Here is a 57,671-nt window from a genome sequence, read left to right as displayed (position 1 = left end):
ATTAGCAGAAATAAGAAATATATTTAAGTCTCCTAAATTGGGTAGTATAGCCGGATGTATGATAGTTGAAGGTATAATTAAACGAAGCGATTCCATTCGTATCCTTAGAAAAAACAAAGTAATTCATATAGGAGATATAGAATCATTAAAAAGATTTAAAGAAGATGTAAACGAAGTGAGAAATGGAGTAGAATGTGGAATTGGAGTAAAAAATTATAGTGATATTTGCGTTAATGATTTAATTGAAGCATTTCATACATTAAAAACTAAGTAAAACTTTTTTTATTTACCGTTTATAAAATGACTGGAGAAGTTTACCACATGTTACAATCTAATCGTTTTTTGCGTGTATCTAAAGAACTTCAAAAAGCAATATCATGGATTGTTCATCATGAATTAAAAGACCCTCGTTTAAAGATTCTACCAACGATATTAGAAGTTCAAACTTCTCGAGATTTTAATTATTCTAATATATACATTAGTTTGTTAAATATAAATAATAAATTATCTCCTAAAGATGTAGTGTCAATATTACAAAAATCTTCATCTTATATAAGGTTTTTGTTAGCAAAAAAAGTTTGTTTGCGTATTGTTCCTATTTTACGTTTTATTTATGACGATTCATTTAATAAAGGTATGTACATAAGTTATTTAATAGATAAATCTTTAAAAAATAAGAAAAGAAAGTTTAGTGAACTAGGATAGTTAAATGTTTTTGCATAAATTTAAAACAATTAATGGTATATTATTAATAAATAAACCGGGTGGTTTTTCTTCTAATAATATATTGCAAACAGTAAAAAGAATCTTAAATATAAAAAAAGCAGGACATACTGGATCATTAGATCCTATTGCTACAGGTATGCTACCTATTTGTTGTGGAGAAGCAACAAAATTGTCTCAATTTTTACTTAATGCTAATAAACGTTATCGAGTAGTTGCTAGGCTAGGACAAACTACGAGTACCTCTGATTGTGAAGGAAAAGTTATTAAAGTTAGAGCAGTAGACTTTATATTTACACAATTAGTTAAAATTCTAAATTCTTTTAAAGGTAACATTCAACAGATTCCTTCAATGTATTCTGCAATAAAATATCGAGGTAAATCACTATATAAATATGCTAGAAAAGGAATCGTTATACCTAGAAAAAGTCGTACAATTACCATTTATAAATTAGAATATATAAATTATTATAATTCTTTTTTAGAGTTAGAAATTACATGTTCTAAAGGAACTTATATTAGAACTTTAATTGAAGATATAGGAGAAAATTTAGGATGTGGAGCACATGTAATTAAACTACATAGATTGCAAGTAGGAAACTATCCCGAATCTAAAATGATAACTGTTAATCAACTTCAATCATTAAATCAACATAATGCAGTACTTTTTTTAAAAAAATTATCCAAGATTTTAATTCCTTTAGACACTTCAGTATCTATTTTCCCAGAAATAAATTTATCTACTAATGAAGCAAATAAAATAAAAAATGGAAGAAAAATAAAAGTTTTTTGTAATTTAAGTGATACATTTTTCCGCATAACAGAAGGAGTAAATAAAAAATTTATTGGAATAGGAAAAATTAATGAGACTCAAGAATTGTTACCTTATCGTATTGTTTTAAATGATCAATAGATGAGTTATTTGCTATAGAAACTATATAATAGTACCATAAATAAAGTATTTAAGAAGTAATTTTTCATTATAAAATTTGTTTTGGTTTATTAATAAAAACGACATGGAGTATTATAAAATGTCTCTAAATAGTATTAAAAAACATGTGTTCATTTCTAAATTTGGTATTAATGAACGAGATAGTGGACGATCTGAAGTGCAAATTGCTTTATTAACAAATAGAATTAATTGTTTACAAAGACATTTTGTTGCACATAAAAAAGATCATTGCAGCAAACGTGGATTATTAAACATGGTATCGCATCGAAAAAAGTTATTAAATTATTTAAAAAATAAAAATATATTGCGTTATGCTAATATCATTGATCAATTGAAATTAAGACGTTAACTGTTAAGTAGAGGAATATATTATTTTAAATTTATAAAAAAATTCTAAAATTTTATATATTAAAAAAAGAAGGGCAATAGCCCTTTTAAAAGATTTTGGAATAAATATTTAAACTAGATTAGTTATCATTTATTAAGTTTAACAAATTTTATTTATTTTATCATTCTAATATTTTTATTTAAGAAAATAAAATATTGTAAAACATTAATATTTAATAGATATGTCAATTGTAATATTAAGGACATTATTTTGCTAAACCCTATTGTACATACATTTCAATATGGTCAACATACTGTTACATTAGAGACAGGTATAATGGCAAGACAAGCCACTGCAGCTGTAATGGCTAGTATGGACGATACTGTAGTATTTGTAACTGTTGTTGGTCAAAAAAAATTGTTATTAGGTCAAAAATTTTTTCCATTAACAGTAAACTATCAAGAAAGGACATATGCTGCGGGTCGTATACCCGGTGGATTTTTTCGTCGCGAAGGTAGACCAAATGAAAATGAGATATTAATTGCTCGTTTAATTGATCGCCCTATTCGTCCTTTATTTCCGAAGAGATTTTTTAATGAAATACAAATTGTTGCCACAGTGGTTTCGTTGAATCCTCAAGTCAATCCTGATATAGTTGCAATGATTGGTGCATCTGCGGCATTAAGCATATCTGGATTGCCATTTTCTGGCCCAATTGGAGCTGCTAGAGTTGGTTATATAGATAACAAGTACATATTAAATCCCAATATTGATCAAATTAAATCTAGTACTTTAGATCTAATAATTTCTGGAACAAGAAAATCAGTTTTAATGGTTGAAGCAGAAGCTAATATTTTGTCTGAAAGTAAAATTTTAGAAGCAATTACTTTTGGACATCAACAACAACAAATAGTTATTAAAAATATTTGTAGTTTAATCAAAAAAGTTGGTACACCTGTTTGGGAAAATTGTTTGTACCCTATAAATGAAAATTTAAAAACACGTATAATAGATCTTGCTAAAAATTACATAAATGATGCATACAATGTCTTTAATAAGACAGAAAGGTTAGAAATATTAAGTACAATTAAATCTAATGTAATATCTACTTTAATGAATGAGAACTTTGTTATAGATGAACTAGAAGTAGAATCAATATTTTATGATATTGAAAAAGATGTAGTTCGTACTCGTATTTTGAACAATGAATTGCGAATAGATGGTAGAAAAAAAGATATGATACGTGAACTAGACATTCGTACAGGAATATTACCTAGAGCACATGGATCTGCATTATTTACAAGAGGTGAAACACAATCTTTGGTATCAGTAACGTTAGGCACATCTCGTGATGCTCAAAACGTAGACGAATTATTAGGAGAAAAAACAGATAATTTTTTATTTCATTATAATTTTCCTCCTTATTCTGTAGGGGAAATAGGTATTGTGGGATCTCCTAAACGTCGTGAAATTGGTCATGGAAAATTAGCAAAACGTAGTATGTTAGCAGTTATGCCTGATCTAGATGTATTTCCTTATACGATACGTATCGTATCTGAAATTACTGAATCTAATGGTTCTTCTTCTATGGCTTCCGTTTGTGGAGCATCATTGGCTTTAATGGATGCTGGGGTCCCAATATCTATGGCTGTAGCTGGTATAGCCATGGGATTGGTGAAAGAGTCAGATAAATTTGTAATATTATCTGATATTTTAGGAGATGAAGATCATTTAGGAGACATGGATTTCAAGGTTTCTGGAAGTGAAGATGGTATTACTTCTCTTCAAATGGATATAAAAATTGAAGGTATTACTAGAAAAATAATAAAGTTAGCGTTGGATCAAGCTAAGAAGGCTCGAATACATATTTTAAGTATTATGAAGAAGTCTTTACGATTTCCTAAAAAAGATATTTCTGAATTTGCACCTAGAATTCATACCATTCAAATCAATCCTGAAAAGATAAAAGATGTGATAGGAAAAGGTGGTTCAGTTATTAGAATGCTAACTGAAGAAACAGGAACTACTATTGAAATTGAGGATAACGGAACTGTCAAAATTTCTGCTATGATACAAGAGAAAGCTAAAAATGCTATTAGAAGAATTCAAGAAATTACTGCTGAAATTAAAGTAGGTAAAATTTATAGTGGTAAAGTAACACGTATTGTGGATTTTGGTGCATTTGTATCTATTGGAATAGGAAAAGAAGGGTTGGTACATATTTCTCAAATTTCAAGTAAGCGAATTAATAAAGTAGCAGATTATCTTCATTTAGATCAAAAAGTATTTGTCAAAGTATTAGAAATAGATAGACAAGGCAGATTAAGATTAAGCATTAAAGAAAATAAAAATAATTTTATACGTGATCCTTCATGTATGTTGTAAATGATTTATATTATAAAAAATGCATAGTAGGAAATATTATATGTTTAATAATAACATTTAAACGTGTAAATCGAGCAATCATTTAGTAACATTATATAAATATTAATTATATTTTATTTAAGTAGTTTAAGAAAATAATATTATTTGTATATAAATTTTAGTTTTAAATTGGTCTAGATAGTATCTTAAATTATCTTTTTACAATAACTAATTTAAAAAATTATTATTAAAGATAAAATTTTTTAATTTATATCATCTTTAATATATATTTTAGTTTAAAATGTACATAAAAATTTAATAAGATTAAAATATCTTATTTTATATTTAATGGTTTATATTTAATGAAAATGTATGATATTAATATGCGTTTATTACGTAAGAAAAATAATTTTATTATTATTTTATAAAAATATGAACGTTTTGAAATTATCTATTTTAAACTGATTAACATTATTCTATGAAAAATAAAAATATTTTATTATAAATTATGTAAACTAGTTACTGCAAAATCTAAGAGGTATATGTATTTACATGACCCATACTTATAAAATAACGTTTTCTAGATTAGGTTTAAATTCATTGATCACAAGTGCATTAAATGATATGGGATATATAGATCCATCACCTATTCAAGTTGCATGTATTCCTCATCTTTTAGAAGGTAGAGACGTATTAGGCATGGCGCAAACGGGAAGTGGAAAAACTGCTGCTTTTGCACTGCCTTTGTTAAACAATGTTAAATCTAATTTAAAAGCGCCTCAAATTTTAGTTTTAACACCTACTCGTGAGTTAGCAATTCAAGTTGCTAAAGCTTTTTCTCATTTTTCAAAAAATTTAGTTGGAATAAATGTATTAGCTCTATATGGAGGGCAAAGATATGACGTACAATTAAAAATTTTACGTCAAGGACCTCAAATTGTTGTTGGTACTCCAGGGCGTTTACTGGATCATTTAAAGAGAGGAACACTTAATTTATCTAATTTATATAGTTTGGTATTAGATGAAGCTGATGAAATGTTGAGAATGGGATTTATAGAAGATGTAGAGACTATCATGACTCAAATTCCTGTGAAACATCAAACAGCTTTGTTTTCTGCTACTATGCCAGATGTTATTCGAAGAATTTCTAAAAGGTTTATGAAAAATCCAAAAGAGATTAAGATTCAGTCTAATACTATTACACGTCCTAACATTAAACAAAGTTTTTGGATGGTTTACGGTAAAAAAACTGATGCATTAGTCCGTTTTTTAGAGTCAGAAGATTTTTCTGCAACAATTATATTTGTTCGTACTAAAAACGCAACATTAGAAGTGTCTGAAGCTTTAGAACGTAATGGATATAATAGTGCTGCATTAAATGGAGATATGAACCAATCTCTTAGAGAACAAACATTAGAAAAATTAAAGGATGGAAGATTAGATATATTGATAGCCACAGATGTTGCAGCTCGAGGATTAGATGTTGATCGCATTAGTTTAGTAATTAATTATGATATTCCTATGGATGCAGAATCTTATGTTCATCGTATTGGTCGTACAGGTCGTGCAGGAAGAAAAGGAAAAGCATTGTTATTTGTTGAAAATAGAGAACGACGCTTATTGAGAAACATTGAGCGTATAATGAAATTAACTATGATAGAAGTAGAATTACCTAAAACTGAATTATTGAGTCAGAAACGATTAGAAAAATTTTCTAAAAAAGTTCAATTACAGTTAGAAAGTCAAGATTTAGATCAATATCGTAGTTTATTACCTAAATTGCAACCTTTAGGTAAACTAGATATAGAATTATTGGCAGCAGCATTGTTAAAAATGGCACAGGGAGAACGTTTACTTATTATAAAACCTGAAGTGGTGCGTGCTATTCGGCATACAAACACAAGATATGTTCATCAACGCGATAGTAATAATTTTCGATTTCGTCGCGATAGTCAAGAAAATAATAACATGGATTTATATCGTATTGAAGTAGGACGTAACGATGGAGTAGAAGTACGTCATATAGTTGGAGCTATTGCTAACGAAGGAGACATTAGTAGTAAAAACATTGGGAACATTAGATTATTCTCTACATATTCTACAATTGAATTACCGAAAGGATTATTTAAAAATTTATCTAGGTTATTTGTTAATACCAAAATACTTAATAAATTAATTAATATAAAACTATTATATAATATACCATTTAAAAATGGTTATCGATTGAAGAACCAGAAAAAAAATTATAATAACGCACGTTCAGACTTTAAACAAGTTATTGATCGAAGAAATATCACTAAAAATACTCATAAAGTAGAAAAAAATTTATCTTTTTATAGTCGTAAAAACACTTAATTTTTTAACAATTTCTTTGTTATACTTCTAATTATATTAGAACAATAAGTTAATTTTAATATATGTAAAATATTTAATCAATATTATATTTCAATATTAGAATTTTTCATGAATATGTATTATGAAGCAAAACTATTACTATATATTAAATGAGAACTATAGTGGATTAGATTATTAATGTTGAATGAAGTTTTCAATTTGACGATATTAATAATTTTAATATAAGGCAAAAGAACAAAAAAAAGTTCTTTGCCTTGTGAAATGATATCTATGAAAGTTATATTTTTTTGTAAGCAATAGTTTCAATTTCTATTAAAGCATTTTTAGGTAATTTGGATACTTCGACACAAGATCTAGTTGGAAAACAATTAGAATATTTTAAAAAAAATGTTTTATATATGTTGTTTATAGTATCTAAGTATTTCAAGCTAGTTATAAATAAAGTAGTTTTGATAATATCCTCAACATTTGAGTTAGCTTGTTCTAAAATATGTTTAATATTATTTAATATTTCTTTAGTTTGAATAACAATATCATTGTTTCTATCATTAATGTCTACAGAACTAGAAATCTGTCCAGATATGAAAATCAAGTTGTCTATTTTTATTGCTGTAGTATATGGACCAATAGGATTTGGCATTTTACTTGTATTAATTATAACTTTCATAATTTGTATTATTCCTATATATTAATGTAAATTCAGCATTTTTAGAAACGAATATATTTGTTAATACTTATATATAATTATTGACATTGATTTATTAAGATTATATTTTTTTGAAATTCCTTTTCGCAATATTTACATACTAAATAAATATTATTATTTTTTTTGAAAGTAAAGCTAGAAGAAATTTCTACGTCGTTACTAACACAATTGCTATTTGGACATATTAGTATTTTATCTATACGTCGAGGTACAGCGGGAAAAATCTTTCCTACTAATTTATAATCATTAATATGGTTTACTGTAGCGCATGGAGCATAAATAGATAATTGATTTATTTGATTATCTGTCAAGAATGTATTTTCTATTTTTATAAGATCTTTTTTTATTAATTTTTTTGAAGGTAGATTTAATCCTATAGTAATCCGTTGTTCTGTCTCTGTAAACCTAAATAATGTAAGTAGTTTAAATCCAATATGAGCTGGAATATGATCAATAACACTTCCACAATTAATTGCTTCTACCTTCAGCTTGTTAATTTGGTTCATATATATCTCTATTCAATACTAATGCTAATAATGCTTGACGTACATATACCCCATTTCTTGCCTGTTGAAAATACCAAGCATATGGTGTTGTGTCTATATCTTTAGATATTTCATTAATTCGAGGTAGTGGATGTAAAATTTTAAGGTTCTTTTTAGCATATTTTAAGTCAATCTTTTTTAAAACGCATTGTGCTTTTATATTTACATATTCAGTAGATTCAAGTCGTTCTTTTTGAATACGTGTCATATATAAGATATCTATTTTAGAAATAATTTCTTTAATGTTATTATATCTATTCCATGTTATTTTTTTTTCATATAACATACTATTAATATAGTTAGGCATAGCCAATGTATCTGGTGAAATAAAGAAAAAACGATTGTTTTTAAATTTTGATAAAGCTTGTGTTAAAGAATGTACTGTTCTTCCATATTTTAAATCTCCTACTATTCCTATATTTAAATTGTGTAACTTTTTTTGTGTTTCTTGAATGGTAAATAAATCTAATAAAGTTTGAGTTGGATGTTGATTAGCTCCATCTCCAGCATTTATAATGGGAATTTTATTAGAGAATTCGGATGCTAGACGTGCTGCACCTTCTTTAGGATGACGAATAATAATTAAATCGACGTAAGTACTGATAACTGAGATTGTATCCGATAAGCTTTCTCCTTTTTTTCCAAAAGAAATATTGTTTCCATCAGAAAAACCAATTTTTGATGCTCCTAATCTCAGTATAGCAGTTTCAAAAGATAATCGCGTACGAGTAGAAGCTTCAAAAAAACAAATAGCGATTATTTTATTTTTTAGTAACGTTAAATGATTTTTTTTTTAAATACATCGGAGACATTTAGAATTAGTTCTAGTTCTTGTTTGGTTAAGTCGTTAATAGATATAATGTTTTTAAGATGTAAAGATTGGTTCATTGTAGTTTATTTTGTTCCTTATCAAAAATAAATATGAAAATCATAATTGATACTATAATTTTGTCATAAATATAAAAAATATCTATTTTCCATTAAAAATCTTAATGATCAAATATAATTTTAAATTAATAATTTAAACAAAATATATTTCATATTTCAATATTTAAAAAGAAAAATTTTTGATGAGACTAGTAACCATGAGTGCTTTAATAATATGTAATCTATTTTCAGATTGTTCAAAAATTATGTTTGAATATAGTTCAAATATTTCATTTGTAATTTCTATTCCATTTTCTAAATTATTTTGTTGAATTATTTTGTTACCTACAATTGTATTATTGTCGTGAAAAGAAGGTAAGCAATGTAATACTTGTATATTTCTATTGTGTGTAAGACTCAACATATTAGAATTTACTTGATATTTTTTTAGTAATTTAATTCTACTATTCCATTCTTTTTGTGGATAACCCATAGACATCCAAACATCGGTATAGATAAAATCTACGTTTTTTACACCTTCTTTAATGTTTTCTGTACAAATTATATCTCCATTATTTTGTTTAGCTTGTGTTTTACATTTCATAAAGAACTCTGATTTTGGCCAAAATTGGATAGGTGCAACTAAACGTAGATTAAAACCTAAGATAGCTGCAGCTTCTAATAATGTAGCACTTATGTTATTTTTTGTATCGCCAACATAAGCACAACTAATATTAGATAATGATTTAGACGATAATGTTTCTTTCATAGTTAACAGATCTGCCAATATTTGTGTAGGATGAAATTTTTTTGTCAACCCGTTCCATATTGGTACATTAGCGTATTTTCCTAGTATTTCTATTGTTTTATGATTATGTCCACGATATTGAATGCCATTATACATACGACTTAATACTCTCGCAGTATCTTGTATAGATTCTTTATATCCTAAATGAGTATTTCCTGGTCCTAAATATGTAACGTTGGCTCCTTGATCAAATGCTGCAACTTCAAATGCACATCTAGTTCTAGTTGATTCTTGCTCAAATATTAATACAATTTTTTTATTTTTCAAATAACGTATCTCTTTATCATTTTTTTTTGAGTTTTTCAAAAATTTAGCTACTTTAATAATATATTTAATATCATCATTTCTAAAATCTGATAATTTAAGACAACTTTTATTATATAATGTATTCATCCATTTATTATCCTTAATAGATATTAATATTTATTTATATTTTAACAACAAGATATTTAGTTATAATGGTATCTAATTTTAATATTATAATTTTTATTTAATTACTTGTTATAAAAACAGTTAGAATTAGAAATAAATTAAAAATTACTTGAATTCTGGTTAAAAACAAATAACTTATATTTTCTTTCACAAAAGAAGTAAACTTATGCTATATAATTAGTAGTACAATAAATTATAAAGTTATAATATATTTTTATATCTTTAAATTTTATCATATTTGATATTTAAGTGAAATTAGAATTTAAATAAAATAAACAAATTAAAATATTGATATATACTTAAATATTTTTTCTAAATTATATTTTTAGTAGATAAATTAATTTACTTTTTATAGATATTTATAAAGGAATTAAATTTTTAGTATCATGTTTATTATATATTGATATATAATAATTTTTCTTATTCTGAATTTTGAAGCGTTACATTTATAGAATTAATGTACTAAATATCTAAAATGAATATATTTTTGGAAAGAACATGAAATACAATATAGAACATAATAGTTTAAATAAAAAGAATTCTGATTGTTTAGTTTTTGGATTTTTCGAAGATCATAACATTTGCAGATCAATTAAACGTTTGGATAAATTTTCTAATGGTTATATTAGTAATTTGATTAAAACCAAGGAAATAGAAGGGAAAATTGGTCAATCTTTATTATTGTATGATGTTTCTAATATCTCTTCAAAAAGAATCGTATTAATTGGATGTGGCAAAAAATGTTCTTTTAATATAGACACTTATAAAAAGGTTTTCAAAACGAGTTTAAATATTATTCAAGAATTACCAATTTCTCAAATTAATTATTTTTTTTCTGAACTTGATATTAAAGAACTAAACATATATTGGAAAATTAGATTTGCCATTGAAACTATTCAAAATCAATTATATAATTTTGATAAATTTAAAACTATAAAATCAAGATTGTTTACTTTACTAAATAGTATTATTTTTCACGTACCATTGTATGATGACATATTATATGGTAGAACTGCTATTAAACATGGATTAGCGATTTCTAAAGGAATAAAATGTGCTAAAGATCTTTCAAATACTCCTCCTAATATTTGTAATCCTTCTTATTTATCTCTTAGAGCTCAGCAGTTATCTTTAAAACATCCCGATGTTATGTGTACAAGTATAATTGATTCCAACAAGATGAAAAGTTTAGGAATGAACGCATATTTGTCTGTTGGAAGAGGATCCAAAAATAAAGCACTTATGTCTATAATTGAATATAAAGGACATAAAGATCATGATTTTAAAAATATTGTATTTATAGGGAAAGGTGTTACTTTCGATTCTGGTGGTATTTCTATTAAGCCATCTACATGTATGGATGAAATGAAATATGATATGTCTGGTGCGGCGGTAGTTCTTGGATTAATGGTTTTTATTTCCGAATTAAAATTGCCTTTAAATATTGTAGGAATATTAGCAGGATGTGAAAATATGCTTAGTGAAAGATCTTTTCGTCCTGGTGATATATTAACAACTATGTCTGGGACAACAGTAGAAGTGTTAAATACAGACGCCGAAGGTAGGTTAGTAATTTGTGATGTATTAACTTATATTAAAGTATTTAAACCTGATATAGTAATTGACATAGCTACTTTAACAGGAGCTTGTGTAGTTGCATTAGGCAATGATGTAACTGGTTTAATGTCTAATAATGCTACGCTAGCAAAAGATATAGAAAATGCTGGTTATCAAACTGATGATAAGGTATGGCAATTACCTTTATTTAAAGAATATTATAATAGTTTGAAATCAAATGTAGCTGATATTAACAATACTGGAGGAAGGAATGCTGGCGCTATTACAGCTGCTTGTTTCTTATCTAAATTTGCTAAAGAATATAAATGGGCTCATTTAGATATTGCTGGTACTGCATGGATTTCTGGCAAAAAAAAACAATCTACGGGTCGTCCTATATCATTACTTTCTCAATTCCTTTTAAATAAATTAAAAAATTCACTATAAATGTATGAATATGTATAGTGTTTTATTACATCTTTGAATTATTATTTAATGTGACATCACCACGTTTTCTACTAAGAATTGAACAAAATGAAAAAATTTTTTAATCCCACTGAAATTGAAAAAAGTTTATATGAGTTTTGGGAGAAAAATGGATATTTTCGACCTAGTTTAGATGGTAGTCAATCTAATTACTGTATTATACTTCCACCACCAAACATCACTGGGAATCTACACATAGGGCATGCATTTCAATATACAATTATGGATATTTTGATACGATATCATCGTATGCAAGGAAAAAATACTTTTTGGCAAGTAGGAACTGATCATGCTGGTATTGCTACTCAAATTGTTCTTGAAAAAAAGATATTTTCGGAAGAAAATAAAACTGTTCAAGAATATGGAAAGAAAAATTTTATAAAAAGAGCATGGAAGTGGAAAGAAGAATCTATAAAAACAATTACTAGTCAAATGCGTCAATTAGGTATTTCTGTAGATTGGACAAATGAAAAGTTTACTTTAGATTCAGAAATATCTATGGCAGTAAAAAAAGCATTTATAATTTTATATAATCAAAAATTAATATACAAAAGAAAAAAAATAGTTAATTGGGATCCCATATTAAAGACGGTAGTTTCTGATTTAGAAGTAAAAAATCGTACTTTTGTAGGAAAAATGTGGTATATAAAATATACTTTAATATGTGATAATACTAGTTCTATAAACGATAAACATAGCAAGCATTTAATTGTTGCTACTACTAAACCTGAAACGTTGTTTGGAGATACAGCAGTAGCAGTACATCCAAAAGATATAAGGTATAAACAATTAATAGGAAAAAAAGTGTTAGTTCCACTAATTAATAGAATTGTTCCTATTATTGGAGATAATTTTGTTCAAATGGATAAAGGTACTGGTTGCGTCAAAGTTACTCCTGCTCATGACTTTAATGATTTTGAAGTAGGATTACGTCATAATTTGCCAATGATTAATATTTTTACTCTTGACGGAAACATTTCTCATATTGCACAAGAATATAATGTAGATGGTCAACCTTCTTTTGTCTATAATGAAAAGATTCCTTCTAGATTTCATAATATAAATAAATTATTAGCAAGAAAAAAAATTATTGATGAATTAGTTATACTAAAAAAGTTAGATAAAGTTTTAATACAAGATGTAACAGTTCTATATGGAGATAGAAATAATTCTATTATTGAACCATTGTTAACTGATCAATGGTATTTAAACGTTTCTTTTTTAGCAAAAAAAGCATTACAAGCTGTAAAAAATGGAGATATTAAATTTGTACCTAAAAAATATGAAAATATTTATTTCTCTTGGATGAACAATATAAAAGATTGGTGTATTTCAAGACAACTATGGTGGGGGCATCAAGTTCCTGTTTGGTATGATGAAAAAAGAAATATATATGTTGGACATAATGAAAAAGATGTGAGAAAAACATATAAGTTACCTAATAATACAAAATTAATACAAGACAATGATGTATTAGATACATGGTTTTCTTCTAGTTTATGGATATTTTCGTCTTTAGGATGGCCTAATGATGCTAATTTTTTAAAAATGTTTTATCCTACTAATGTAATTATAAGCGGTTTTGATATAATCTTTTTTTGGATTGCTCGTATGATAATGCTGAGCATGCATCTTATTAAAAATGATGATGATCAACTGCGAGTACCTTTTAAAACAGTTTATGTTACTGGTCTAATTTGTGATGAACACGGAAAAAAAATGTCAAAATCACAAGGTAATGTAATTGATCCATTAGATATGATTAACGGAATTACATTAGAAGAACTAATTCAAAAAAGAACGAAAAATATGTTGCAATCTGGATTGAAAAGTAAGATTTACAAGCAGACTATAAACGCGTTTCCTAATGGAATTATTGCGTCAGGCACTGACGCATTAAGATTTACATGTGCAATATTAGCTAGTCCAACAAGATATATTCACTGGAATGTCAATCGACTTCAGGGATATCGTAATTTTTGTAATAAGTTGTGGAATGCTAGTCGATTTGTGTTATTAAATATTAGTGATGAAGTGATAGAAAATAATGAAAAAAAGGTACTATCAATAGCTGATCAATGGATATTGTTACAATTTAATATTACAGTAAAAAAATATAGATGTGCCTTAGATACGTATCGATTTGATATAGCTTCAAACATATTATATGAATTTGTTTGGAATAAATTTTGTGATTTTTATATAGAATTAGTAAAACCTTTTATTTTATCTTGTTCATATTTAGAATCAATTGGAACTAAATATACTTTATTGCACATCTTAGAATCCATATTGCGTTTAGCACATCCAATTATTCCATTTATAACTGAAGAAATTTGGCAAAAACTTCAAGTTTTTTTAAGAATTAAAAATGTTAGTACAATTATGTTATGTTTGTTCCCGAAATATGATATAAATTTAAAAAATGATATTGTTATGGAAGATATGAAATGGATTAGATCTATTAAGTTAATTGTGTGTCAACATCGTGTTAAAATGAAGTTATCTTACAAGATGTTAATATCTATATATTTTCGTAATATTGATTTAAAAACATATGAACTAATAAAAAAATATAAAGAGTATCTTAAGAAGATTTTATATTTAAAAGACATATGTGTATTATCTAATAAGCAGGAAAATAAATTTTCTTTTTTATCATATGCAATTATTGGAGTAGAATTATTAATTCCTATATTAGGATGTATGTCAAAGGAAATAGAGCTTAAAAGAATAAAAAATGAAATACTAAAAATTGAATTAGAAATAAATAAGTTAAATTTGAAATTACTAAACAAAAATTTCGTAACGCACGCTCCATTAGAAATAGTTAAAAACGTAAAAGAACGTTTACATCAGTACCAAGTAACACAAGAACAATTACTTTTGAAAAAAGAAGAACTATTATGATATTTTGATATTAAACTTTACATTTTTATGTATATATAGTTCATTATTTATTTCTAAACATTGATACTATGTAAATTTTGGAGAAAGTTTATATTATGATTATGCTACATAATTTAATGATTAATAAGGAACTAAAGGATAGAATGTTAGCAGATAATACCCCCCGCATTACAGTTTCTTTTTACAAATATTTTGTTATTAATGATATTCAAAAATTTAGAAATGATTGGTACTCATATTTTAAAAATTTAAATGTATTTGGAAGAATATATGTAGCTAAAGAAGGTATCAATGCACAAATCAGTATTCCAAATAATGTGTATAGTGATGTCAAAAAGTTTATTTATACTTATTCTAATGTTTTAAAAAAGATACATGTTAATCGATCGTTGGATACTAGAAAATCTTTCTGGATGTTATGTATAAAAATTAAAGAAACAATTCTAGCTGATCATTTATGTGAAAAATCTTATAATTTAAATTATACTGGAAAATATTTAAATGCTATTCAAGTTAATAAAATGATAAATAAAAAGGACGTAACATTTTTAGATATAAGAAATCATTATGAATATAAAATTGGTCGTTTTAAAAATGCGATAAATGTTCCAGTTAATACTTTCAGAATACAATTACAAGAAATTATTAGTTTCCTAAAAGATAAAAAAAATAAGAAAATAGTAATTTATTGTACTGGAGGTATTCGATGTGAAAAAGCATCATCTTGGATGATATACAATGGATTTAAATATATATATCAAGTAAAAGGAGGAATTATTGGATATGTAAATAATGCTAAGAGACATCATTTACCCATTCAATTTCTAGGAAAGAACTTTGTTTTTGACGCACGAATGAGTGAAATAGTATCGAATGATATTTTATCAACATGTTCTCAATGTAATTGCGCTTGTGATACTTATAAAAATTGTTATAATCATTCCTGTCATAAATTGTTTATTCAATGTATTAAATGCTCTAAAAAGTTTAAAGATTGTTGTTCTCAGAATTGTATATCCATACGTTATTTTAAATAACAATGAAATAAAATACATTACTTAATATTGAATATTATTTCTAATGCAAATCGTAAAAACTATTATATAAAACTATATGTTATTTGTTACCATTTATTAAGTATTTTTAAGTAATTCTAAATATTCCCATCTTAAAAATTGTTTTTCTAGATTTTTTTCTTCATTTTTTAATTTATATAATATTTCTTTTTTATTATCTGATAATGTATGAAAAAAATTTAAAGAATTTATTTCATGTTGCAATATTTTTATGTAGTTTTCTATTTTTTCTATTTTTTTTGGTATGTTTTTTAGTTCTTTTTGTAAATTATATTGAAATATCTTAGATGATAATTTTTTATCAGTAGAAAAATTTTTTTTATGTTGTTTTAAGTACGTATTGATTTGAAAAGGTTGTTCAATATTTTTTAGTTCTTCTATTTTTGAAAAAGTGAGGTATTTGTTGATATGTCCAATATTATTAAAATGCCAATATTTATTAGCTATGTTTTGTATGAATGTTTTATCATGGCTAACTAGTAATATTATTCCTTTATATTTTTTTAATGCAATTTCTAATTTTATTAGTGAATCTGAATCTAAATCATTAGTTGGTTCGTCTAATATTAAGACATTGTTCTTCTGTAAAAACAATTTAGCTAGTAGTAATTTATTTATTTCTCCTCCTGATAATACTTTAGCTTGTAGTTTTATTTTTTCTTTTGGAAATAAAAAGTTTTCTAAGTATCTCAGTTTATGATATTTTTTATCATTAATAGAAATTTCTTCTTTCCCACAAGATAAATTATTGAGTACAGTTTCTTCTAAATTAATGTTCGTTCTTTTTTGATCAAAATATGCTGTTTTAATGTTAGTGTTAGAATAAATAGTTCCACTGCTTGGTTGTAGTTCTCCTAATATTAATTTTAAAAGTACACTTTTTCCACATCCATTTATTCCGACTAATGCAATTTTTTCGCCCTTTTTTATAGTGTCAGAAAAATTGTTAATTATAATAGTCTTGTTTAAATAAAAATGTATATTTTTTAATTTAAAGAAAATGTTTCCTGGATAGTTGTCTTCATTAATTAAAATTTCTGTATCTCTTATAACTTTTTGTTCAGAATTTTTCATATTTATCATATTTTTTAATTGTTGCATGCGACTTTCACTTTTAGTAGAGCGTGCTTTTACTCCGCTGTTAGCCCACAATATTTCTTTTTCTATTTTTTTATTAAATTTTATTTTGTTTGTTTCAATTATATTTTTATCATTATATTGATTTTTTAAAAAAGAATTGTAATTTCCTACCCATGAGATTAAATTTCCAGAATTTAAATGAATAATTTTAGTAGAAACATTATTTATGAAAGATCGATTATGAGATACAAATAATACACTTATAAAATTTTTTGTTAAGAACTTTTCTAACCAATTAATTGTTATAACATCTAAATGATTTGTGGGTTCATCTAATATAATTAAATCAGGTTCACTTATTAATATTGTTCCTAATTCTACTTTTCTTAACCATCCTCCAGAAAGAGAAGATAACATAGAATTATTATTTAAATTAAATCTTTCTATTATATCATCAATTTTTTCTTTCTTTTTCCATAACTTTTTATTAGTGAATATTTCTTTTAATTGAACTAACTTGCTTGAATGGTTTAAAGACATGTCTAATTTTTCTTTATTTAAAATATAAAAATAATTTTTTAAATGTTTGGAATCATCATCGATTCCTTCGTATACGAATTCAAAAATAGATTTAGTATGATCATGAATTATGTTTTGCTCTAAATATTTTATTTTTATATTTTTTTTGTGTATAACGAAACCACGATCTAATAGTTCTTTTTTTGCAATGATATTAAGAAAAGTAGATTTTCCTGTTCCATTTTTTCCTACTAAACAAATTCTTTCTTTTTTATTAATTTTAAAATTTACGTTATTTAGTAATTTTTCTTGATTAAGAGAAAAACTTGCATTTTGTATTTGTACTAATGACATAATTATTCTCATTTAGATTGATTTATATAATAGTATGTGATTCTTACAACAATTATATGAATTTAAATAATTTTTTTTCAAATTAAACTTAGTATATTTTACAATATGATGATTAATTTTTGTATAGAAGTATATTTTCTTAACAATATTATGTATAAATGTTTAAGTAATTAATTATATTTAACATGAATTAGATATTTTAGCATAATATTTTATATCTTTTTGAATTTCAATCGATTAAAAATGTTTTAAATAAATTTATTTATAAATATTTTATAATATCTTTTACAATTTTTGGTCCTTGATATATTAATGAAGAGTACAACTGAAGTAGGTGTGCCCCTGAATTTATTTTTTCTTTAGCTGAAATTAATGAATCTATTCCACCTACTCCAATAACAACAACTTTGTTTTTTAGCGTTTTATTAAGTATTTTAATTATATTAGTACTTTTAGACTGCAGAGGTTGACCGCTTAGCCCACCTAGTTCAGTACTATGTTTTAGTCCTTTGATTAAAGAAAAGTCTAATGTAGTATTTGTTGCAATTACTGCTTCTATGTCATATTTAATTAAATTATTAGAAATATTAATTATTTCTTGCTCTGATAAATCAGGTGAAATTTTTATTGCAATAGGAACATGTTTTTTATATATTTTACTTAATTTTTCTTGTGTATGTTTAACTCCAATTAATAATTTTTCAAACAATTTTCCATATTGCAGTTCTCTCAATTTTTTTGTATTTGGAGAGGATATGTTTATAGCAATATAACTAGAAAGATGATAAATTCTTTTCATACAATAAATATAATCTATAACTCCTTTTTCAATAGGTGTATGTTTATTTTTTCCTATGTTAACTCCTATAATTCCTTTAAATATGACTTTCTTTAGGTTTAAAGCAATTTGATCTATTCCATAATTATTAAAGCCCATACGATTTATAAATGCATTAGCAGGAGTTATTCTAAATAATCTTGGTGTATTATTTCCATTTTGTGGTTTTGGAGTAACAGTTCCAATTTCTATAAATCCAAACCCCATTTTTGCAAAACTATCAATATATGTTCCGTTTTTATCTAATCCTGCTGCTAATCCTAATATGTTTCTAAAATGTAACCCCATTAACTTTACAGGTTTATATAAATGTTTATTAGAATTTATGTTTTTTATATTAAAATATGTTTTTAATTTTAAATAATTTAATACTAATGCATGTGATGTTTCTGGTTCAAGTTGAAACAATATATTACGAATTAATTTATACAATGTAAAATACCTAAATTTATATGTATGTTTTAATAAATTGTTTTAAAATTATACTGTATGATGTTATTTTTTACATTTAATTTTATATAATGTAACAAATATTATAATACGTAAATATATAGTTATAAAATTTTATGTTCTTTATAGATAAATAATTTACTTGTAATTTGTATTTTAAAACAAATATGAATGTAGTATATATAAGTACTAATATATTATAAAATGTCTTATAACGTTCGTTAATAAAAACTTGTATATATAAAACACAATATGAAAAAATATGACTATCCAATATTAAAAACTTTTTTAGACACTGATGCTTACAAATTTCATATGCAACAAGCTGTTTTTTTTTATTACAACGATGTTACTGTGTCTGCAGAATTTATATGTCGAGGAACTAATTTTTTTGGAAACTATTCTGAGATACTAATAAATCAAATTGAAATGATGACTACTAATTTATATCTTACTAATGAAGAATATATGTATATGTCTTCTCTCCCTTTTTTTAGAAAAGAATATTTGTTGTGGTTAAAAGATTTTAGGTACAATGCTTCACAAGTGCGTGTATTTAATAAAAATGGAAAATTGTGTATTCGAATACATGGATTATGGAAAGAAGTAATATTATGGGAAGTTCCGCTATTATCGTTAATTAGTGAAATTGTGCATAAATACGAATCACCAAACATTACTTCACAAATTGCTTTAAATTATTTAAGAAAAAAAATTACTAATTTTTATAAAATTACTAAAAATTTAGATGTATCTAAATTAAAAATAATAGATTTTGGAACACGAAGAAGGTTCTCTTATAATGTTCATTTTTCTGTTATTAAATTTTTAAAAAATAATTTTCCATGGTTGGTTGGATCTAGTAATTATCATATTTCTAAAACTTTTGGAATTGATCCAGTAGGAACTCAATCTCATGAATGGTTTCAAGCACATCAGCAAATTAGTTCTAATTTGAAAAATAGTCAAAAAATGGCATTAAGAACGTGGTTACTTCAATATAAAAAACAATTAGGAATTGCTCTTACAGATTGCATTTCTATGGATTCTTTTTTAAGGGATTTTAATTTTAATTTAGCTAATCGCTATCAAGGATTAAGACATGATTCTGGTGACCCATTTGTATGGGGAGAAAAAGCTATTAATCATTACAAATCTCTTGGAATCAATCCTTTGAAAAAAACATTGTTATTTTCAGATAATTTAAATTTTAAAAAAATAGTGCGTTTATTTTATTATTTTAATGACAAAATAAATACAATCTTTGGTATAGGAACAAAATTAACTTGTGATATTCCTAACGTAAATCCTCTGAATATTGTCATTAAACTAATAGAATGTAATGGTAAACCAGTAGCTAAAATTTCAGATAGTTTAGAAAAAATAGTTTGCTTAGATAGATCGTTTATGCAAGATTTAAAAAAAGCTTTCGACTTACAGTAAAAGGGTATTTTTTAGATTATTTTAAACATTTTTGAGGAATATAATTTTATGGACATAGTTTCTGTATCTGATATTATTTTTAATAAAATACATACAAATGAGTGTATTAGTATAAAAGGATGGGTAAGAAATAAAAGAAGTTCAAAATCTGGTGTTTCTTTTATTGACTTGTATGACGGTTCTTGTTTTTATACGATTCAAATCGTAGTTCATTGCTCTTTATCTAATTATTACCAAGAAATTGTGAAATTAACAGTTGGTTGTTCTATTGTTATTAATGGAATATTAACAAAATCACTAAGAAAAAATCAATTGTACGAAGTTAATGCAAAAAGCATACAAATTATCGGATGGGTGAAATGTCCTGAAAGTTATCCGATGTCATCTAAAAAGCATACTATTGAGCACTTAAGACAATATTCTCATTTAAGACCAAGGACTAATTTTATTGGAGCCATATCTAGAATTAGAAATTGTGCATTTCACGCTTTGCATCAGTTTTTGTATAATCAAGGATATTACTGGATTGCAACGCCTATTATTACAGGACTAAATTCTGAAGGAGGAGGAGAAATGTTTAAAGTATCTACATTAGATTTTTCCAATATTCCTAAAAATACTTTTTCTCAAGTGAACTTTAAAAAAGATTTTTTTGGAAAAGAAAGCTTTTTAAGTGTTTCTGGTCAATTGAATTTAGAAGCATATGCATGTGCATTATCGAAAGTCTACTCTTTTGGTCCAATATTTAGGGCAGAAAATTCTAATACTAGTAGACATCTCGCTGAATTTTGGATGTTGGAAGTAGAAGCTGCTTTTTTTAAACTTAAGGATTTAATTGTATTGTCTGAAAATATGTTAAAACACGTAATTAGTTCTATTTTAGAAAAATGTTCAATAGACATTGATTTTTTTAAAAAAACTTTAGATGTAAATATTATTTCTCGGTTAGAAAAATGTGTAAAGAATAAATTTGTTGAAATAGAACATAAAGAAGCTATAGATATTTTAAAGAAATCAAATAAATTTCCTTCTAAATCAATATCTTTGGAAATGGACTTTTCATCGGAACATGAAAAATATTTGGTGGATAAGTATTTTAATTTTCCAACTATAATTAAAAATTATCCTAGATCTCTTAAAGCATTTTATATGAAATTAAATGAAAATAGTAATACTGTAGCAGCAATAGATTTGTTAGTTCCTAATATTGGTGAAATTTTAGGTGGATCTGAGAGAGAAGAACAACTTGATATGTTAGATGAACGATTATTAGAATTTGGATTACACAAAAAGGATTATTGGTGGTATAGAGATCTTCGTAAATATGGCACTGTTCCTCATGCAGGATTTGGATTGGGTTTTGAACGTTTTTTATCTTACATAATAGGAATTAAGAACGTAAAAGATGTATCTCCTTTTCCTAGAACTGTAAACAATGTTAATATTTGATATACTTATTATATTTGAATCTTAGGTTATGTATAGATATTAGGGAGTATTAAAAATTTAATGTAAAATGTTGATTATTATTTTTTTATAATTAAAGTTATATTCATGAATATATATTAGTATTTTATAATTTTTTATAAAATATATCTTATTTAATTTAAGTTGTGATTCTAAACGTTTAAATTGAAATTTTAAATCGCGTTTAATGTTATAATAATTTTTTATACGTTTGATAACTAAAAATAATTAATAATATTTTTATAAGAATTTATACTGATGACATTTATAACTTTGTTTAGTTTTAAAATATATCAAAACAATATTTTTTAAAATAGTATACTTAAAGATATCGTTTTAGGAAATAATTTATAATATGATAAACAAGATATTTATTGAGATTCTAGCATGTCCTATTTGTTTCGGTAAACTTATTTATGATAAAGAAAATAATGAACTATTATGTTTGCTAAATAAAGTAGCATTTCCCATTTATCAAGATATTCCTATTTTACTAAAACATTTTGCTCGTGTAATGAAATAAAACAATAGTTTTTATGTTGCCTATAAGTGTTAGTTAAATTATCACTTTGTATTCTATAATAATTGCATAGTATAAGTAGAAAAGTTGTGCATCGAATAAGAATACTTAAATTTTAGTACAAAATTTTTTAGCATACATTTTGTAATATTATAATATTGTTATAATGTTTTAAGATAAACATTAATATTATTGTATTCAAATTTTAAGTATAGTTTAATTTTCAATATTTCCTATTAATATATCAAATTCTAATAGAATCTCTTTAGAATTTACTAGAATTATTTGTAATTGAAGATATAATTGTTTAAACTTTTTGTGAATTATACTATATATCAAATAATTTACGTTCATTTTTTTGGCTAAAAGTAGTGCTTTATTTCTATTAATGAGTATGTCTTTAGAAGAAATTTGTAAATCTTTTTTTGCTTTTACTATATTTTTTTTTTAACTATATTGAAACACATGTTCTTTTGATTAAAAAAATTAATAATTATATTTTTTATTTTTTGTGTATGTATTTCGTAAACAGTGTTATTTTTAATGTCGTTTATAAACAAAAAATTATCTTTGAATGACACATTAATAGTTTTTATTTTATTTAATAAATTATTTCTAAAAACATTTTCTAAGCTTTTAAAATCAATCAATACATTTTTTTTTAAAAAAAATGTTTTATGACTTCTATTTTCTAAAAAATGATCTTTAGACAAAAAGCTACAATGAGTAAATAGAAATATAGACATTAATATTAATATGTACGAAGTTCTTTTCAAAAAAGTTCCTTTTTCATTTAATAAAATTAAACTTAAAGTTGATCATTACAGTATGATTTTATTTGCATAACATTTTACCTAAATTTTTTCCTCCTAATAAATGCACATGTAAATGAAAGATTTCCTGTCCTCCGTGTTCATTGCAATTAATAATTAATCGATATCCACTATTATTAATTTTAACTTTTTTAGCTAATATAACAGCTACATATAGCATGTGTCCTAGTATATATTTATTTTTTTTATCAATGTCATTGATAGATTTAATTAATTTGTTTGAAACAATTAATATATGTATTGGTGCTATCGGGTGAATATCGTAAAAAGCAGTTACATCTTTATCTTTATAAATTATTTTTGATGTAGTAGTACTACCATTTATTATTTTTTCAAAAGTATTTGTTTTATTCAAAATAACATACCTTTAGTTATAAATTATTATTTAATATTATACTCATTTATTTAAAAATTGTTCTTAATTTTGTTAAGAATAAAAGTAAATTTATACTTTTTACTTATTTTTATTTTAAATATGTTTAGTTACATAAAATATAATTATCTATTTCTGTCTTAATATTATCGGATTTAGTGCCAAAAATAACTTGTACCCCCGATCCTGAAATAATTACACCAGAAGCTCCAAGATCTTTAAGATTTTGTACGTTTATTTGTGATGTGTTAACGACTGTAACGCGTAGTCGTGTAATACAAGCATCTAAAGCAGTAATATTATTTTTTCCTCCTAAAGCGGAAATAATAGGAAGAACCATATCTTTTATGTTTTTGTATAACAATATAGTCTTGATATTTTCTCTTCCTGGTGTTGGTAAATTTAATTTTTTTATAGTTAGATAAAAAATAATATAATAAAATAAACCATATGATAATCCAACAATAGGAAACAACCATAAATTATTGCTATTTCCACTAAGTATTACAAAGTCAATTAATCCGTGAGAGAAACTAGTTCCTGATCTCATATTTAATAAAATACAAATAGGAAAAGCTAAACCAGCTAAAATAGCATGAATTATATACAGTATAGGAGCAACTAATATAAATGAAAATTCAATTGGTTCAGTAATTCCAGTTAAAAAAGAAGTTAATGCTCCAGAAATCATAATTCCTCCTATCTTTGTTCTATTTTCTTTATGAGAGCAACGCCATATTGCTAATGCTGCAGCAGGAAGACCATACATTTTAAATATAAAACCTCCGGATAATTTTCCAGCTGTGATATCGCCTGCCATATATCTAGCAATATCTCCATGAAAAGTTTGTCCTATCGAATTGCTATATTCTCCTATTTGCATTTGAAAAGGTACATTCCATATGTGGTGTAGTCCAAAAGGAACTAAAGCACGTTCTACTGTACCGTACATTCCAAAAGCTAGTATAGGATTTTGATATGCTGCCCATTCAGAAAATATTTTTATTATATTTCCTATAGGGGGCCATATAAACGATAAAATTAAACCAACTATAATTGCTGATAAACCTGAAACAATTGGAATAAATCGTTTTCCAGAAAAAAATCCTAAATAATCTGGGAGCTGAATACGGTAAAATTTATTAAACATATATGCAGAAATAGAACCTGCTATAATTCCTCCTAATATTCCAGTGTCTAATAAATTTTTTTTATGCATTTCTAAAATCGTATTTTTTGAAACAAATAAAATCATAGACGAAAATGTTTGTGTCATAATACCGTAAGTAATTACTGCTGCTAAAGCTGATACTCCATCATTTTTGGTAAAACCTAATGCTATTCCAATAGCAAAAATTAAAGGCATATTAGAGAATATTGATCCTCCTGCTCCAGACATAATATGTGAAACAACGTCTGGAATAATACGAAAATTTGCAGAACCAATTCCAAGCAATATTCCAGCGATAGGAAGCACAGAAACTGGCAACATCAACGATTTTCCTACTTTTTGCAAATTTGAAAACGCATTTTTAAACATATATTTTGAATTCCTATTAGATATATAAAATAAAACATTTGCAAAATATTTTATTTTATTATTTCTATATGTGAATATTGATTTTTAGAAAACAAACAAGGAAGTAATAATATACTGATACAATTTCGTTACATAATTGTTATGTATTCAAGATTAGTATAAACAAGGCCATTCTAAATGAAACAGTTTGAAAAAGTTTTTTGTAGTACTATCTGCTAGTATCTCAATATCTATTTTCTTTAATTTAGAAACAACTAATGCTGTGTTATATAAAAAAGCAGGTTGATTTTCTTTTCCTCTATGTGGAATTGGTGCTAAATATGGAGAATCAGTTTCCAATAATATTTTATCTAAAGGGACAAATTGTGCTACCTTTCGTATGTGATCAGAATTTTTAAATGTTATTATTCCAGAAAAAGAAATGTAGAATCCCATGTTTAATAATTTTCTTACAGCATGAATATCTTCAGTACAAGAATGAATTACTCCTATACATTTTTCTGCTTGTTCTTCTTTCAAAATTTTAATTGTATCATTTATTGCACATCTGGTATGTACCAATAATGGTTTATTAAACTTGTTTGCGAGATAAATATGTTTTCTAAATGACAATTGTTGAGCAATATTATTATCCATTCCATGATAATAATCCAATCCAGTTTCTCCTATAGAAATCACGCGTTTATCTTGCACAATGCTGTGCAATTTTTTTATTCCATCTTGATCTTCTTTGAGATGTAATGGATGAATGCCGCATGATAACAATACACGTTTATTATTTTTTATAAAACTTTTTATATAGTTAAAATTGTTAATGGACGTTGATACTGTTAATAATAATTTAATATTATTTTTAATAGATTTTTCTAATACATCTTCTATCCCTAAATGTATATTATGATAATTTAAAAGATCAATATGGCAATGTGAGTCTACAAAAAACATAGTATTTTCTCTAATAAGGAAATGTATTTAATACATACGTAATTTTAGAATGTTTTCCCATCTTAATAGTTGTTCGATTAACAATAGTTCTGTGTTAATTCCATATATATTGTTGGCTATTTTAAAATTACAGTACATCCACGATCTAAGGCTATTGTCGAGCGCAAAAAAAGAATATTTTTTTTTAAAAAATATTATTATGTTCTTTTTGTCTAAATTAATTAAATTTTTTATGTCATTGTGTTGCATTTTTATTGCATCAAATAGCAATGTACATAACCAAAAAATTTTTTTTTCTATGTTCCCTAAATTAAAATTATCCAACATACATAAAAAATTTTTATCTACTATAGAACGTTTTAGATGATATAAAAATGTATGTCGTTCCTTCCATAATGGTGTGTAAAGAAATGTTTTAGCAAAAATAGGTGATCCTTGATTAATGCGCAATGCAGTTTTGAAAGTATTTTCTTTTATATTGGAATTTTTTTCTTTTAACCAATGAATACTAGTTTTTTCTAATGGAGTTGAAATAGTATATAGTATACAACGACTACGTAATGTAGGTAATAGTGATAAAGAAAAATAATTTATGAATAAAAAATATGTATTTTTAGGAGGTTCTTCAAGAATTTTTAATAAAGCATTCATACTGTGTTCTGTTAATCGTGATATGTCGGAAAAATATACAACTTTGTTTCCATTTCTTTTAGAAGTTTTCAACATTTGATTACATAACCATCTTATAATGTCAATACCTATTACATTTCTATTTGATAATAATTGCACATTATACCAATCGGGATGGTTTTTTGAGTTCATCAATTGACAACTTTTACATTGTTTACAATAAAAAATATTTTTGTCTTTATTTGAACATAATAACCAGCATCCAATAATTTTTATTAATAAAATAGTTCCTATACCTTTATATGTTGTTAATATAATAGAGCGATTATTTTTTTTTTTAAATGATGAATAATATTGTGGTAATAAGTAATTAGCCATGGATGTAAATTCATATGATTTTTTTAAACCAGGATAAGAATTTGAGTTTACAATCTTTTTTCACTGTATCTAAGTTGTAATTAGCATTAATTTTAATAATTTTAGAATTTTTTTTAACATATTCTAAGTATGTATTTCTTACTTTTATAAAAAATTTTAGTGTGTTTTTTTCTATGCGATCTAAGTTCTTTCTTTTTTGTATTCTTTTAAGTCCAACAATGGGTTCAACATCTAAATAGAATGTTATATCAGGATTTAAGTTTTTTAGAAAAAGTAATTGTAACAATAATATTTTATTTTTTTCAATGTTTCTTCCTCCTCCTTGGTAAGCTAGCGAAGATAACGTATGTCTATCATTAATTATCCAGGTCCCTTTTTTTAGCTCTGGCTGAATTATTGATCGTACTAATTGTATTCTAGCTGCGTAAACTAATAATAACTCAGTTTCGTTATGAATATGTTCTTTATTGACAGAGTTCTTAATTAAAAATCTTATTTTTTCGGATAATGGTGTGCTACCAGGTTCTCTTAAACTTTTTGTATTAGAAATTCCATATTTAAATAATAATTGTTTTATAAAATGGCATATGGTAGTTTTTCCAGATCCTTCTATTCCTTCAACTACTATAAATTTACTATTTAACATTTATAACGATCTCTAATCAAAATTTGTTTAATAATTTAAAATAAATTTAATAGTTTTATAAGATTTTACTTTTTATGAAGTCAATAATTGTTTGTACCGTATTAAATGTTTCTGCTTCTTCATCTTGAATTTCAATATTAAATTTATCTTCTAGAATCATAACTAATTCAACGTTATCTAATGAATCTGCACCGAGATCTTCAGATAAGGAAGAGGTATTTTTAATTTCTTCTTTCATCAAACCTAATTGTTTTGCAATAATATTTTTTACTTGTTTTTCTATACGATTCATATGAACTCTTTATAATTATTTGTTAAAAGTTTTAACGAGACAATATTTAGAAATATTTAAAATAGAATACAATAGTACATATTGTTTTAAAAATTTTATTTTTAAAATTCAGGGCATATACATCCCTCCATTTACGTGTATGACTTGACCAGTAATATAATTGCTACGATTAGATACTAAGAACAGAACAGTTTCAGATATTTCATCAATAGTTCCAAACCGTTTTATAGGAATTTTTATTAAATATTTTTCTTTTTGACGTTTTGTTAAATTTTTTGTCATATTAGTTTCAATAAAACCTGGTGCTACCATATTTACGCAAATTCCTCTAGATGCAACTTCTAATGCTACAGATTTATGAAAACCTATCAATCCAGATTTAGAAGTAGAATAGTTAGTTTGCCCGAAGTTTCCAGTATGTCCTATAACAGAACCTATCGTAACAATTTTTCCTTGTCTTCTTTTTATCATGTTTTTAATAATAGGTTGTGATATATGAAAGATAGAATTCAAATTAACATTTAAGACGTCATTCCATTCTTCATGCGTCATATTAATTAATAGCTTATCTTTTACGATTCCTATGTTGTTTATTAGTATATCAATGTATTTAAACTCTTTATAGATACTTTGTATAGTTTTCTTTATTGAACTAGTATGCATGGTATTTAAAACGAAGCTAGTACCATTATTTTTTAAATAATTATTAATTATTTTCTTTCCAATTTCAGATGTAGAAGTGCCAATGACTACAATTCCTTTTTGCATTAATTTTTCAGCAATTCCTCTTCCTATACCATGACTAGCTCCTGTTACTAATGCTATTTTTTTTAATCTCATCATTGATTTTAAGACAATTATTTTAAAAGTTTTTAAGAGAGTTTATTTGATTATTAAATGAAATTGACGGAATTGCAACAATAAATTTATTAAGATTAGTTAAAGTATTATTTAATCCAGTTTCAACAAACATAGATATATTTTGATTAGCTAAATATATAATAGTATTAATCCATTTTACTGGATTGTATAGTTGTCTAGTTAGTGCGCTGCGGATAGCTGATGCAGAAATTTCGCATTTTGTATCAACGTTGTTTACTACTGGAAATATTGGTTTTTGGAATGATGTTTCGTTTAATATCATAGAAAACTTTTTTGCAGCGCTTTTCATTAATATACAATGAGAAGGAGGATATATAGAAAGATGGAATATTTTTTTAGCACCAAGTTTTTTGCAAGCAGTACTAACTTTGTGCACTGCGTATTTTTCCCCGGATATAACGATTTGATGTTGAGTATTGATACAAGCTATTGAAACTGTTTTTATATTTTTCAAATCTTTTAAAATTTTTTCAATATCAGATTGTTTTAATCCTATTATTACATGCATAGCTCCTAGTTTATTTTCCATAGATTCTCTCATGAATTTATCACGAAAAACAATTAATTTTATAGCATCTTGAAATGCTAAAGATTCCGAACATATTAATGCAGAATATTCTCCTAAGCTATGTCCTGCTAATATATGTGGATTTATTTTGGTTTTGTGTTTCCATAATCTATATATGGCAATAGATGATGTTAGTGCAATGAATTTGTTATATTTACTTTTATTTATTTTTCTTTGTAAATTATTTTTTATTAACTTGTTTAAATCATATCTAATATATTCAGAAGATTCTTCAAAAGTTCTTTTTATAATACGATATTGTTTTATTAGTAAATATAATGCATGTACGTTTTGTGGTTCTTGCCCAGGAAATAATATAGAATATAAACGCATTAATTTTTCTTCTAGAATTGTTTTAAAAGTTAATATTTAAAATTGTATATTTTAAATTTATGTTCTACGAATAAGTCAATGTTTTTAATTAAAAATATATGTTTTAATCAAGTGCATTGTAGTAATAATTAATAATTTATATGTTTAAATAATAAACAATGTTACGTAATAATGCTACTTTATTAATAGCATTATTATTTAATATATAAATGTGATTTACAATTTAAAATACTTTTATACCTTTATAATATTTTTTTTTAGTAATGTGATGTCTAACGTGCATTTCTCCCGATGTTTTGTCTATAGATAACAATGGAATTCGTAAATAATCATGTGATCTTCGCATTCCTCTTTTAGAACGGGTTGGTTTGTTTTTTTGTACTGCCATTTATATTTTCCTGTTATTTGAAATATTTTATAACAAATGTTTAATATATATAATTAAAGACATTAATATTTATTGATAAATGTTTTATATAAAAATTGAAATTTTATATGTGAAATTAGTGTGAAAATAAATATCTTAGCAGAAGAACTAAAAATGAATTAAAATTATGTATAAATATTATGCTCTAAAATAATAACTTAGTTTTAAACAGCATAATTTTTTGAAAAATTATTTAATGTTTTTTTAAATTCTTTATCTATTGGTGCTATGATATCAATAAATTCTTGTTTTTTTGGATGAAAAAAACTAATAGAACTAGCATGTAACAATAATCTTCTGGAAGAACAATTGTTTTTAATTATATTATCCAAATTGATTTTACCATATTTTTTGTCTAAAACAATTGGATGATTAACGTATTGAGCATGTACTCGAATTTGATGAGTTCTTCCAGTAATTGGAGTGATTGACATTAAAGTATTATTAGTATATCTTTTTTTTATTTTAAAACAAGTTTTTGAAAATTTTCCATAGTTATTATTTATTTTAACAATGTGATCATTATTTGATTGGATCTTTAATAAAGGAGCAGTAACATATTTTAAGTTTTTAGGCCAACACCCATGTACTAAAGCTAAATATTTTTTTTTAATTTTTTGTTCTCTAAGTTGTTTATGTAATTCACATAATGTAGAACGTTTTTTAGCTATTATTAAAGCACCTGATGTCCATCTATCTAATCTATGAACTAAATCAAGATATGTATTTTCATGATACAGTATTCTAAGACACTCTATAATTCCATAGTTAATTCCGCTTCCGCTATGTACTGCTATACCAGATGGTTTGTTTAGTATTAGTAGATAATTATCTTCATATAAGATATTATTAGAAATTAAAGACAACAGCTTTTTATTTGCAGTTGTGTTCTTTTTTTCTATACATATATTTGTAATAGGAGGAATTTTTATGTAGTCTCCTATTTGTAATTTATATTTAGGTTTGATGCGTTTTTTATTTATTCTTATTTGCCCTGTTCTTAACATTTTATAAATTTTGTTTTTAGGTAATTGTTTAAATTTGTTGTTTAAAAAATTATCTATTCTTTGTTCTGCATTTTTTTTCGTAATATATGTATATGATAAAGGTAAAATTTTAGTTACCATTGATTATCCTATGTATTATAAAATAAATAAATTTTATAAATATTACAATAATATTAATTAAAATATTTTTTTAATTTAGAGATAAGTTGTAATTATAATGTTTTGAAATGTGTATTTATTGCAATACAATGTATCATCATATATTACATTAGAAAATAAATATACATTTACTGGTTTGAAATAAATATTTCACATATAAAATATGTGAATAATAGTTCATAAAGAAATAACAAAAATTTTTGTGTTTATGTATCAAAATAATTTTAAATTATCATTATATAAATATTAAATATATTTACTTTTTGTTAATGTATAAACGAGATAAATTATAATGAAAAGAATGTTAATTAATGCTACTTCAATAGAAGAGCTCCGTGTTGCTCTTGTAGACGGTCAAAGATTATATAATTTGGATATTGAATGTTTAAATTACAAAAAAAAAAGTCAAACATTTATAAAGGGATAGTTATTCGTATTGAACCAAGTTTAGAAGCAGCGTTTGTTGATTATGGATCGTGTAAGCATGGTTTTTTACCATCGAAGGAAGTTACTAACAAATATTTTTCAGATAATAGTATTAATAAGGTTCATTCTAATATTAGGGATATCTTAAAAATAGGACAAGAGTGTATTGTTCAAATATATAAAGAAGAAATAAGAGACAAAGGTGCTTCATTAACAACTTTTATAAGTTTGGCTGGTAGTTATCTAGTACTTATGCCGAATAGTCCAGGAATTAGAGGAATATCTAGAAAAATTGAAGGAGAACATAGAACATATTTAAAACAGTTATTATTTTTATTGAAATTTCCTAGTAATATGGGATTAATTGTTAGAACAGCTGGAATAGGAAAATCAATAGAGATATTACAATGGGACTTAAATCTTCAATTAAGACGTTGGAATAAAATTAAGAAAATAGCTAAAATTAGTTCTGCACCATGTTTAATTCATCAAGAAAGTAATATTATTATTCGATCTTTACGAGATCATCTTCATCAAGATATTGATGAAATTTTAGTAGACAATGCAATAATATTGCGCTTTATATATCAATATATGCTTTTATTAGGACGATTTGATTTTAAACATAAAATTAAGTTGTATACTGGAAAAGATTCTATATTTAGCTATTATCAGATAGAGTCTCAAATTGATTCTGTATTTCAGCGTAAAGTAAAATTACCGTCTGGTGGTTCTATTATAATCGATGTTGTGGAAGCATTAACTGCTATTGATATAAATTCATCTCACTCTACAAAAGGTTTAGATATAGAAGAAACTGCACTTAATACAAATTTAGAAGCTGCAGATGAAATTTCTCGTCAACTACGATTGAGAGATTTAGGGGGATTAATTGTAATTGATTTTATTGATATGACTACTCCTAGTCATCGCAATTTAGTTATAAATCACTTACGAAGTGTTGTTAAGAAGGATCGTGCACGCGTTAAGATGGGGAACATCTCTAAATTTGGTTTACTAGAAATGTCTAGGCAACGTCTTAGTTCATCTATTAATAAATTTAGTCACTATATTTGTCCACAATGTGATGGGTGTGGAACAATTAAAGATAATAAAATTTTTTCTCGATCTATTTTACATTTAATCAAAGAAAAAATATTTATGGAAAATATGTTTAAAGCTTTATACTATTATTCCTCTGGAAATTTTTCACTATTTTTTTAAATAATGAAAGTATTAAAATATTATTGAAATATTATAATATTCCATAAAACTGTTATAACTATTTACAATAAAATGAATAGAAATGATCTAACATTTTATATTATATATTTACATATATTTGTTAAAATTTAGCACTAATGTAACGTTATTGTCCTAGTTGTATGAATTTTAATCTTTATCATGGAAGATATAAAATATTTATTTTAATTAATAAAACAATATAATTAATCTTATTAAAAAATTAAGATTTAAAGAAAAAATCTAACTAAATATGTCATTTTGATCTTAATATGTTTCTTTAGTATTATACTATTAAAACATTTTAATAATAGAACATTGAATTTTCTAATGATGTTTTAGATAATATGTTAAGTTAATGTTATTTTTTTGTCTCTTGTATTTGTTTTTCAATCATTTTTGCTAATCCTAATCCTTTTTCACTAATTTTTTGAGTAATAAATTGATCGTATATATCTTCATATATACGTTCTTGATTATTCTCAATTAAGGTATTTCTTGGAAAACTATTTCTCATGCTTTTTAGCATCATATAAAAAAATAATCCTTCTACTTGTTGTGCTACTGTCATATGGTTATTAGTATTATATTTATTTTGCATTTGCGTTGATTTCTTATTATTATCAAAATAGAAATTTGAATTAATAAGAAAATAAAAATCGTTGTTCATTAGTTATATAACCTCTAATTTAGCGTGTAAACATCCTGCGTCATGCATGGCTTGCAACATTGATATTAGTTCTACTGGTTTGATTCCAAGGGAATTTAACGCGTGAACTATATTACTGAGATGTATAACTCTATTTATATATTTTAGTTCATCATTATTGTTATGATTTTCGTTCAGGATATGATTTCTTTCTTTTAAATCATTAATCTTCATATTCAGTACAGAATTGTTGAAATACTGTTGTTCATTATTTGATTCGTTAATCGTCATAGATATATTTCCGTGCGCTATTGCGCATGAATTTATTTTTACTTCACGATTCATGACAATATCTCCTGTTTTAGTATTAATAACTACTTTTGCATCTTGGACAGGTAAATCGATATGAATGTTTTGAATTGCAGATAACATACGAACTTGAACCGTGCTATCTATTGGAGCGTATAATTGTATTGTTCTAGCATTGAGTGCGATAGCGGAATGAGGGTACTTAATATTAATTAAATCACTTATCTTTTGAACCATGGTGAAGTCTTCATTATTAAGTTGTAAAGTAATGATCTTTTTTGTTCCAAAATTAGTGTTAATTTCTTTTTCTATTATTGCTCCATCGAGTATTTTCCCACTGTTATATTGATATTCTACAGTTTTCTCAAATGTATTTTTAGGATAATACTCTTCGTTTACTGTAACATTACCTTGAGCAACTGCATATATCTTATTATCAGTGCTTCTTAAAGGAGTCATCAATAATGTTCCTCCTTTTAGGCTCTTTGCGTTTCCAATGGAAGAGACAATTACATCTATTTTTTGTCCTACATGGATAAAACTTGGATATTTAGCAGTTACTATTACTGCTGCAATATTTTTTAATTGCATATTTTTTTCTGCAGAAAATCCAATTCCCAATTGAGCTAACATGTTTTTAAGAGCATGAACGGTATATGGAATATAATTGGTATCGTCTCCAGTCCCGTTTAAGCCTGCAATTAAACCATATCCTATTAGTTGATTTTCACGAGTTCCTTGAATAGTTATTAGATCTCTTATTTTTTCTGCATGAATATCTAAACTAATTAAAAAAAACGTTATAAAAATACATTTTAATAAAAATTTTTTTAACATATAGCTTCCTTACATTATTTATATCAATGATTAGGTATTTTGTAATATATATTAATATTTCAAACAATTGTATAAAAATGTTTTGTTACTTTCTTTGTTATTATTTTTAAAAAGATAAAATACTTAAAAATAAGCGTTGAAACCACCCAACGTTAAGTCCCTTATTAATAAATCCATCACTGATGTATTCAATGTGAGCGTCAGCTATTTGAGTGGAAATTACAGAATTGTTTTTAGAAATAGTACGAGGATTAACTATTCCAGAAAAATATATTTTTTCTCCTTCTTTATTAATAGAAATATTTTTTTTTCCTGAAACTACTAAATTTCCATTAGGTAAAACATCACAAACTGTTACTGTAATCAATCCTACAAATGTGTTATTTGCAAAAGAGCTTTCTTTTCCAGTAAAATCATTATCGAAAAAACTGTGTAATCCAGCTCTATTGTCATAGTTGTTTTTTGCATGATTGCCTCCAAACGTTATTCCAAGATTAGATTTACCATTATGAACTAAATTATTAGATGAGTTATTACTTGCGCTAATATTTTCTTGTAAAATTACGGTTAGAGTGTCTCCTATGTTATGAGGTTTGTAGTCTTCAAATAACGGTTCGACATGACGATTGTTAATATCTTCTTGCTGATACTCTTGATAATCTAAATAATTACTCGAGTTTTGCCATATTGAAGATGAATTAGAAGGTTTCGATTTGTTTTTGTTAAAAATAGTTTGTGTATTTAAAACACAACCGTTAAGCATTATACAAAGTATAAAAATTAAGTAACATCTAATTTTGGAATTGAACAATGTAGTCACGAAAATATTAATCCTTAGTAGTTGAAATTAAACAAACGTTTTTAGTAATATATTTAAATTATATACTACAATTGAGACAATTTTTGTAACATTTGATCAGCTGTAGTGATCACTTTACTATTAATTTCATAAGCACGTTGTGTTTGTATCATGTTTACTAGTTCTTCTGCAATATTCACATTAGAAGTTTCTGTATATCCTTGATACAACAATCCTGTTCCATTTAATCCAGGTGTTGTAATAATAGGATTTCCAGAAGCTCCCGTTTCTCGATACAAATTTTCTCCTAAATTGGATAATCCAGAGTTATTGATAAAATTTACGAGATGTAATTGTCCAATTAGCACTGGTTGAGATTGATCTTGAGTGATAACAGTAACTGTTCCATCTCTTCCTACTTGCATGTTAATACTATTAGGTGGAAGAGTCATTATTGGTTGCACAGGAAAACCACTATTGGTCACTAATTGTCCTGTTTGATCTATTTGAAAGGATCCGTCTCGAGTATATGCGAATCCTCCATCTGGAAGTTGTACTTGAAAAAATCCATTTCCGTTTATAGCAATGTCTTTATCAGAATCAGTTTTGGATAAGTTTCCTTGATTATGGATTCTTTCTGTAGATACAGGTCTTACTCCTGTTCCTATTTGTAAACCAGAAGATAAAGTTGTATCTCCAAATGAGTTTGATCCAGGTTGTCGTGTTATATGATAAATTAAATCTTCAAAAATAGCTCTAGAACGTTTAAATCCATTAGTACTTATATTAGCTAAATTATTAGAAATAACATTCATATTAATTTGTTGTGCATCTAATCCAGTTTTTGCGATCCATAAAGATGGTATCATACAAAATATTTCCTTTTTAGTTATTAATATTTAAAGATTTGTTAATAAGTTGTATGTTTTCGTCTAATCTATTTAAAATTTTCATTTGCATATCAAACTTTCTGGCATCAGAAATAATATTGATTATGTTTTCAGAAGAATTTACATTACTATCTTCTAATGTTTGAGATAATATTTTTACATTTGGATTATCTTTAACTTGTAGATTATATTTACTATCATTGTTGATGAAATACAACCCATTTCCTCCATATGTTAAATATTTGGCGTCAATTTTTGCTAATTTTATTTTTTCTAACTTTTGATTAGATGTTTTATTATCTTGTACAATTTTTATTGTTCCGTTAGACAATATTTTAATATCAGCATTGTATGGTATAACTATAGGTCCATTTTGTCCCGCAACTATGTTGTTTTGACTAGTTAATTGTCTTTTTGAATTGATGTTTAAATGTCCATTTTTAGTGTAAGCTATATCGCCATTGTCAGTCTGTACTGTAATCCACCCATCTTGATTTATAACAGCGATGTCTAAAGATTGCATAGTGTTATGAAATGATCCTTGAGTTAAATCATATTTTTTACTATATAAATCATAATGTTTTTCTGTGTTCATATCTTCTGATAATACTGTATAAGAGCGTAATTTTGATTTAAATCCTGTTGTTGAAATGTTAGCTAAATTGTTTGCTAATATTTCTTGGTTTTCTAGTATTTTTTTAGCAGAAGTCATAGCAGTGTATATTGACCATTCCATAAATTTTTTCTTCTAGTATTTTGAAATATGTTCTTTGTTTTACATATGATAAGAGACACACAATATTTAAAATTTATGCTTCATTCTGAATTAAGAAATATATACCGTTAACAAATATTACAGTTTATTGTATATTTGAAAACATTATAATTAATAACTATGAAATTTCATAACTATTATATAAATTTATTGTAATGTCTCAAACGTTGTTTTTAAAATTATATATGATAATACAATATATCTAATGATTTTAAATAATTAGCTTATCATTTTTCGAAACGTGGAAACAAGTTATAATTTTAAAACTATAATTTTATTGCCCAATTGTTAATGTTTTCATAATCATAGATTTCGCTGTATTTAATATTTCTAAATTAGCTTGATAACTTCTAGATGTTGCAATAGCACTCACCATCTCAGTAATCAAATTAACATTAGAAATTTTAGCAAACCCTTTAGAGTCAGAAATTGGGTTGTTTGGGTCATATATTGTTTTTAATGGAGTAGTATCTTCTACTATATCTTGTATTTTTACTCCTCCATACCCAGTATTACGAGAGGTATCAAACTTTAAAATAACTTTTTTTGCTATATATGGATATAATTTTCCATGTCTATTCACTAAACTATCGATGTTAGCTAGATTGTTTGCATGTACGTTCATTTTTTGAGATTGTACAGTTATTGCTGAATTTGCAATATCTAATATTCTTAATAAAGACATAAATTATCCTTTTAATACGTTCATAATATTTTTAAATTTATTGTTGATAAAAGCAATGTCTATTTGATATAGTAAACTATTATTTATAAACTTTAATTTTTCGATATTTATGTTTTTTTCTTTGTTGTTAGTAACAAGATGACTTTTTATGATTTTATCGTAATTATTGTATTTTGTACTGTTTAGATTAGAAATATGTTTTCCAGATGTTAATTTTAATTCGCATTGCGATTTAAAATTTTTTCTTTTAGTGATCATCTCTAAAGTTTTTGAAAAATTAAAATCTAGTGGTTGATGATGCAATGTATCGTTATTTGCAATGTTAGAAGCTAATAGTTCTTGTCGATATGAACGTAAGTTTAATGCACATTCGTTAAAATAAAATTCTTGATTTAATTTATTTAACATTTTGTTTTCCACACACTTAATTAAAATTACATTTTATTGTTTATTTTACAATTTTTAAAACTTTTTATTTATATCAAATAATTTTGCACGTTTTAGTTCAGCAATTGATTTATATTGCAATAGTGTTTTGTTGTTTCATTTTATGAGCACAAAATTATAATATTCCAATAAAACACATAGTCAAAATTATTTTAAACGTTACTATTATAACGGAAAAGTGTATGATTTTAAAAGTATGTATTGTATTATGTTTATTATTTTTGGTTGTTTTTCAAATACAAGCTGATACTTTACCAGAATATCTTATTAATTTTATAAAAAAAAATAATCCTATTTATTCTAACAATATGGATATTATTTTATATAATTATCTTCCTTCTAAAAAATGGTCCGCATGTTCTTTCCCTAAATTTATCCCTTTGAATACGTTTAAATCATCAGAATTAATTAATATTAAAGTCGTATGTGGTCATATGCACCAATTTATTCAAGTTAAAGTCCGAATTCGAGGAGAATACATAGTAGCTTCTAGAAATATTAACAAAGGACAAAAAATAACTGATCAAAACATTTCTATTAAATATGGATATTTAGATCATATCTTGTTGAACACACCTTTTAAAAAACAACAATCGTTATATTTAACCAATTTAAAAAATTCTAAAAAAAAATGTACATTAGCAACTAAACATTCATCGCAGCCCACATGGTTAATTACAGCTAATCAAAAAGTTTCAGTTACTATTAGAGGTTTAGGATTCATTATTATGTCTGAAGGACAAGCAATGAATCATGCATTTAAGAATAAGCCAGTCAAAGTAAAACTAGATAATGGAAAGGTAATATTAGGAATAGCAAATAGTCACAATAATGTTATTGTCAATAAATAACGTTTTATTTTATTGCCCATTTTATTGTTCTTCCAGCTAAAAATGGTATAATACTTTTTTTTCCGATTAAAATGCTATTAGGTATTTTCCATGTTTTTCGAATAAATGTGATAGTATTTGTATTTTCAGGAAGTGAATAGAACGAAGCACCATTTTTTGAACAAAAAGATTCAAAATGATTTAAAGCATTCATTTCTTCAAATATTTCTACATATATTAATAATGCTGATAATGAATTAAAAATCCCAGCTGATCCACAACTGTTTTCTTTATAGTGGGAATAATGAGGTGCACTATCAGTGCCTAAAAAGAATTTTTTATGTCCACTTGATATTACTTGTTTAAGAGCGTTTTGATGTGTTTTATCTTTTAGTATTGGAAGACAATATAGATGCGGTCGAATGCCATTTGACAACATATTATTTCTATTGTACATTAAATGATGTGGCGTAATTGTTGCTCCTACGTTGTCGTTAATAGATTTTATATAATCAACTGCTTCTTTAGTGCTAATATGTTCTAAAACAATTTTTAATTTTGGAAAGCATTTTTGTAGTTTAATCAAAATTTTGTCAATAAAAACTTTTTCTCTATCAAATATATCAACGTTTTCATCAGTTACTTCTCCATGAATTAATAATGGCATTCCTATTTTTTGCATGCGTTCTAAAACAGGAGTAATAGATTTTAATTTTTTAATTCCGTTCTGAGAATAACTAGTACTATTTTGAGGATACAATTTAGCAGCAAAAAAAATTTTATTATAAAAAGCATATTCAATATCATTAGGATTAGTATTTTCAGTTAGATAACATGTAATTAATGGTTGAAAAGTAGAATCTTTTTCTAATGCGTTTAAAATGCTTTTTTTATAATTTTTACCAGAATTTATGGTGGTAATAGGAATTTTTAAATTGGGCATAATGATAGCTCTTTGGTAAAAATTACTAGTATACTTTATTACTTTTTTTAATATTTCTCCACTTCTGAAGTGAACATGCCAATCATCAGGTTTCTTTATAGTGAATTGTTTTAATTTAATCATATGATTATCCGTTATGTCATAATTTTTATTGTAGTTATTTTATGAAATAATTGTGTACTTTATAGAAATTATATCGATTAATTTTTAGAAAATCTAAAATTTTTTAAATATTTTAATAAGTTAAAATAATATTTAGAATCTACTAATAACTCTTAAATTAAGTAGTAAATAATGAAAAAGGTAGTATTATGAGCATTTTAAAATCATTGATATCATTAAGTGCTATAACCTTTTTTTCTAGAGTATTAGGATTTATAAGAGATGCACTTATTGCATATGTTTTTGGAGCATCAGGATTAACAGATGCTTTTTTTTTATCTTTTAAAATTCCAAATTTGTTTCGTAGAATTTTTGCAGAAGGTTTATTCTCTAAAATATTTATTCCTGTTTTATCAGAATATAAAAATACTTGTAATACTAAATTCATAAAAGAACTCATTTCTAATGTATTAGGATATATAACTTTTTTTTTAAGTATTTTTATAATTTTAGGAGTATATTTTTCATCAAGAATAATTTCGGTAATTGCTCCTGGTTTGAGTAAAAATTCATATGAATTTTATTTGACAATAAAATTAATTGAAATAATTTTTCCTTATATATTTTTTATTTCTTTGAGTTCATTTATTGGATCTATTCTTAATACTTGGAATTATTTTTTTATACCTGCTTGCTCTTCTGTTTTATTCAATATAAATATGATTGTATTCATAACGTTTGTTTCTCCATATTTCAAGATTCCTATTTTTTCTTTAGCTTGGGCAGTTTTATTAGGTGGATTCATTCAATTAATTTATCAAATTCCAGTTTTGAAAAAAATAAATATTTTTGTACTACCAAAATTTAATATTTATAATATTAGATTTTTAAAAAATTTTAAAAAGATTGGTATAATTATTATTGGAATGTCAATTAATCAAATTTCGGTAGTCATAAACACTATTTTTTCTTCGTTTTTGATCTCTGGTTCTATATCTTGGATCTATTATGCTGATAGATTAGTAGAGTTTATTTCTGGAATTGTCGGGGTATCTTTAGGAACGATACTTTTACCTGTACTATCTAATGGAAAAGGTAATACTAGAGAGCAAGAGAATTCTAAAATATTAAATTGGGCACTTAAAATTGGATGTTTAGTGGCTATTCCAAGTTCTTTTGCTTTAGCTATTTTATCAAATGCAATAATAACTGTATTGTTTAAGTATGGACATTTTTCAATTTTCGATGTTACTATGACAAAAAACATTTTAGTATTTTATTCAATAGGATTAATTCCGTTAGTTTTGATAAAAGTTTTGTTGCCTGCATTTTATTCAGACAATGATTTTACAAGTCCTACAATAATTTCCATTTTCGTGTTGATAATAACACAATTTATGAATATCATTTTTTTACCTAACTTTAAACATAACAGTTTTGCATTGTCAACTAGTATTGCCGCTTGGTTTAATTTGTTACTATTATATTGGATATTATTTAAAAAAAAATATTTTTTTCTCCAGTCTGGGTGGTTAATATTTTTAATAAAAATTTTTGTTTCTGTTATAGTTATGGTTTCTACTTTATATTTAAATTTAAATGTTTTTACTAGTTGGAATACAGGAACAGTTCCATTTAGATTATTTCAATTGATATCTATTTGTTTTTTATCTGGATGTAGCTATTTAATGTCATTGTTTTTGTTAGGATTTCGTGTGCATCATTTTTTATTTGTTATATCAAAAAAAAATAAATTTTAAAAACGTTTTGGAGGAAGAGGGATTCGAACTCTCGGATGATTTCTCATCGGCGGTTTTCAAGACCGCTGCCTTAAACCACTCGGCCATTCCTCCCATACATAGGATATTTGTTTCAAATTAGTAGTATATAATATTTATTATAATTTTTAAAGAAATTCTTTTTTTTATTAATTTATAATTTGTTTTTAAAAAACGTTTATATTCAAATTATTTTAATTAATGTCAAAATGCTTGTAATTTTCAATTAATATTGGTAAAATTTGATTGTATGGCGCGTTGACAGATCGGTTATGTAGCGGATTGCAAATCCGTTTAGCCCGGTTCAATTCCGGGATGCGCCTTTATTTTTTATCATGAATTCATAGGCCCAGATGGTGAAATTGGTAAACACAAGGGATTTAAAATCCCTCGGCTATATAGCTTTGCGGGTTCAATTCCCGCTCTGGGTATAAATATTTAATATTATTATGTTAGTGCGCAACGTTCTTTATATGCTTGATATACTTTAAAATTAATATTTTTTTTTAATATATTGTATTTAGAAAAAGTATTTTTAAAAAGTGAGCGACAAGAAACGTTTGAGTTAATTACAATTCTTATTTCACCTCCTAATTTTAAATATTGCATTGAATTAGTAATTATAGTATTTATACAGTTTAAGTTTATTTTTAAGTTGTTATGTAAAGGAGGATTTGACATAATCAAATTAAATTTTTTATGAACATTTGAGTAGACATTACTTGGAAATATATCCCCTTTAATGTTATTAGATTTTAAAGTAAGACGACTGGATTCTAGTGCAGCTATGTTTGTATCTATCAATGTCAGTTTTACTTTTTTTGAGTGTCTAGCTAGTAATGCTGATAATATTCCTGAACCGCATCCTATATCTAATACATTTCCTTTTATCAATTTTGTAAACGTAGATGCTAATAATTTAGAACCTGCATCAATTTTATTGTAACTAAAAATTCCTGGTATAGTTTTTATATTAATGAAATTCCATGTTTTATTGTATATAAATTTATTAAATTGAAATTTAGGCCTTACAATTATTTTTCCAAAAAATAGAAGACAATGTTTTGCAGAGTCTATTTTTTCTAATTTTATCCACTTTTTCAATAAATTTTGAGCAGTATTTATTCCACTATTTTTTTCTCCAATTAAAAAAATAGAACTTTTTTTAGGTAATAACGAGAAGATCCATTTTAAATGGAATGTAGCTTCAATTTTATCTTTTGGCCAGAAATATAATACAGTGTCAGTATTTAAAATGATTTGTTTTTCTTCTAATAAAACAAATTTTACTACGTGTTTTGTGTTTTTTAAGTTGAACCAATTATTAAAGTGTTGAGTATATATTACAACGTTTTGATTCAATTTATTTAGATATAACTCACTGTTTATGTTTCCTGACATAAACATTTTTTTTTGAAACAAATGTATGTTTTTTAAAAAAAGTTTATTTGTGTTCGTCATAATTTCATAGTTTTTTTATTTTAATAACTAATTCAATTATATATTGAAATAATATATTTTATATTATATATTTTTCTATGATACTATTATAATAGTCTATAAAAATGTTTTTATAAAATTTTGCATTTTTGCTTCGTAAAATTATTTAGATAATGTTTTAACAAAATGGAGTACATATATTATGTGCATATATGACTTATGAGTAAGAATATAAGTGTTTTATCTTTTAAAGTTCTATTTAACTGAAATTTTTAAATTATTGTAATTAAAATAGCAACATATTAGTTTATAAAACATGGTTACTTCTATGATATGCCGTTTAGTATTCAAATATTAAAACATTATTTAAATAAAATTGGAAATTATTTAAAACTTTTATAGCAAAAGAATTAACAACGTTTTAACATCTTAAGTATCGCTTAAAATAATGAAAATTTTACCATTTGAATTAAAAGAAAATGTTTTTAAAATGTTGGTTCTTTATTTAAATACTAATTCAATTATATTAATACGTAAAGAATTAAATAAAAAGGTTAAAATATCTCCTAATTTTTTCAAAAATTTACCTATAGTAATTGACATCACGAAATTATCTAGTATAGAAAATTGGAATAACATAAAAGAACTGTTTGTTTCATTTAACTTTCATATTTTGGGAATCCGTGGTTGTTACGGAGAAGTTTTTAAAAACATAATTATGAAATCTGGATTACCGATTTTATCTAAAGAAAAAAAGTTAATTTGTTATGTTAATCGATGTCAGTGCAATAACGATAATATTGTTCATTTAAGTAATAACAAGAAAACTAAAATTATTGATTTTCCTATTAGATCTGGACAAAAAGTTTATGCTGTTCATTCTGATTTAATAATTACTAGTAATGTAAATCCAGGATCAGAAGTAATAGCAGATGGTAATGTTCATGTTTATGGAAGTATGAGAGGCAGAGTATTAGCAGGAGCTAAAGGAGATATTACATGCCAAATATTTTGTTTAAACTTTTTTGCAGAACTAATTTCTATTGCAGGAGAATATTTGTTGATCGATCAATGTTCTTCGAACTTAATAGGATACAGTGTTAGAATTTATATAAAAAATGGAAAATTAAACATTTTAAAACTCGATTAAAATCATTGAGGAACGTAATGTATGACGCGTATCATTGCAGTGACATCAGGTAAAGGAGGTGTAGGAAAAACCACTTCTAGTGCAGCTTTAGCAACAGGTTTCGCACAAAAAGGGCAAAAAACAATAGTGATTGATTTTGATATAGGATTACGAAATTTAGATTTAATTATGGGATGTGAACGTAGGGTAGTGTATGATTTTATAAATGTAATTAATGGAGACGCCAATTTAAATCAAGCACTAATTAAAGATAAAAGAACAGATAATTTATTTATTCTTCCGGCATCTCAAACCAGAGATAAAAATTCGTTAACAAAATTAGGTATAAATAATGTGTTTCAGGAACTGATCGAAATGGGTTTTGATGTTATTATTTGTGATTCACCAGCTGGGATAGAATCTGGAGCAATCTTAGCAATATACTTTGCAGATGAAGCAATTGTCACTACAAATCCCGAAATATCTTCCATAAGAGATTCTGATCGTATGTTAGGTATTATTGCATCGAAGTCCAAACGTTCAAAAAATAAATGTGATCCTATAAAAGAACACTTGCTATTAACTCGTTATAATCCAATTAGAGTAAATAGAGGAGAAATGTTAAGTACAAAAGACGTGTTAGATGTTTTAAGAATACCATTGATTGGGGTAATTCCTGAAGATTCTTCGGTCTTAACAGCTTCTAATCAAGGAAAACCTATAATTTTGAACTCAAAATCTCATGCTGGGCAAGCATATTATGATACTGTAAATCGTTTATTAGGTAACAATATTCCTTTCAGATTTATTAAAGAAGAAAAAAAAAGTTTTTTAAAACGGTTATTTAGGAGATAAATATGGCTTTATTAGATTTTTTTTTATCTCGAAAAAAAAATACTGCTAATATAGCAAAAGAAAGATTACAAATTATTGTCGCTGAGCGTAGAAAAAAAGATGACGAACCAAATTATCTTCCTGAATTAAAACGAGAAATTCTACAAGTAATTTGTAAATATATTAAAATAGATCCAAAAATGATTTCAGTTCAATTAGATCATAAGGGAAAAGATATTTCTATACTAGAACTAAATGTTACTATTCCAGAGTAAGTAGCATATAAACATGTTAATGTTTATTAATAAATATATTTTTAACGATTAATGTTTATTAATCCAGAATTGTGATTCTGGATAATAGATGTATATTTTAGTAAACTCAATTAATTTTTATATAGAGAACTACATAAATGTATTATTTTATAAAGAATAAATTGGAGATATATTGTGGAATAGATTATGTTTTTGACAGTTTTTATACGATAAATATAAAGAAATAATAAATTTTGATTGCGGAAATGAAATATTGGTAAATATCAAATTTTTATAAATGTTTTTTGAAAATAAACTTAAACAGTTTCCAATTATTATCCACGAATCGTTTAAAGTCAAAAGTTTCTTGGCTGTTTCTTCAATAGCAAGTATTTGTACATATTTTTTATCTATTCCAAGATGTTCCTTATTTTTAACATATTGTATGAAACATACTTGTGTGTTATTTTTTTTTAAAAGAATTAATATCTTATTTTTTTTAAACTTCTTCCAAGCTTGTTCTACCATTATTGATATAGTAGAAAACGCAATAATTGGAATATCTAACCCTAATGTTAAACCTTGTGCTACAGCAATAGTTGTTCTGATTCCTATAAAGTCCCCTGGTCCTTTGGAAATGATTATCACACTTATTTCATTTAAGTTTAAAGAATTGATTTCTAATGCTTGTTTTATCATAGGTAAAATATATTTAGTTTGGTTTTTATTACATATTTTATTTTTACTATAAACATTATTTTTATGTAATACTGCGACAGAACAGTTGGACATCGAAGAATCGAATGCTAAGATAGTTTCAGACATATTTTTTATCTTATTTTAGTTATTCGTACTAAATTAATACGGTATTGTGTTGCTTCTACAATATAGAATTTTAAAGGACGAATATAAATTGTTTCTCCTGGTAAAGGTAGTTGTCCTTTTTGTGCAATTAATAATCCGGCTAGAGATGCATAATCATTGTCTTTATGGACTAAATTAGTAGTATTTAAGCATTGCTGTAGAGAATGTAAATCTGTTCCACCTTTTACTAGCCAACTATCCTTTTCAATAATAATATCAGGAGTTTCATCTGCATCTGGAAATTCTCCAGCAATAGCTTCTAAAACATCTAATGGTGTAACTAAACCTTGAACTACGCCAAATTCATTAGTTACGATGACTAAGCTCCCTTTAGAACGTCTTAATACCCCCATTAAATTAATTGGATCAATGGTATCGGGTATAATTATTGGGGCAATAGCGGAACAAAACTTTACTATATTTACTTGGTTTTCTATTGCTATTAATAGTTCTTTAGCTCGCACAATTCCTATTACTTCATCAAGTTTCCCTTGACAGACAGGGAACAAGCTATGAGGAGTGTCTAATAATTGTGTACGAATTTTGGAAATAGGTTGTTCTATATCGACCCAAGAAATTTCACTTCTAGGAGTCATAATGCTTCGAATTGATCGAACAGCCAAAGTCAGTACGCTATTGATCATATATCTTTCTTCTTCTTGGAATTCTGTCGTATCTGAAGAAGATGTTTTATATAAAGTGTTTTTTTCTTTATCGTTCATTATAGGAATTACAGTAGCATTTTTAAATTGATCTCTAATCATTAATCTTAATATAGCTTCTGCAGCTCTCTGTCTCATAGGTCTCCTGGATTGATGTCGAATAAAATTTCGGCGTGCAATTTGATTAAATAACTCTATGATAATAGAAAAACTGATTGCAGCATATAAATATCCTTTTGGTATAAAAAATCCTAGTGCTTCTGATACTAAGCTAAATCCTATCATTAATAAAAAACTTAAACATAAGACTACTACTGTTTGATGCAAATTAATGAATTTTATTAAAGGTTTGGAGGCTATTAACATTAAAGCCATAGCAATAATTACTGCAATCATCATAATAGGTAAATTATTTACTATACCTACAGCAGTAATAATGGAATCTAGAGAAAATACAGCATCTAAAATTACAATTTGAATTACTATAGTCCAAAATCCAGCGTAGTTCTTATCATTTTCATCCTGGTGTATATTATTGTCTAATCTTTCATGTAGTTCTATAGTTGCTTTAAATAGCAAAAAAAAACCACCAAATAGTAATATTAAATCACGTCCTGAGAATGAAAAATACTCATTACTAATTATTGTTGATGTTAAAGTTACCATCCATGACATAAGTGAAAGTAAACTTAATCGCATTAAAAGTGCTAAACTTAATCCAATTAAACGAGCTTTATCTTGTTTGCATGGTGGTAATTTTTTTGATAGTATAGCTATGAAAACTAAGTTATCAATACCTAACACTACTTCTAATATAATTAATGTTGACAGACCTGCCCAGCTTGACGGATCTAAAAAAAGTTCCATTAGAAGCTCCGTAAAATAATAGGACAGAAAAAATTCTATTTTGAATCAATAACAATTTTATCATTAATAATAACTAATCATAAATATTGTAATTTAACTTAATTTATATAAGTTCTTTATGTTTAGTTCTTTAGATGTAGAATGCTTAAAAACAAAAGTCTTGTAGAGTTTATTGCATACAACGATTTTCATATCACAATTTTTAAGTTAATATCATTTTTTTACAGAAAAGATATTAACAATTTATACTTAATAAGCAATTTTTTGTATTGAAATCATGTAATGATAATACATATTAGTTTAAAAGATCTCAATTTTTTATTTTTAAATACTTAACTATACGCTATTATGGTTTTCATACTTCAATAGTACTTAATGTCTTTAATATTTCAATAAATGAAACTCTATTTTTTATAATATTATAGTGTTTTTGCATTAAAGAATCATAAAATATATAAAAATAATTTTTTTTAATGTGTTTAATAGTTAAAATTATTATATAATATGTTGTTATTCAAATAAATAATGACATACAAATACTATTGTTTGTTTTAAAAATGAAAATTATTATAGATATAGTTTACATATATTTTTGATTGTAAAGAGCATTGATACGCTGTTCTAATGATGGATGCGACATAAACAAATCTAAAAAATTACTTGACCTTCCGTTAATACAAAATGCTATCATGCTACTAGATTCTTGAGGTTCACGACTTAATTTAAGTCTTTTTAGCGCCGCAATCATTTTATTTTTTCCTACTAACTTTGCAGATCCAGCGTCGGCGTAAAATTCACGATATCTAGAAAACCACATAGTTATTATGCTTGCAAAGATTCCAAAAATTAATTCTAGGATAGTAGAAGTAATTATATATGTCCATGTATTTCCATTGTAGTTATTATCTTCGTTTTTATCGTTTGAAAAAATGTGTGATACTATCTGAGCAACAATTCTAGACGCGAATATTACAAAGGTATTTATTATTCCTTGTAATAAAGTCATGGTAACCATATCACCATTAGCTATATGAGTAATTTCATGTGCCAATACTGCTTCAGCTTCATCTTTACTCATGTTATCTAACAAACCAGTAGATACAGCAACTAATGCAGAATTTCTTCTTGCTCCTGTAGCAAACGCATTTATATCAGCAGCACAATATATTGCGACTTCTGGTGCTTGAATACCTACTTTTTTAGACTGATATTTAATAGTATTAATTAACCAATTTTCAGTATTACCGTTTGGATAACGAATTATTTGCCCATTTACAGATCGTAAAGCAATCCATTTTGACATGAACAATGATGTTATAGAACCACCAAATCCAAATATAGTAGACATAATTAGTAATCCATACATACTTTCAGATTTAATTCCTGTAATGCTTAAAATAAAACCAAAAATACACATAACAGCTAAATTAGTTAGTAAAAAAAGAATTATACGTATCATAACTATTTTCCTGAACTTGTTTTTATTAAAAATCAATTTTGTATATATTTTAGACGATAATTTAGTATTTAGCACTTTTAGTAATGTACTTTATGATAATCTACTGCAATTGATATGTATATGTAATTTATAAATTTTATTATTAATTATTTAAAATAACACTAGCAAAGTTTATAATAATAAAATTTGAAAATTATTTTGCATAAAAACTAAAATTCAATATTTTAAAGATGTTTCAATATAATGTTGTGTAAATTTTAAAAATTAATGTTAATTTTATTAATAAAATTATGTTAGAACTAAAGAAGTTATTGGCATATTATATATTGAACTATGAAAATATCACATGTATAATCATTACATTTTAACGATAAATTGATAATGTTTATTGCGATATAATGCATATTTTTAATAAATAGTAGATATAAATATTACCATCTAAAATGATAAAATACTTTTATATTACATTATTTTAAAATTGTAACAAAAATGTTAAATTTTAGCATTTGTTCCATTTATAGCCATCTTTTTTAATCATTTCATGAGATGAATTAGGCCCCCAAGTACCAGAAGGGTATAAATATAATGGATTTTTTTGAAAATTTATAGAATTTAAAATTGAATCAATCCAGTTCCATGCTAATTCTACTTCGTCTCTTCTTACAAATAAAGAACGATTGCCTCTAATGCTTTCCAATAATAATCGTTCGTAAGCATCAAATAATTTCAATTGTTTAAAGTGTTGAGAATAATTGAAATTTAAGTTAGTTATATCCAGATTATAACTAGATTCTAATCCTGGCACTTTATTTAGAATTTGAATTTTTATTCCTTCTTTATGTTGTAAAAATATAGTTATTTTATTTTTAGGTAAATCGTAATGACAGTTATTAAAAATATTAATTGGAATGTCTTTAAAAAAGATAACTATTTCTGAACATTTTTTAGGTAATCTTTTTCCTGTTCTAAGATAAAATGGAACTCCATACCATTGTTTATTATCAATATTTACTTTCATTGATACGAATGTTTCAGTATTGCTATGTATATTCTTTCCTATGTCATCTAAATATGAAGGTAATTTATTTCCATTTATTATACCAGAAGAATATTGACCTAATACTATTTTTTTACAAGTATCATAAGTATTAAATGGTCGCAATGCTTTTAAAATTTTTACTTTTTCATCTTGAATATTGTTGGAATTTAAACTTATAGGTTGAGACATCGTAATAATAGTTAGTATTTGCAATAAGTGATTTTGTACCATATCTCGAATTTGACCTGTACTATTAAAGTATTCTTTTCTTCCTTCAACTCCTATTTCTTCTGCAATAGTTATTTGTACATGATCAATAAAATTGTTATTCCAGTTATAATAGAAAAGAGAATTAGAAAACCTAAAGGCTAACAAGTTTAATATTGTTTCTTTTCCAAGATAATGATCTATACGGAAAATTTGATGTTCTTTAAAGTATTTGCTAATTTCATCATTTATTTTTTTAGAAGTTTTTAAAGAAGTTCCTAATGGTTTTTCTATTACAATTCGTGCAGGTTCAAGGTTTAAATGTACTTCTCCTAATCCTTTGCAAATAGCACTAAAGGTATTTGGAGGCATTGCAAAATAGTTTATAATTAAATTATTAGGTTGATAAAACATTTTTTTTAGTTTTAAAAAACTATGAGTGTCATTCACATCTAAATTACAAAAATCTAAACGAAGAGAAAATACGTTCCATACACTGTCTTCTATCTTCTCGTTCATGAATGTTTTTAATGAGTCGCGTACTATAGCTAAATAATTTTTTTTATCCCAATTAGCACGTCCAACACCAATAATTCTCATATTTTTTGATAATTTATTTATTTTTTCTAATTGATATAAAGAAGGTAAAAGTTTTCTACGAGCAAGATCTCCTTTTGCACCAAAAATAACTAAGTCACATATTATATTCATGTCTTTCATAACTATTTTCCTGGTTATTTTATAATGCTAAACAATTATAATTCTATTATGTTTTAATCTTAAAATTGTTTTAATCTTTGTATTTTTAATAAGACTTTTTTAAAGTTGTTTTGTATAAAGTTTTTGTATTTTACGTATAATAATAAAATTGGTGACTATTTATTTAATACCAATAATAATATATATTAATATTATACCAAACAAAAAATAAAATTGTTCAATTTCTATTTATAGAACTTAAAATTTTTATAATTGAAATATATTATAAAACATTTTAAAAATTAGTTAATGTTAATATATTGTATGTTTCTATTTTAATTAATAATGTTAAAGTTATATATGTATTTTAATATCTTTTATTGTAAGTTGAATTGCTATACGACATAGTAAGTAATTAAAAACGAGAAAATTATGAAAAGTTGTTTTAAGAGAACTAAAATTGTTGCTACTTTAGGTCCATCTACAGATAATAGTTCTGTTCTTACAGAGATGATTCGAGCAGGCGTGAATGTCATTCGATTAAATTTTTCACATGGTACAAAAGAAGAACATAAAATTAGAGCTAAAAATGCAAAAAATATTATGCAAAAATTAGACGTTTATATTGCATTATTAGGTGATTTACAAGGTCCAAAAATTCGTATTTCAACATTTAAGAAGAATAAAGTATTACTTATTTCAGGGAATTTATTTATATTAGATGCGACTTTAGGTTTAAATTTAGGAAACGAAAAACAAGTAGGAATAGATTATAAAAAATTACCTAATGATGTTACTCAAGGTGATATTTTGTTATTAGATGATGGAAGAATACAATTAGAAGTGATAAATACTACTAAAAATAAAATATTTACAAAAATAGTCATAGGAGGAGTTCTTTCTAATAATAAAGGTATTAATAAGTTAGGAGGAGGACTTTCCGCTAAAACTTTAACTGAAAAAGATAAACAAGATATTGAAATTGCATCTGAAATTGGAGTTGATTATTTAGCTATTTCTTTTCCTAGATGTAGTGAAGATTTACACATGGCACGCAATTTAGCATTAAAATTCGGTAGTTCAGCAAAAATAATAGCTAAGATAGAACGAGCCGAAGCAGTAGCCGATCACAACGTTATTGACGATATTATATTAGCATCAGATGCTATTATGGTTGCAAGAGGTGATTTAGGTGTAGAAATAGGTGATTCAGAATTAGTAGGGATTCAAAAAATCTTAATTAGACGTGCTAGACAATTAAATAGAGTAGTAATAACAGCGACGCAAATGATGGAATCAATGATCTTAAATCCTATGCCTACTCGAGCAGAAGTTATGGATGTCGCTAACGCTGTTTTAGATGGTAGTGATGCAGTAATGCTATCAGCAGAAACAGCTTCTGGAAAATATCCAATTGAAACAATAAAAATCATGTCTAAAATTTGTAAAGGAGCTGAAAAAGTACCAAGCATTAATGTATCTCGTCATCGAATCAATGATAAATTTTACGATATTGAAGAAGCAATTGCTATGTCAGCTATGTATACAGCTAATCACTTAAGTGGTATTACTGCCATTATTACTATGACAGAGTCAGGAAAAACAGCTTTAATGACATCTCGAATTACTTCTGGTCTTCCTATTTTTGCGTTATCTTCTCATATTAAAACATTGAAATTAACTTCTTTATATCGTGGAGTTACCCCTATTTTTTTTAATAGTAAAAACTCAGGTGTATTAGCAGCTAACGACGCAATCTTATTATTAAAGCACAAGGGTTTTTTAAATGAAGGTAATTTAGTCATTATTACTCAGGGAGATATCATGGGAAAAGTTGGAACTACGAATACTAGTAGAATTTTAAGAGTATAAATTAAAATAATAACATTTCAAATAATTTAATTTAAAATTCATAATTTGAACTACATTTTTTAAGATTAAAAATTATATTTTTCAAAGATTTTAGATATATTTTTAAATTATTTCCCGATAGTTTTTCTAAAATTACTAATTTTTCTGGATCGATAACTCTATTTTTTAACCATATTTCATAGTGTAAATGTGGTCCAGTCGTACGACCCGTGTTTCCAGAAATTCCTATTTTTTCTCCTTTTTTTACTTTATCACCTACTTTAACTAATATTTTTTTTAAATGCATATATTTAGTTATGTATTGAACATTATGTTTGATTGTGACGTACTTTCCTGCTATCGAACTATATTTAGTTTTTATTATTTCTCCACTTCCTATTGATAAAATTGGAGTGCCTATTGGCATAGCTAAATCTACTCCTTGATGAGAAGAAATTTTTTTTGTTATTGGATTTAATCTATGTGGATTAAAACTAGAAGAGATACGATATTTTTTTAAAGATGGAAATTTTAAGAATGTTTCTGCTAAATTATGTCCTGTAATATCATAGAATTTTCCATTATTTGCTAGAAAACCATAGTAATTAGAACTATTATGGCATATTTTAAAACCTATAATTTTATTTTTATAAATTTTTCTATTAAATATATTTTTTTTAATTAAAATACTAAACGTGTTATTCTTATTTAATTTATGATAATAAATTTGATATTTTATAACATTTATTACGTTTGTGATCTCATCTATATCTAATCCATAACGTTTAATACTTTGTATAAAGTTATTGTACAATGTTTCTCTAACATTTAAATATTCACAATACTTTTGTATATTATAAACAAACATTTTGTTGTAAAAAAATTTTATGTTATGTGCAAATGATTGATATAAGCAGGATTTTTTTTTTGAAATATGTTTAATATATGTGAATAGTTTAATTTTTTATTAGTAGCACAATAATTATTAAAACGATCTAAAAATATGTGATTGTTAAAACACATTGAAAAATTATGTTTTCTTGTATAATCAAGGAACTTAGAATTAATATCAGTTATTGAATGTTTTAGAACAAAATTGTTTTTAAAATAGTTACTATTTATATTTTTTAGTTCAATGTAATAATTACAAGTTTTAGTACTACAATTGATGCATATAATCTCACAAACGATAATCAAAAAAAAATTTAATAAAGATATAGAAAATTTTTTTAAATAAACTAGTAGAATATTTTTACATATATATAACACTTTTTTTCCTATATGTTTTTACTATCGAAATAATATATTATAATATAAATATATATTCTTGTTTTTAAAAAAACTAATTTTATTTAGTTTTTAAAAAATTATAAATATGTAACTAAAAAATAATATTTTATAAATTTATGATTAATGTTGCGAAAGTTATTTTATTTTAATTTCTGTTTTTTGTTTAGAATAATACTATTTTATGATAGTATACTATATTGGTAATTTTACATAATATTGTCAGATATGTCATTATTTATTTCTCTACAAAATATTTCAGTAAATTTCAATAATGTAAACGTCCTTTCCAATATTTCGTTAAATTTAATCTCTAATTGTATTTTAACGTTAATAGGTCCAAATGGTGCAGGAAAATCAACGTTAGTAAAAGTAATATTAAAATTGTTAAAACCAAATCAAGGTATAGTAACATACAATAAAAACTTACGTATTGGATATATACCACAAAAAGTAAATTTTAATACAACTCTTCCTATAACCGTTAATAAATTTATGAGTTTGTTTAAAAACAAAAGATCTATTTTAAATGTACTAAAATATGTAAATGCTATTCATTTAAAAGATATTCCTTTAAAGCAACTATCTCATGGAGAAATACAAAAAGTATTATTAGCTCGCGCATTATTAAATAATCCTCAATTATTAATTTTAGATGAACCTACACAAGGTATTGATTTTTTAGGTCAGACTATGTTTTATAAGTTAATTAATAAAATTAAAATTGAATTAAAATGTTCTATCTTAATGGTATCACATGACTTAAGTGTGGTGATGTCTAATACAGATGAAGTTATTTGTCTGAATAGACATATTTGTTGTTCAGGCTCTCCAGAATCGGTTTCAAAACATTCAAAATTTATTGCCATTTTTGGGCATTTAGAAAAAAACAAGTTAGCTTTATATCATCATCAGCATAATCATTATCATGACTTTTAAATACATTAGATTTAATATCGAGAGAACACAATTTTTATAATGTGTAAATTCATGCTTTTTGGATGGTTGTCAGGTATATTATTGACCATAGTTACTGGTCCACTGGGTTCGTTTATAATTTGGCGTCGTATGTCTTCTTTTGGAGATACTTTATCTCATTCTTCGTTATTAGGAATTGCATGTGCTATATTATTCAATATTCATCCATTTTATATAGTATGTTTTATTATTTTTTTATTTGGAATATTTGTTAGTTGGCTTGAAAACAATTCTTCTTTATCTTTAGATACTATTCTTGGAATTATAGGATATAGCTCATTATCATTAGGTATGATAATAATGAATATAGTATCAAACACTCAGAAAACACATTTTACAAACTATTTATTTGGAAATTTATTAGAAGTAACTTATTTTGATTTAATCATTATATTTTTTAGCTGTCTAACAATTTTCATTATTTTATTAAAATATTGGGATCTTATGTTATTAGTTACCATCAATTCAGATTTAGCTAAAGTAGATGGAATTAACACGAATAAAATTAATTTTATTTTAACATTTTTGATTGCAGTAACTATTAGTATCGCTATAAAATTTGTAGGATCTTTAATTGTTATATCATTGTTACTTATCCCTTCCGCAACGGCACAACGTTTTTCTTCTTCTCCAGAGAAGATGGCTATTCTCTCAACTTTAATAGGGATGATTTCTCTCACAGGGGGAATAATGTTTTCAACGTTTTATAGTATTCCTGCTAGTCCTACTATTGTATTATTTTCAACCAGTATATTTTTACTTAGTAATGTAAAAAAATGAGTTAAGTCTTAAATTTAAATTTTTACTTTTTAATTACTTACGTAATCATTTATAAATATCTTCTAAAATAAAGTATTTATATGCAGTTAGTTGTACGTTTTATTTATTAAAATAAAGTTATCAAATTATACGAAAGTATTTAATAAATTAATATTGAGTTGACTAGGTGCTTCAGTAGTTAAGCAAGAAGCAGCAGTAGTTTTAGGAAAAGCAATTACATCTCTAATGTTATCACTATGCGTTAATAACATAACTATTCGATCTAATCCTAAAGCGATCCCGGCATGTGGAGGAGTTCCAAAACGCAATGCTTTTAAAAAAAAACCAAACTTTTTCTTTTGCATTTCTTCGTCAATATTTAATATATTAAAAATATTCTTTTGAATTTTTTCATTGTGAATTCGTACTGATCCACTTCCAATTTCATACCCATTGATGACTAAGTCGTATGAATTTGCAAGAACATTTTCCAAATTCTTATTTGATACTGGATGATTTTTATTTTTTGGTGCGGTAAAAGGATGATGTGTAGAAACGTATTGATTTAATTTGTTCTTAGTAAATAAAGGAAAGTCAATAATCCATGTAGGTTTCCAGTTGTTCTCTTTAGTAATTTTTAATTCATTACCAATTTTTATTCTTAGTTGACTCATGGCATTATTTACTGAATGTTTAGAATCTGAAAGAAAAAATATAATATCACCATATTTTGCAGAAGTTTGATTACATAGTTCCTTAAATGTATAATCATCTAACGTGTTAAAAATTGTACTAGTTATATTTTTTTTTCGTATGTTACTAATATTTTTTATAAAA

Annotated in this window: 50 protein-coding genes, 3 tRNA genes and 2 pseudogenes (2 of these 55 cut by a window edge); 23 read left to right on the top strand and 32 right to left on the bottom strand. The window is 25.1% G+C overall.

Going from position 1 to position 57,671, the window contains the following annotated elements:
• From infB to U0T58_01725, 6 genes are all read left to right on the top strand, one after another.
• Positions 1-274 carry the 3' portion of a translation initiation factor IF-2 gene (gene infB, locus U0T58_01750; protein ID XBC42127.1) on the top strand. The gene continues 2,342 nt to the left of window position 1, outside the view, so 274 of the gene's 2,616 nt are visible here — the last part of the coding sequence; its start codon lies off the left edge, out of view; the stop codon is at positions 272-274.
• 26 nt (positions 275-300) lie between these two features.
• Positions 301-705, top strand: coding sequence for a 30S ribosome-binding factor RbfA (gene rbfA / locus U0T58_01745; protein ID XBC42126.1), 405 nt, complete (start codon positions 301-303; stop codon positions 703-705).
• Between the two features lie 4 nt (positions 706-709).
• The gene (truB, locus tag U0T58_01740; GenBank protein XBC42125.1) at positions 710-1,636 is read left to right on the top strand and encodes a tRNA pseudouridine(55) synthase TruB; all 927 of its coding nucleotides are present in this window, start codon (positions 710-712) and stop codon (positions 1,634-1,636) included.
• Between the two features lie 118 nt (positions 1,637-1,754).
• Positions 1,755-2,024 (top strand): 30S ribosomal protein S15, encoded by a 270-nt coding sequence (rpsO, locus tag U0T58_01735; protein ID XBC42124.1) that lies wholly within the window; start codon positions 1,755-1,757, stop codon positions 2,022-2,024.
• A gap of 249 nt (positions 2,025-2,273) precedes the next feature.
• Positions 2,274-4,388, top strand: coding sequence for a polyribonucleotide nucleotidyltransferase (pnp, locus tag U0T58_01730; GenBank protein XBC42123.1), 2,115 nt, complete (start codon positions 2,274-2,276; stop codon positions 4,386-4,388).
• A 531-nt stretch (positions 4,389-4,919) separates the two neighbouring features.
• Positions 4,920-6,722, top strand: coding sequence for a DEAD/DEAH box helicase (locus tag U0T58_01725; GenBank protein XBC42122.1), 1,803 nt, complete (start codon positions 4,920-4,922; stop codon positions 6,720-6,722).
• Between the two features lie 277 nt (positions 6,723-6,999).
• On the opposite strand, the gene U0T58_01720 is transcribed toward U0T58_01725, so the two are convergent.
• The 4 genes and pseudogenes from U0T58_01720 to argF all read right to left on the bottom strand — a co-directional run bounded on the left by U0T58_01720 (position 7,000) and on the right by argF (position 10,041).
• Positions 7,000-7,389: a Rid family detoxifying hydrolase gene (locus U0T58_01720; protein XBC42121.1), complete on the bottom strand. Its 390-nt coding sequence runs from the start codon at positions 7,387-7,389 to the stop codon at positions 7,000-7,002.
• Positions 7,390-7,466: 77 nt separating this feature from the next.
• Positions 7,467-7,934 carry an aspartate carbamoyltransferase regulatory subunit gene (gene pyrI, locus U0T58_01715; protein ID XBC42120.1) on the bottom strand — a complete coding sequence of 156 codons (468 nt, stop codon included), beginning with the start codon at positions 7,932-7,934 and terminating at the stop codon, positions 7,467-7,469.
• A pseudogene (gene pyrB / locus U0T58_01710) lies at positions 7,921-8,861 on the bottom strand (aspartate carbamoyltransferase). The gene pyrI and the pseudogene pyrB overlap by 14 nt, the downstream one beginning before the upstream one ends.
• A 163-nt stretch (positions 8,862-9,024) precedes the next feature.
• Complete coding sequence (gene argF / locus U0T58_01705) at positions 9,025-10,041, bottom strand: ornithine carbamoyltransferase (GenBank protein XBC42119.1); 1,017 nt, start codon at positions 10,039-10,041, stop codon at positions 9,025-9,027.
• 537 nt (positions 10,042-10,578) lie between these two features.
• Here argF and U0T58_01700 point away from each other — a divergent pair.
• The 3 genes from U0T58_01700 to U0T58_01690 all read left to right on the top strand — a co-directional run bounded on the left by U0T58_01700 (position 10,579) and on the right by U0T58_01690 (position 16,070).
• The gene (locus U0T58_01700; protein XBC42118.1) at positions 10,579-12,084 is read left to right on the top strand and encodes a leucyl aminopeptidase; all 1,506 of its coding nucleotides are present in this window, start codon (positions 10,579-10,581) and stop codon (positions 12,082-12,084) included.
• 87 nt (positions 12,085-12,171) lie between these two features.
• The gene (locus tag U0T58_01695; protein ID XBC42117.1) at positions 12,172-15,033 is read left to right on the top strand and encodes a valine--tRNA ligase; all 2,862 of its coding nucleotides are present in this window, start codon (positions 12,172-12,174) and stop codon (positions 15,031-15,033) included.
• Positions 15,034-15,128: 95 nt separating this feature from the next.
• On the top strand, positions 15,129-16,070 hold the full coding sequence (locus U0T58_01690) for a rhodanese-related sulfurtransferase (GenBank protein XBC42116.1): 942 nt from the start codon (positions 15,129-15,131) through the stop codon (positions 16,068-16,070).
• Between the two features lie 96 nt (positions 16,071-16,166).
• Here U0T58_01690 and U0T58_01685 read toward each other — a convergent pair whose 3' ends face one another.
• Complete coding sequence (locus U0T58_01685) at positions 16,167-18,062, bottom strand: ATP-binding cassette domain-containing protein (protein ID XBC42115.1); 1,896 nt, start codon at positions 18,060-18,062, stop codon at positions 16,167-16,169.
• 262 nt (positions 18,063-18,324) lie between these two features.
• The gene (gene pyrD, locus U0T58_01680) at positions 18,325-19,332 is read right to left on the bottom strand and encodes a quinone-dependent dihydroorotate dehydrogenase (protein XBC42114.1); all 1,008 of its coding nucleotides are present in this window, start codon (positions 19,330-19,332) and stop codon (positions 18,325-18,327) included.
• A 270-nt stretch (positions 19,333-19,602) separates the two neighbouring features.
• Here pyrD and pncB point away from each other — a divergent pair, with 270 nt between their 5' ends.
• The 3 genes from pncB to U0T58_01665 all read left to right on the top strand — a co-directional run bounded on the left by pncB (position 19,603) and on the right by U0T58_01665 (position 22,783).
• Positions 19,603-20,793 (top strand): nicotinate phosphoribosyltransferase, encoded by a 1,191-nt coding sequence (pncB, locus tag U0T58_01675; protein XBC42113.1) that lies wholly within the window; start codon positions 19,603-19,605, stop codon positions 20,791-20,793.
• Positions 20,794-20,841: 48 nt separating this feature from the next.
• Positions 20,842-22,242 carry an asparagine--tRNA ligase gene (gene asnS, locus U0T58_01670; protein XBC42112.1) on the top strand — a complete coding sequence of 467 codons (1,401 nt, stop codon included), beginning with the start codon at positions 20,842-20,844 and terminating at the stop codon, positions 22,240-22,242.
• A 373-nt stretch (positions 22,243-22,615) separates the two neighbouring features.
• On the top strand, positions 22,616-22,783 hold the full coding sequence (locus U0T58_01665) for a hypothetical protein (protein XBC42573.1): 168 nt from the start codon (positions 22,616-22,618) through the stop codon (positions 22,781-22,783).
• 831 nt (positions 22,784-23,614) lie between these two features.
• Here the strand turns inward: U0T58_01665 and U0T58_01660 are convergent.
• The 10 genes from U0T58_01660 to U0T58_01615 all read right to left on the bottom strand — a co-directional run bounded on the left by U0T58_01660 (position 23,615) and on the right by U0T58_01615 (position 31,754).
• A complete protein-coding gene (locus U0T58_01660; GenBank protein ID XBC42111.1) occupies positions 23,615-23,968 on the bottom strand; it encodes a histidine triad nucleotide-binding protein in 354 nt (117 codons plus the stop codon).
• 124 nt (positions 23,969-24,092) lie between these two features.
• Positions 24,093-25,526 (bottom strand): PTS glucose transporter subunit IIBC, encoded by a 1,434-nt coding sequence (ptsG, locus tag U0T58_01655; protein ID XBC42110.1) that lies wholly within the window; start codon positions 25,524-25,526, stop codon positions 24,093-24,095.
• Positions 25,527-25,679: 153 nt separating this feature from the next.
• Positions 25,680-26,471, bottom strand: coding sequence for a YchF/TatD family DNA exonuclease (locus U0T58_01650; GenBank protein XBC42109.1), 792 nt, complete (start codon positions 26,469-26,471; stop codon positions 25,680-25,682).
• Between the two features lie 27 nt (positions 26,472-26,498).
• Entirely contained in the window at positions 26,499-27,479 is a 981-nt protein-coding gene (locus U0T58_01645) for a DNA polymerase III subunit delta' C-terminal domain-containing protein (protein ID XBC42108.1), read from the bottom strand.
• Positions 27,480-27,489: 10 nt separating this feature from the next.
• Positions 27,490-28,125, bottom strand: a complete 636-nt coding sequence (gene tmk, locus U0T58_01640) for a dTMP kinase (protein XBC42107.1) — start codon at positions 28,123-28,125, stop codon at positions 27,490-27,492.
• A 55-nt stretch (positions 28,126-28,180) separates the two neighbouring features.
• Positions 28,181-28,417 carry an acyl carrier protein gene (gene acpP / locus U0T58_01635; protein ID XBC42106.1) on the bottom strand — a complete coding sequence of 79 codons (237 nt, stop codon included), beginning with the start codon at positions 28,415-28,417 and terminating at the stop codon, positions 28,181-28,183.
• A 108-nt stretch (positions 28,418-28,525) separates the two neighbouring features.
• Positions 28,526-29,260, bottom strand: a complete 735-nt coding sequence (locus tag U0T58_01630) for a beta-ketoacyl-ACP reductase (protein ID XBC42105.1) — start codon at positions 29,258-29,260, stop codon at positions 28,526-28,528.
• A gap of 19 nt (positions 29,261-29,279) precedes the next feature.
• Positions 29,280-30,200 carry an ACP S-malonyltransferase gene (gene fabD, locus U0T58_01625; protein ID XBC42104.1) on the bottom strand — a complete coding sequence of 307 codons (921 nt, stop codon included), beginning with the start codon at positions 30,198-30,200 and terminating at the stop codon, positions 29,280-29,282.
• Positions 30,201-30,423: 223 nt separating this feature from the next.
• Positions 30,424-30,588 (bottom strand): 50S ribosomal protein L32, encoded by a 165-nt coding sequence (gene rpmF / locus U0T58_01620; GenBank protein ID XBC42103.1) that lies wholly within the window; start codon positions 30,586-30,588, stop codon positions 30,424-30,426.
• A 203-nt stretch (positions 30,589-30,791) separates the two neighbouring features.
• Positions 30,792-31,754 carry an RluA family pseudouridine synthase gene (locus U0T58_01615; GenBank protein XBC42102.1) on the bottom strand — a complete coding sequence of 321 codons (963 nt, stop codon included), beginning with the start codon at positions 31,752-31,754 and terminating at the stop codon, positions 30,792-30,794.
• A gap of 331 nt (positions 31,755-32,085) precedes the next feature.
• Between U0T58_01615 and U0T58_01610 the strand changes: the two are divergent.
• A pseudogene (locus tag U0T58_01610) lies at positions 32,086-33,426 on the top strand (Rne/Rng family ribonuclease).
• Between the two features lie 396 nt (positions 33,427-33,822).
• Here U0T58_01610 and U0T58_01605 read toward each other — a convergent pair.
• The 7 genes from U0T58_01605 to flgB form a co-directional block, all read right to left on the bottom strand.
• A complete protein-coding gene (locus U0T58_01605; GenBank protein ID XBC42101.1) occupies positions 33,823-34,062 on the bottom strand; it encodes a rod-binding protein in 240 nt (79 codons plus the stop codon).
• A 72-nt stretch (positions 34,063-34,134) separates the two neighbouring features.
• On the bottom strand, positions 34,135-35,256 hold the full coding sequence (locus tag U0T58_01600; protein XBC42100.1) for a flagellar basal body P-ring protein FlgI: 1,122 nt from the start codon (positions 35,254-35,256) through the stop codon (positions 34,135-34,137).
• A 106-nt stretch (positions 35,257-35,362) separates the two neighbouring features.
• Positions 35,363-36,019: a flagellar basal body L-ring protein FlgH gene (locus U0T58_01595; GenBank protein ID XBC42099.1), complete on the bottom strand. Its 657-nt coding sequence runs from the start codon at positions 36,017-36,019 to the stop codon at positions 35,363-35,365.
• A 122-nt stretch (positions 36,020-36,141) separates the two neighbouring features.
• Positions 36,142-36,924: a flagellar basal-body rod protein FlgG gene (gene flgG / locus U0T58_01590; protein XBC42098.1), complete on the bottom strand. Its 783-nt coding sequence runs from the start codon at positions 36,922-36,924 to the stop codon at positions 36,142-36,144.
• Positions 36,925-36,940: 16 nt separating this feature from the next.
• On the bottom strand, positions 36,941-37,681 hold the full coding sequence (locus tag U0T58_01585) for a flagellar hook-basal body complex protein (GenBank protein XBC42097.1): 741 nt from the start codon (positions 37,679-37,681) through the stop codon (positions 36,941-36,943).
• A 313-nt stretch (positions 37,682-37,994) separates the two neighbouring features.
• Positions 37,995-38,405: a flagellar basal body rod protein FlgC gene (gene flgC / locus U0T58_01580; protein ID XBC42096.1), complete on the bottom strand. Its 411-nt coding sequence runs from the start codon at positions 38,403-38,405 to the stop codon at positions 37,995-37,997.
• Positions 38,406-38,408: 3 nt separating this feature from the next.
• Positions 38,409-38,813 (bottom strand): flagellar basal body rod protein FlgB, encoded by a 405-nt coding sequence (gene flgB, locus U0T58_01575; protein XBC42095.1) that lies wholly within the window; start codon positions 38,811-38,813, stop codon positions 38,409-38,411.
• Positions 38,814-39,034: 221 nt separating this feature from the next.
• Between flgB and flgA the strand changes: the two genes are divergently transcribed.
• A complete protein-coding gene (gene flgA / locus U0T58_01570; GenBank protein ID XBC42094.1) occupies positions 39,035-39,703 on the top strand; it encodes a flagellar basal body P-ring formation chaperone FlgA in 669 nt (222 codons plus the stop codon).
• Between the two features lie 4 nt (positions 39,704-39,707).
• Here the strand turns inward: flgA and pyrC are convergent, their stop codons facing one another.
• Positions 39,708-40,748, bottom strand: coding sequence for a dihydroorotase (gene pyrC, locus U0T58_01565; protein ID XBC42093.1), 1,041 nt, complete (start codon positions 40,746-40,748; stop codon positions 39,708-39,710).
• Positions 40,749-40,936: 188 nt separating this feature from the next.
• Here pyrC and murJ point away from each other — a divergent pair, with 188 nt between their 5' ends.
• Positions 40,937-42,487: a murein biosynthesis integral membrane protein MurJ gene (gene murJ, locus U0T58_01560; GenBank protein ID XBC42092.1), complete on the top strand. Its 1,551-nt coding sequence runs from the start codon at positions 40,937-40,939 to the stop codon at positions 42,485-42,487.
• 8 nt (positions 42,488-42,495) lie between these two features.
• Here the strand turns inward: murJ and U0T58_01555 are convergent.
• Positions 42,496-42,580 (bottom strand) — tRNA-Ser (locus U0T58_01555).
• A 177-nt stretch (positions 42,581-42,757) separates the two neighbouring features.
• On the opposite strand from U0T58_01555, the gene U0T58_01550 reads away from it, so the two are divergent.
• Positions 42,758-42,828, top strand: a tRNA-Cys gene (locus U0T58_01550).
• A 24-nt stretch (positions 42,829-42,852) separates the two neighbouring features.
• A tRNA-Leu gene (locus U0T58_01545) sits at positions 42,853-42,936 on the top strand.
• 16 nt (positions 42,937-42,952) lie between these two features.
• On the opposite strand, the gene rsmC is transcribed toward U0T58_01545, so the two are convergent.
• The gene (gene rsmC / locus U0T58_01540; GenBank protein XBC42091.1) at positions 42,953-43,906 is read right to left on the bottom strand and encodes a 16S rRNA (guanine(1207)-N(2))-methyltransferase RsmC; all 954 of its coding nucleotides are present in this window, start codon (positions 43,904-43,906) and stop codon (positions 42,953-42,955) included.
• A gap of 487 nt (positions 43,907-44,393) precedes the next feature.
• Here rsmC and minC point away from each other — a divergent pair, with 487 nt between their 5' ends.
• Genes minC through minE form a run of 3 tightly spaced genes read left to right on the top strand, consistent with a single transcriptional unit; the run spans position 44,394 to position 46,183 of the window.
• Entirely contained in the window at positions 44,394-45,095 is a 702-nt protein-coding gene (gene minC / locus U0T58_01535; protein ID XBC42090.1) for a septum site-determining protein MinC, read from the top strand.
• A gap of 21 nt (positions 45,096-45,116) precedes the next feature.
• Positions 45,117-45,929, top strand: a complete 813-nt coding sequence (gene minD / locus U0T58_01530) for a septum site-determining protein MinD (GenBank protein XBC42089.1) — start codon at positions 45,117-45,119, stop codon at positions 45,927-45,929.
• Positions 45,930-45,931: 2 nt separating this feature from the next.
• Positions 45,932-46,183: a cell division topological specificity factor MinE gene (gene minE, locus U0T58_01525; protein XBC42088.1), complete on the top strand. Its 252-nt coding sequence runs from the start codon at positions 45,932-45,934 to the stop codon at positions 46,181-46,183.
• Between the two features lie 147 nt (positions 46,184-46,330).
• On the opposite strand, the gene tsaB is transcribed toward minE, so the two are convergent.
• The 4 genes from tsaB to zwf form a co-directional block, all read right to left on the bottom strand.
• Positions 46,331-46,987: a tRNA (adenosine(37)-N6)-threonylcarbamoyltransferase complex dimerization subunit type 1 TsaB gene (gene tsaB, locus U0T58_01520; protein XBC42087.1), complete on the bottom strand. Its 657-nt coding sequence runs from the start codon at positions 46,985-46,987 to the stop codon at positions 46,331-46,333.
• Between the two features lie 5 nt (positions 46,988-46,992).
• Positions 46,993-48,555: a TerC family protein gene (locus tag U0T58_01515; GenBank protein XBC42086.1), complete on the bottom strand. Its 1,563-nt coding sequence runs from the start codon at positions 48,553-48,555 to the stop codon at positions 46,993-46,995.
• A 580-nt stretch (positions 48,556-49,135) separates the two neighbouring features.
• Entirely contained in the window at positions 49,136-50,014 is an 879-nt protein-coding gene (gene htpX / locus U0T58_01510; protein XBC42085.1) for a protease HtpX, read from the bottom strand.
• Positions 50,015-50,513: 499 nt separating this feature from the next.
• Entirely contained in the window at positions 50,514-51,980 is a 1,467-nt protein-coding gene (gene zwf / locus U0T58_01505; GenBank protein XBC42084.1) for a glucose-6-phosphate dehydrogenase, read from the bottom strand.
• A gap of 411 nt (positions 51,981-52,391) precedes the next feature.
• Between zwf and pyk the strand changes: the two genes are divergently transcribed.
• Entirely contained in the window at positions 52,392-53,831 is a 1,440-nt protein-coding gene (gene pyk / locus U0T58_01500; protein XBC42083.1) for a pyruvate kinase, read from the top strand.
• Positions 53,832-53,862: 31 nt separating this feature from the next.
• On the opposite strand, the gene U0T58_01495 is transcribed toward pyk, so the two are convergent.
• Entirely contained in the window at positions 53,863-54,624 is a 762-nt protein-coding gene (locus tag U0T58_01495; GenBank protein XBC42082.1) for a peptidoglycan DD-metalloendopeptidase family protein, read from the bottom strand.
• 701 nt (positions 54,625-55,325) lie between these two features.
• Between U0T58_01495 and znuC the strand changes: the two genes are divergently transcribed.
• Together znuC and U0T58_01485 are read left to right on the top strand one after the other, a co-directional pair.
• Complete coding sequence (gene znuC, locus U0T58_01490; protein ID XBC42548.1) at positions 55,326-56,036, top strand: zinc ABC transporter ATP-binding protein ZnuC; 711 nt, start codon at positions 55,326-55,328, stop codon at positions 56,034-56,036.
• A 51-nt stretch (positions 56,037-56,087) separates the two neighbouring features.
• Complete coding sequence (locus tag U0T58_01485) at positions 56,088-56,855, top strand: iron chelate uptake ABC transporter family permease subunit (GenBank protein XBC42081.1); 768 nt, start codon at positions 56,088-56,090, stop codon at positions 56,853-56,855.
• Positions 56,856-56,980: 125 nt separating this feature from the next.
• Here U0T58_01485 and aspS read toward each other — a convergent pair whose 3' ends face one another.
• Positions 56,981-57,671 carry the 3' end of an aspartate--tRNA ligase gene (aspS, locus tag U0T58_01480; GenBank protein XBC42080.1) on the bottom strand. It continues 1,049 nt past the right edge of the window, so the window shows 691 of its 1,740 coding nt (coding positions 1,050-1,740); its start codon lies off the right edge, out of view; it ends in the stop codon at positions 56,981-56,983.

It is taken from the genome of Buchnera aphidicola (Meitanaphis elongallis) (genome assembly GCA_039830015.1).
GTDB lineage: Bacteria > Pseudomonadota > Gammaproteobacteria > Enterobacterales > Enterobacteriaceae > Buchnera_B > Buchnera_B aphidicola_AU.
The sequence above is the reverse complement of the archived record's forward strand: the minus strand, read 5'-3'. Positions and strand labels throughout refer to the sequence as shown.

Coding starts and splice junctions, on each gene's coding strand:
- flgG (XBC42098.1), bottom strand. CDS start 36,924: ATGATACCATCTTTATGGATCGCAAAAACTGGATTAGATGCACAACAA.
- pyk (XBC42083.1), top strand. CDS start 52,392: ATGAAAAGTTGTTTTAAGAGAACTAAAATTGTTGCTACTTTAGGTCCA.
- tmk (XBC42107.1), bottom strand. CDS start 28,125: ATGTTAAATAGTAAATTTATAGTAGTTGAAGGAATAGAAGGATCTGGA.
- U0T58_01685 (XBC42115.1), bottom strand. CDS start 18,062: ATGTCATTAGTACAAATACAAAATGCAAGTTTTTCTCTTAATCAAGAA.
- flgA (XBC42094.1), top strand. CDS start 39,035: ATGATTTTAAAAGTATGTATTGTATTATGTTTATTATTTTTGGTTGTT.
- U0T58_01720 (XBC42121.1), bottom strand. CDS start 7,389: ATGAAAGTTATAATTAATACAAGTAAAATGCCAAATCCTATTGGTCCA.
- U0T58_01630 (XBC42105.1), bottom strand. CDS start 29,260: ATGATGAGATTAAAAAAAATAGCATTAGTAACAGGAGCTAGTCATGGT.
- zwf (XBC42084.1), bottom strand. CDS start 51,980: ATGAAAGACATGAATATAATATGTGACTTAGTTATTTTTGGTGCAAAA.
- flgC (XBC42096.1), bottom strand. CDS start 38,405: ATGTCTTTATTAAGAATATTAGATATTGCAAATTCAGCAATAACTGTA.
- U0T58_01615 (XBC42102.1), bottom strand. CDS start 31,754: ATGGTAACTAAAATTTTACCTTTATCATATACATATATTACGAAAAAA.
- minE (XBC42088.1), top strand. CDS start 45,932: ATGGCTTTATTAGATTTTTTTTTATCTCGAAAAAAAAATACTGCTAAT.
- rpsO (XBC42124.1), top strand. CDS start 1,755: ATGTCTCTAAATAGTATTAAAAAACATGTGTTCATTTCTAAATTTGGT.
- asnS (XBC42112.1), top strand. CDS start 20,842: ATGGACATAGTTTCTGTATCTGATATTATTTTTAATAAAATACATACA.
- rpmF (XBC42103.1), bottom strand. CDS start 30,588: ATGGCAGTACAAAAAAACAAACCAACCCGTTCTAAAAGAGGAATGCGA.
- U0T58_01650 (XBC42109.1), bottom strand. CDS start 26,471: ATGTTTTTTGTAGACTCACATTGCCATATTGATCTTTTAAATTATCAT.
- pyrI (XBC42120.1), bottom strand. CDS start 7,934: ATGAACCAAATTAACAAGCTGAAGGTAGAAGCAATTAATTGTGGAAGT.
- murJ (XBC42092.1), top strand. CDS start 40,937: ATGAGCATTTTAAAATCATTGATATCATTAAGTGCTATAACCTTTTTT.
- U0T58_01600 (XBC42100.1), bottom strand. CDS start 35,256: ATGTTAAAAAAATTTTTATTAAAATGTATTTTTATAACGTTTTTTTTA.
- truB (XBC42125.1), top strand. CDS start 710: ATGTTTTTGCATAAATTTAAAACAATTAATGGTATATTATTAATAAAT.
- argF (XBC42119.1), bottom strand. CDS start 10,041: ATGAATACATTATATAATAAAAGTTGTCTTAAATTATCAGATTTTAGA.
- U0T58_01695 (XBC42117.1), top strand. CDS start 12,172: ATGAAAAAATTTTTTAATCCCACTGAAATTGAAAAAAGTTTATATGAG.
- U0T58_01700 (XBC42118.1), top strand. CDS start 10,579: ATGAAATACAATATAGAACATAATAGTTTAAATAAAAAGAATTCTGAT.
- U0T58_01690 (XBC42116.1), top strand. CDS start 15,129: ATGATTATGCTACATAATTTAATGATTAATAAGGAACTAAAGGATAGA.
- pyrC (XBC42093.1), bottom strand. CDS start 40,748: ATGATTAAATTAAAACAATTCACTATAAAGAAACCTGATGATTGGCAT.
- minD (XBC42089.1), top strand. CDS start 45,117: ATGACGCGTATCATTGCAGTGACATCAGGTAAAGGAGGTGTAGGAAAA.
- U0T58_01605 (XBC42101.1), bottom strand. CDS start 34,062: ATGCAAAATAAATATAATACTAATAACCATATGACAGTAGCACAACAA.
- acpP (XBC42106.1), bottom strand. CDS start 28,417: ATGAATCGTATAGAAAAACAAGTAAAAAATATTATTGCAAAACAATTA.
- U0T58_01585 (XBC42097.1), bottom strand. CDS start 37,681: ATGGAATGGTCAATATACACTGCTATGACTTCTGCTAAAAAAATACTA.
- rbfA (XBC42126.1), top strand. CDS start 301: ATGACTGGAGAAGTTTACCACATGTTACAATCTAATCGTTTTTTGCGT.
- minC (XBC42090.1), top strand. CDS start 44,394: ATGAAAATTTTACCATTTGAATTAAAAGAAAATGTTTTTAAAATGTTG.
- U0T58_01645 (XBC42108.1), bottom strand. CDS start 27,479: ATGGCTAATTACTTATTACCACAATATTATTCATCATTTAAAAAAAAA.
- pncB (XBC42113.1), top strand. CDS start 19,603: ATGAAAAAATATGACTATCCAATATTAAAAACTTTTTTAGACACTGAT.
- U0T58_01725 (XBC42122.1), top strand. CDS start 4,920: ATGACCCATACTTATAAAATAACGTTTTCTAGATTAGGTTTAAATTCA.
- rsmC (XBC42091.1), bottom strand. CDS start 43,906: ATGTCAGGAAACATAAACAGTGAGTTATATCTAAATAAATTGAATCAA.
- tsaB (XBC42087.1), bottom strand. CDS start 46,987: ATGTCTGAAACTATCTTAGCATTCGATTCTTCGATGTCCAACTGTTCT.
- htpX (XBC42085.1), bottom strand. CDS start 50,014: ATGATACGTATAATTCTTTTTTTACTAACTAATTTAGCTGTTATGTGT.
- ptsG (XBC42110.1), bottom strand. CDS start 25,526: ATGTTTAAAAATGCGTTTTCAAATTTGCAAAAAGTAGGAAAATCGTTG.
- U0T58_01515 (XBC42086.1), bottom strand. CDS start 48,555: ATGGAACTTTTTTTAGATCCGTCAAGCTGGGCAGGTCTGTCAACATTA.
- U0T58_01595 (XBC42099.1), bottom strand. CDS start 36,019: ATGCTTAACGGTTGTGTTTTAAATACACAAACTATTTTTAACAAAAAC.
- U0T58_01485 (XBC42081.1), top strand. CDS start 56,088: ATGCTTTTTGGATGGTTGTCAGGTATATTATTGACCATAGTTACTGGT.
- fabD (XBC42104.1), bottom strand. CDS start 30,200: ATGCGTTTATATTCTATATTATTTCCTGGGCAAGAACCACAAAACGTA.
- flgB (XBC42095.1), bottom strand. CDS start 38,813: ATGTTAAATAAATTAAATCAAGAATTTTATTTTAACGAATGTGCATTA.
- znuC (XBC42548.1), top strand. CDS start 55,326: ATGTCATTATTTATTTCTCTACAAAATATTTCAGTAAATTTCAATAAT.
- U0T58_01665 (XBC42573.1), top strand. CDS start 22,616: ATGATAAACAAGATATTTATTGAGATTCTAGCATGTCCTATTTGTTTC.